Below are 56165 nucleotides of genomic sequence, written 5' to 3' on the forward strand. Positions count from 1 at the left end.
CCGGAAAGCACTGTGAACATCGGCGAGACGTCACGGCAGAGCGGCGTCTCTGAGCGGATGATCCGCCATTATGAAAAGATCGGCCTCATCCCGGCGCCGGCGCGTCGGGGTGCTGGCTATCGTGACTATGGCGAGCGCGACCTCCATCGCCTCCGGTTTATCGCCAATGCCCGCGATCTCGGCTTCCCGATCGAGGAGATCCGCACGTTGCTCAGCCTTTGGGCCGATACCGGCCGTGCCAGCGCGGAGGTGAAGCGGCTTGCCCTTGCCCGCGCCGATGAGTTTCAGCGCAAAGCCGAGGCGTTGACGGCGCTGCGCGACACGCTAATCGACCTGGCCGAGCGCTGCCAAGGCGACGAGCGGCCGGATTGTCCGATCATCGCCGAACTGGCCGCGGCCCGATCCGCATAGCATCCGGCATCGCACGGCCGAGAATTTTAGGGGTGCCCGTTTTCGGTCGATTCGTGCAGGTCGACGGCGAAAGCGATCCGCAACAGGTCGGGCAGGCTTTGCGCGTTGAGTTTGATCATCAGACTGGCCCGATGCAGCTCGACCGTGCGCGACGTGACGCCGAGTTCATCTGCGATAAGGCTATTTGGATAGCCTCGCGAAATTCCTCTCAGAACGGCCCGTTCGCGCTGCGTCAGTCTCGCGGCTTTCGAAAGAGCGTCGGCCTGTTCGGAGGCACGACGGGCTATACTCTCAAGCCAGCTGAAGCCGCGGTCGATCGCGCCGAGCAAAGCGGCCTTCTCGACCGGTTTGGCGAGAAAGTCGGCAGCGCCCGCCTTCATCGCCTGTACGGCGAGCGTAGGATCGCCATTGCCCGTCAGCACCACGACGGGCATGTCGATACCGCGTCGCGTCAGCTCCGCCTGAACCTGCAGGCCGTCCATGTCGGGCATGTGCATGTCGAGAACCACGCAGCCTTTCTCGGCGTCCTCTGCGCTCAACAGAAACTCCGGCCCCGAAGCGTAGGCTTCTACGGCAAACCCTGCGGTCCGCAACGTGAAACTTAGTGCTTTTCGTATTGTCTCTTCGTCATCGACGATATGCACGACGCGCTTGTTCCCCATAGCCCCCGAGATCGATCAATACGCAGTGCCGCGAGGGCAGCGCTTCAAGGGATACTTCTCTGCACGTTGGACTATGGTCCCAGGTCAAGAGTAAAAATTTGGCGAGGCAAAACGGCGAAGGACAGCGAAACTGTGAGGGTTCGGCTACTCCGCTCACACCAATGCCGCGGTCGCTGCGGCTCATTGCCGGGTCTCTGCTCCGGACGATGCATGCGAGTTGCCCGCGCCGCCCTCGGCGCGATCGAGCCATCGCTACGCTTCCATCACATCGTCGACCGGCAGCGGGTTACTGGCGCCCGGCGGGCGAGGGGGCGGGTTGGCCCTTGACGGCTGCGCGATCGGACGCCCAGGATAGCAGGGTGGCGCGCTTTACTTCGGGCTCAAGCTTCAGGTGCCCAGCAACGTCGAGGGGATCGATGAACGAGCGTGTGTGCGACACGACATATCCTCCTTCCCTGCCGCGATTTTCTCCGAAAGGGAGATCTCAGGAGATTGGTTCGGACTCGTTTAGGGTCAATGGATGAGGACGCGCACAGCGTTTGCCGGGCGTTCATTTCCGTCTTAGAACTGACGCGCAGCACGCCATTCAATCCGGTGGCGAACGGCCTCCGCGATCGCTGGCATGACGTCTATATCATTCGACGCATGTGCAACCGCGTTCGTGCTGACGATCCTTTCGACAAGCCCACCCAGAACCTGCGCTGCATCGCCGGCAAAAAGCGGATGCACGACCACGCAATCCGGTCGCGCGAACCCCATGCCGACCAGTTGGCGCGCCGCCTCGGTGAGGGTCCGACCGGATGAGGCGATATCGTCGACCAGCACCGGCTGGCGATCGAGAAACGCTGGGGCATTCGGAATCGAGATGGTGACGTGACGGTCGCCGGATCGGATTTTCTCGCACACGAGAAACGGAGCATCGGCATCGGCCGCCACCTGCGAGACCCACTGTTCGCTTTCCAGGTCCGGACCGATGATCAGCGGGCGAGCGACATTGCGCTTGATCCACGAGGCCAAAAACGGCGCGGCATGAACAACCTGGGTTGGGATGCGGTAGATTTCCGACAATTCATGGTAGCGATGGAGATGCGGATCGACCGTCACCAGCCAGTCGAGATGGCGAGACAGGATCGCAGCAAAGGTTCGCGACGTCACCGCCTCGCCGGCATGGAAGCGTATGTCCTGGCGCATGTAAGCGAGGTAGGGAGCATCGCAGAATCTGGTCGTAAACGTACGCTAAGCCTCAGATTGGCGGTTTTGGGTGCGTAGCGGACGAAAACCGTCTTCCGGCAATTTCATGTCGCTCCAGAGATAGTCGCCGGTCAGGCTGATGTGCTCCCAGCCTAGTGGTGCGGCGTGGCTGAGCAGCATATCGTCAATGTCACGGCCCTGATTCCGGAGATGTTCGGCGGCCCGGCCAAGATAGACCGTGTTCCACAAGATGATCGCCGCCGATACCAGATTGAGGCCCGAGGCCCGGTGGCGCTGATTTTCAAATGTTCGATCGCGCAGCTCGCCGAGCCGGTTGAAGAAAACGGCGCGGGCTAGGGCGTTTCGGGCTTCACCTTTGTTGAGATTGGCGTTGGTGCGGCGGCGCAGATCAATGTCGTCAAGCCAGTCCAACATGAACAAGGTCCGCTCGACCCGCCCGATTTCCCGCAAAGCCCGTGATAGGGAATTTTGCCGGGAATACCCCGCCAGCTTCTTCAGCATGACCGAGGCGCTGACCGTGCCGGTGCGGATCGAAGCCGCCAGATGCAAAACCTCTTTCCAGTCGTCCTCGATGGCCTTCACATTGATGGCTCCGCCGATCAACTGATTGAACGCGGCATATTCGGCTGCGGGTGTCAGGGTATAAAGGCGCCTCTCGCTGAGATCACGAATGCGCGGCGCGAACCGGAATCCGAGCAAATGGCACAGCCCGAACACATGATCGACTGCGCCTGCGGTATCGGTCGCGTGTTCCTTGATGTCGAGCTGGCTCTCGTGGTCGAGCAGGCCGTCGATGACGTGGGCCGCTTCGCCAGCGTTGGCGGCGATCACCTTGTTGTGGAACGGAATATAGCGATCCGAAACATGGGTGTAGAACAGTACGCCGGAGTCAGAGCCATATTTGGCGTTGTAATCGGCACGGGCTTCACCCTTGGCACCGGCGCGATAGAATTGGCCATCGGACGACGACCCAGTTCCCGGTCCCCAGATCGCGGAGTGCGGCAGGACGTGATGGTAATCGACGATTGAAGCGAGCGCTGCGGCATAGCTCTCATCGCGGATGTGCCACTGCGCCGTCCAGATCAGTCGGGCATGGGTCAGCCCTTGCGAACTTTCGGCCATGCGCGCCAGCCCCAGATTTGTCGCGTCGGCAAGAATGGCCGCCATCAATGCAGCACTGTCGCGCGGCGGATCGCCGCTGCGGACATGGGTGAAGCGATCACCAAATCCGGTCCAGACCGCCACTTCCGCAAGCAGGTCGGTGATGCGAATGCGCGGCAGCAGGCTGTAGATCTGGGCCTTTAGGTTTTCCGCGTCGTCGGGTACCGCATTGCGAAGGGGCGATATTTTAAGGCCGCTGTCGTCGAGAACGGCATCGGGCAACTCGCCATTTAACGCTTTCCGGTTCACCTCGGCCATGCGGGCATTGAGCCTTTGCCGCCGTTCATCAAGCCAGGCTGTAAAGGTAACATCAACCGCAACCGGAACTTTGCGCTCAGCCAGCATCTCCTCGAATGCGGGCTTGGGCAGCAGATAATCGCTCAAGGTTCGATAGGCCCGGCTACCTTCGACCCAGATCGCACCGGAGGCCAGTCGCTCGCGCAAATGCACGACAACGGCGATTTCATAGGCCCTGCGGTCCACAATGCCATCTTTCAGTACAAGCTTGCGCCACCGGACCCGTAGAAATCCGAGCGGGACATTGGGCGGCAGTGTCCGGCGGTTTGAGCTGTACATATCGTTGAGGACGACAATCGCGGCCAGCACCGGATCACCCGGCTTTGCGGCCCGGAATGAGAACGCCGCCAGAAAGGATGGGGCAAAGCGCCGGACCATCGGATAGCGTTCAAGCACATCTTCAAGCCCGTCTTCGCCTCCGCTGGTGAGCAGTTCGGTTTCGTGAACACTGCGCTCGATGATTGGCCAGCCAATTTCCCGGTCTATGGCATCCCGTGGATCTTCCGGTTTCCAGCGCCCTTCGATCAGCAGGCGGCCGAGCGCCGCATAGACCTTGCCGATTTCCTTCAGGCGGCCCGCTTCCTCAACCAGTCGTTCAGTTCGGGTTCGCTCCGCCCGCCGGAACATTGACCCGATCATCTTTTCCATCATGAAAACGGCGGCATCGGTCAGGGCCGCTTCCATTTCGATGGCGAACGCGCAGAGGGTGGCGGTACGGCGAACGTCATCAAGCCGCGACAAGTGCTGTGCGCTCATGATGGCCGCCTCTCTGGCCATAACTGCATAGCGGTTCGCATGGATGGTTCGCGCCCGATCCGGCTCGATGGACAAACCTCTGGCTACCTCCAATCTGTCGATGACGGCCGCCAGATTACCAGCGCTTGGCGCTTCAGGATATTCGCGAAGCCAGGTCAATGTTGTCCTGCCCGGAACCGTTCCCGCACCCAGCAGCCCCGCGAGGTTGTCCTTCTGCTGGGCGGACAACCCCCGCGCTATTCCGGCATAGGCCGACTTTCGCGCACGGGCGCGGGCGACCAGTGCGATGCGCTCGAATGTATCGCTGGCAGGCAAGGTCACATTGTTTTCCCGCATGGCGCGGACCATTTCCATGACAATGGCCTCCCCCCGGTCGGTCGATGCAGCAACGTTGATGGCAATGTCGAAAAGCGTTCGCCTGTCAGGGATTTGAAACGGGCGCATCCCGAGCCAGGCTTCGGCTTGCGCGCGATGTTCCCGCAATGTCGGGGACCGATCCGCATAGAGAGAGAAATCGTTGACAGTACAGGCGAGTTGTTCGGCGAGCAGAGCCAGCATCGCGATCGGCGGCGTCTCATCGGCTCTGTTGCAAAAATCGTGAAGCTTGAGCATGCTTGGCGGAGATTGGACGGACGGAACGATGACGGATTTCAAGTGGCGCCATTTCCAGGGTGATGTGATCCTGTGGGCGGTGCGCTGGTATTGTCGCTATCCGATCAGCTATCGCGACCTTGAGGAAATGCTGGCGGAACGCGGCATTTCGGTCGACCATACGACGATCTATCGCTGGGTCCAGTGCTACGCCCCGGAGATGGAGAAGCGGCTGCGCTGGTTCTGGCGGCGTGGCTTTGATCCGAGCTGGCGCCTGGATGAAACCTACGTCAAGGTGCGGGGCAAGTGGACCTACCTGTACCGGGCAGTCGACAAGCGGGGCGACACGATCGATTTCTACCTGTCGCCGACCCGCAGCGCCAAGGCAGCGAAGCGGTTCCTGGGCAAGGCCCTGCGAGGCCTGAAGCACTGGGAAAAGCCTGCCACGCTCAATACCGACAAAGCGCCGAGCTATGGTGCAGCGATCACCGAATTGAAGCGCGAAGGAAAGCTGGACCGGGAGACGGCCCACCGGCAGGTGAAGTATCTCAATAACGTGATCGAGGCCGATCACGGAAAGCTCAAGATACTGATCAAGCCGGTGCGCGGTTTCAAATCGATCCCCACGGCCTATGCCACGATCAAGGGATTCGAAGTCATGCGAGCCCTGCGCAAAGGACAGGCTCGCCCCTGGTGCCTGCAGCCCGGCATCAGGGGCGAGGTGCGCCTTGTGGAGAGAGCTTTTGGCATTGGGCCCTCGGCGCTGACGGAGGCCATGGGCATGCTCAACCACCATTTCGCAGCAGCCGCCTGATCGGCGCAGAGCGACAGCCTACCTCTGACTGCCGCCAATCTTTGCAACAGAGCCGTCCAGGCCATCTATCGCAGCGACAAACTCGGGCGCACGCACCCCGGCCGCCCAGAGTTTGATGGATGCCTCGATCCTGCGTCCATCGGCAAGCTGGAACCCATCGGCATCGCCCGCCAGAACGCGCGCCTGCGTCAACACCTCGATGCCCAGCGACTCCAGGACCGTGTGCGCGGCATGCGCTACGCGCTCGGGAAAGGGGCCGAGAATGCGCGGCTGAGATTCGATAAGGTATATTTTCAGCCCGCTTCGCGCTCCCGAAGCGCCATGCTGTTCCAGCACATCGGCCAGCCGCACCAGTTCGGAGGCAAGCTCTACCCCGGTCGCGCCAGCCCCAACGATAGCAATCGAAAGATGGTCGTTCGAGGCGATCGCCTGAAGCATTGCGACACGCAGCCGCTCGCTGAAGGCAATGGCTTCGCGCCGGCAATCGATCGTCATGCAATGCTCTACGACGCCGGGTGTGCCGAAGTCGTTGGCTCGGCTTCCCGCAGCCAGCACCAGCTTGTCATAGGGCAGGCTGCGCGCGGGGAGAATCTCCGCCCCATCGACGACGAGCGGCGCCAGAAGGACTTGCTTCGCTGCGCGGTCGACGGCCATCACTTCGCCCATCTCGAAACGGAAGCCACGCTGCTGAGCCTGAACCAGATAGGCGGTCTGGTTGGCGCCGGTGTCGGCCGTTCCGGCCGCGATCGTATGGAGCATGGGCTTCCAGACATGGGCCGGCTCACGATCTATGAGGCGTATGTCAAGGCCCAGCCGCTTCGCCGGGGCGCCCGCCAGTTGGCCCGCAAGGTCGAGTCCGGCCACACCGCCACCGACGATCAGGATGTTTTTGCGCGGGCTCATCGTTTCAATCCTTCTGACCTGGCCGGCAGCAATGATCGCCGCCGGGCGCTTCAGTGCATGTGTGCGCCGCCATTGATATCCAGCGTGGTTCCAGTGATGTAGGACGCCTGCGGCGATGCCAGGAACACGACGCCAAAGCCGACTTCCTCGGGCGTCCCCAAACGGTTGAGCAATGCAGATCGCGCGGTTTGTGCCCTGAATTCTTCGCTCGTATTGCGGTAGAATTCCGGTGTTCCGACCACGCCTGGAGCGATGGTGTTGACGGTGATGTTGGCGTGAGCCAGATCGTAGGCGACCTGACGGGTGAGGCCGATCAGCGCGGCCTTTGACGCCACATAGGCGGGGTTGGCCGGGCTTACCGCAAGCTGGCCGGTTCCCGAGGTCATCGTTATGATCCGGCTGTGCTCAAGAGGGCGGGCCAGACGCAACTGGGCAAATTTGCGAATACAGAAGAAAACCCCGCTGAGGTTCAGAGCGATACCCCGGTTCCAGTCCTCGGTGGCCGTCGTCGCAATATTGGGATGAGGATTATCCGGGTTCACGGGAGCGCCGCCGGACGCCACCACCAGCACGCTGGCCGGCCCATCCGCCTCGATGCTATCGAATGCGGCATCCACCGCCCTATCTTTTGTGACATCGAACACGCTTACGTCGTGGCCCTCGCCCGCCAAAGTGCGCAAGACTTCACGGGCTCGGTCTTCATTATAGTCTGCAACGACGACGCGATACCCTTCCAGCGCCATGCGCCGGCATATGTCACTGCCGATCCCGCCGGCGGCGCCCACAACAATGGCTCTGCGCCGTTCCATCGGCACGGTTTCGGAAATATTCATCACAGGCTCCTTGATTTCATTCATTGCGGGGAACGGGTCCAGCGCGGCGAGAGGCGTTTGCGAGGCTGGTTCTCGGTGAGGACGCGAACGAGATTGAGCCAGTCATTGACCTGGACAGCGGCGGTGGTCTCGGTGAGACGATAGTGTTCGATCATCCGGTTGAGCAACTCGTCGATATCGTGGATCACGAGATTGCGCGCGGCATTCAGGTCATCGCGGTTGTCCGGATCGAATGGCGTTTGAGGCTCCCACCGATCCTGCATCGCCGTGCGAAAGCGCTGCCATTGCGCGTTGAGCAGGGATCGGGGCCGATTTTCCGCTGTCCATCGGGTGATGGCCTGTTCGGCCTTCCGATCACCAAGGGCAAACTCGTCGCGGACAAGAATGCCGATATCATGAAGATCGCCCCGCATCGCGCGATCATAGTTGTCGAGGCGGTCCACCCAAAGATCATGGATGCGGGCGGAGATTACTTCCCAGTCCGCGATGCATTCATCGGCCATCTTCAATGTCCTGTTGCGCGAGAGCGGCGAGCTCGGACAGCCTGTCCGCGCCCAAATGATCTCGCAGGGCGAGCAAGGCCTTGAGACGCTGGCGCGTTCGAATAAGATGCGTCTTGTCGAGCCGGTCGCCGGTTATTCCGGTCAGGATACCCATTTGTGTGTCGGCCAGAACGATGGCGAGGAACATGTCCGCCAGAAAATCCGACGCGGCTTCGTCACGGCAGAACGAGGCACCAGTCTGTTCACGGAACATACGGCGCATCCATGCCTGGATCCTGGGTACGATCTGGCGATAGATTTCCCCGATACCCGGATAATGCTGCCGCTCGGCAATCACCATCCGCAACAGATCGATCGTTTCCTCGCTGGTGGCGACGGCGATCAACCGTTCCGCCATGGCATCGAGATCGCCGCTGGCGGCGGGCGCGATGGTTTCGGTGACGGCCTGCGCGAAGCGCTCGGCCTCTTCCTCGACAATCGCCTCGAAAAGAGCGAGCTTGCCGTCGAAATGGCCATAGAGCGTTCCGCGCGACCCACCGGTGCGAGCCATGATGTCGTCGATGGTGGCTGCGGCGAATCCCTTTTCGTGAAAGACCGAGCGGGCTGCGGCGATAAGCAGGCGCCGCCGCTCTTCCTTCCGCTCCGCACGCCTGGAGCTTTGCGCGACCGGACGGATCGCCGCTCCCTCCTTATTCGACATAGGTTTCTTCCATTTCACAAACCGAATTCCTCCTGGCCCCTGTCAGTGACCCGCGTTGGTATCGATCGGTCCCTTGGGCTTGGGCGCAAGCCAGATGAGGGCGGCAGCGACGGCGAAGCACATTACAATCGCCGCGAACGTATTGAGGGTTGCCAGCATGACGCTTTGCCCTTCGACGATATTGGTCAGCATGACCCTCGCCGATTCCGGGGATGCGCCGCCCGCGATCATGCCATCCAGGGTCGATTGTCCCTGGTGCATGGCGCCGGCCAGTTCGGTCTGGTTTTCTCGCGTCGCGTTGGCCCAGCGGGTCTGGACAAGCGATGTTGCGAACGCACCGGCCAGCGTTCTTAGGAAGTTGGACATGCCAGCAGCGTTCGCCGTCTCATCGGGATTGACTGTCGCAATGGCGAGTCCCGTGATCGGCACGAAGAACAGGCTCTGTTGCAAAGATTGGCGGCAGTCAGAGGTAGGCTGTCGCTCTGCGCCGATCAGGCGGCTGCTGGAACTGCCGGAGGACTGGGCGCAGGAGGGGGGAACCCATGCCGCGCTGCTGGACTGGTGCCGGGGCACCTTGGGCATGGACGACAGGGGCTGCCTGGATCGGGGTGGGGCGCGCCATCGCAGCGAGCTGGTCCATGCCGGGGCGCGCAGTTTCGAGATCCGCAGCAACGCCATGGAACGGGGCGGGCAAGTGATCGGCTTCACCGACGTCACCGACATGCTGCGGGCGCAGGCGGCGCTGCGCGAAACGGCGGAAACGCTGGAGCGGCGGGTGGCGGAACGCACGTCGGAACTGGAGGCCGAAGTGGCCGAGCGGCGGGAGATCGAGGCGCAGTTGATGGACGCCAAGACGGCGGCGGAAAAGGCGAACCTGTCCAAGACCAGCTTCCTGGCGGCGGCCAGCCACGATCTGTTGCAGCCGTTGAACGCGGCGCGGCTGTTCGTCGCGGCGCTGGGCGACCGGCGGCTGGCGCTGCCGACGCGGGCGCTGGTCAACCAGACCTCTACCGCGCTGGATTCGGTCGAGGACCTGCTGGAGGCGCTGCTGGAGATCAGCCGGCTGGACGCGGGGGCGATCCAGCCGGAGATCAGCGATTTCCGCATCGACCGGCTGCTCGACACGCTGAGGACGGAATTCGCGCCGATGGCGCGATCGGCGGGGCTGGCGCTGACGGTGGAGACGGCTCCGGTCTGGGTCCGGTCCGACATCCGGTTGCTGCGGCGGATATTGCAGAATTTCCTGTCCAACGCGCTGCGCTATACCCAGCGCGGGTCGGTGCGCGTCGCCTGCGTGGCGGAAGGGGAGGGGATCAGGCTGAGCGTCGCGGACAGCGGCCCCGGCATCCCGCCCGACAAGCAGCAACTGATCTTCGAGGAGTTTCGCCGTCTCGACACGCGGGGAGGCAGGGGGGCGGGCGGCAAGGGGCTGGGCCTGGCCATCGTCCGCCGGGCGAGCGACATGCTGCGCCACGAGGTGTCGCTGGAATCCGCGCCGGGGCAGGGCGCGACCTTCTCCATCCGCGTGCCGCGGGGCGAAGCGGTGGTGGAGGAAGGGGAGGGCGGCAGCGCGCCGCGCAGCGACCGTTCGATGCGCGGGCTGAAGGTGCTGGTGGTCGACAATGAACGCGCGATCCAGACCGGCATGTCGACATTGCTGGGCGGCTGGGGCTGCACGGTGGCGACCGCCGCGGGATTCGAGGAGGCGGTGGCGGCCTTCGCCGATGGCGAGGCGCCCGACGTCATACTGGTCGACTATCATCTGGACGACGGCGAGACGGGGGATGCGGTGATCGAACGGCTGCATGGCCATTTCGGGCGGGCGGTGCCCTCCGTGATGATCTCCGCCGACCGGGGCGAGGCGTTGAAGGCGCGGATGGACGGCTGGGGCATCGCGCTGCTGGGCAAGCCGGTCAAGCCCGCGCAGTTGCGGGCGTTGCTGCGGACGATGCTGAAATAGGCGGGGGAGGGAATCAGGAAGGGCGCAGATGCCGCCTTTCCATTTCGTCCAGCACCGCCTGTTCGAACCCGGTCGGATGCTTGGGATCGCCGATCCTGCGGAGGATGGCGAGGAGCTGCTCGTCCGTCAGCTTGGCAGCATCGGCGGCGTCCTTCAGATAATCGTGCACGGCGAGTCTCCGCATCGGTGCGGGAGCCAATGTCGCATGAAAGCCGGGCAAGCTCAATTGAGCGGAAAGACGTAGTTCAGGCGGCGATACGTGACAGGGAAAGGCCGCTCCCCGGAGGAGCGGCCTTGCCATCTTCAGGCCGCCAGGTCGAAGCGGTCGGCGTTCATCACCTTGGTCCAGGCGGCGACAAAGTCGTTCACGAACTTGTCGCCCGCGTCGGCGGAGGCATAGACCTCCGACAGGGCGCGCAGTTGCGCGTTCGACCCGAACACCAGGTCTACGCGCGTGCCGGTCCATTTCTGTTCATTGGACCTGCGGCAGGTGCCGGTGAAGATGTCCTTCTGACCCTCCACCTCCTTCCACGCCGTGCCCATGTCGAGCAGGTTGACGAAGAAGTCGTTGCTGAGCGTTCCGGGGCGGTCGGTGAACACGCCATGGCTCGACCCGCCATGATTGGCGCCCAATACGCGCAGGCCGCCGACCAGCACCGTCATTTCGGGGGCGCTGAGGGTAAGCAACTGGGCGCGGTCGATCAGCAGTTCCTCGACCGGCACGCTGAACGGCACGGGCAGATAGTTGCGGAAGCCGTCGACCTTCGGCTCCAGCACCTCGAAATTCTGCACGTCCGTCTGTTCCTGCGAGGCGTCGGCGCGGCCGGGGGTGAAGGGCGCCTCTATGTTGCGCCCGCCATCCTTGGCCGCCTTTTCGATGGCCGCCGATCCGGCCAGCACGATGAGGTCGGCGAGCGAGATCTTCTTCGCGCCCGCGCTGTCGAATTCGGCCTTGATCTTCTCCAATGCCGACAGGACGCGGCCAAGCTGCTCCGGCTGGTTGACGTCCCAGTCCTTTTGCGGAGCCAGCCGGATGCGCCCGCCATTGGCGCCGCCGCGATGGTCCGACCCGCGATAGGTGGAGGCGGAGGCCCAGGCGGTCGTCACCAGTTCCGCGACGCTGAGGCCCGACGCCAATATCTTCTGCTTGAGCGAAGCGATGTCCGCCGCGTCGACCAGGGGATGGTCTACCGCCGGGATCGGATCCTGCCAGATCAGGTCTTCGGCCGGAACCTCAGGCCCCAGATAGCGCGCCTTCGGCCCCATGTCGCGGTGGCACAGCTTGAACCAGGCGCGGGCGAAGGCGTCCTCGAACGCGGCGGGATCGTTGCGGAATCGTTCGGAGATTTTCCGATATTCCGGGTCCATCTTGAACGCCATGTCGGCGGTCGTCATCATCGTCGGCACGCGCCTGTCGGGGCTGTGCGCGCCGGGGGCCATGTCCTCCGGCTTCTGGTTGACGGGCTGCCACTGCTTGGCGCCCGCCGGGCTTCGCACCAGCTCATATTCATAATCGAGCAGCATGTGGAAGAAGCTGTGGTCCCAGGTGCGGGGCGTCGGCGTCCAAGGGCCTTCGATGCCGCTGGTGATGGTGTGGTCGCCAATGCCGCTTTCATAGCCGCTCTGCCAGCCAAGGCCCTGCTGCGCGATGTCGGCGCCTTCGGGTTCCTTGCCGACCTTCGACGCGTCGCCCGCGCCATGCGCCTTGCCGAAGGTGTGGCCGCCCGCGGTGAGCGCGACCGTCTCCTCATCGTTCATGCCCATGCGCAGGAAGGTCTCGCGAATGTCGCGCGCCGATTGCAGCGGATCGGGATTGCCGCCCGGCCCCTCCGGATTGACGTAGATGAGGCCCATCTGGATCGCGGCCAGCGGGCTTTCGAGGACCATGTTCTTTTCGGGCTGGATGCGGGTTTCATTGCCCTCCTGGCCGACCCAGAATTCCTCCGTGCCCCAATAGACGTCCTTTTCCGGCTCGAACACGTCGGCGCGGCCGCCGCCGAAGCCGAAGACCGGGCCGCCCATCGATTCGATGGCGACATTGCCCGCCAGGATCATCAGGTCCGCCCAGCTCAGCTTCTGGCCATATTTCTGCTTGATCGGCCAGAGCAGGCGGCGCGCCTTGTCGAGATTGGCATTGTCCGGCCAGCTGTTGAGCGGGGCGAAACGCTGCGATCCGGAGGAAGCGCCGCCGCGCCCGTCGCCGGTGCGATAGGTGCCCGCCGAATGCCAGGCCATGCGGATGAAGAAGGGGCCGTAATGACCGTAATCCGCCGGCCACCAGGGCTGGCTGTCGGTCATGAGCGCGGTCAGATCGCGCTTCACCGCCTGATAATCCAGCGTCTTGAAGGCCGCCGCATAATCGAAATCGTCGCCCAGCGGATTGCCCGACAGGCCGTTCTGCTGAAGGATGTCGAGCGAAAGCTGGTTCGGCCACCAGTCGCGGTTGGTGCGCCCCAGCAGGGATCGCAGCGCGGCGGGTTCCTTCACGGGACAGGACAGCGGATCATTGCTCGTCTTTGCGTCCATTGCACGATTCCTTTCAGCTTCTCCGGGACCGGGATTCTAGGCCATGCCCCGCCAGGGGGGAACTGCGAAGGCCATGTTATTTTTCCGATGACAGTGTTGAATTTATTGCATGAGAGGGAGCCGCGCCGGCGGCGTTCGCTCTCCGCCCGGAGGACGCAAGCTCGCTGCGCTCGCGCCCGCCCCCTGAGCCCGCCCGCCCGCGAGGGGAATATCATCGCCTAGATGCTGAACGCGAAATGGCCGGCGCCCTTTTGCAGCCGCCGCCAATTCTCCGCATTCATGTGCACCAGCGTGTGGTGGTCGCCGCCCTCGAACCAGACATCCTGATCCATCAGCATGTCGTCGTCGATGATCGTCTTCAGCCCATAGGCCGCGCCCACCGGCGGGATCGCGCCCAGTTCGCAGTCGGGGAACAGCGCGGCTGTCGTATGTTCCTCCGCCAGCGAGACGTCGCGGGCCAGCCATTGCTGCAGGAAGTTGAAGCTCACATGCTTGGAGGAGGGGAGGACGGCCAGCATATATTCGTCGCCCGCCTGCACCAGCACGGCCTTGGCCACCTGACGGCCAGGGACATGCGCCGCCTGGGCCGCCCGCGCCATTTCGCTGGAATGTTCGTGCGGCCATTCGTCGAAGCGCGTGCCGCAACGGTCCATATAGCCGCGCAATCTCTGGGAAATCGCCATGACATCCTCCATCGCCCTGTGCCCGAAGGCATGGTCAGGCGGGCGTCGTGCGCGGTGCCGGAAGGGGTTGCCGACACAAGGGCGGGCGGCGGGTCTGGCCATGCCGTCAGTGGGTCAGGAATAGCAGATTTGCGGCCGATAGCCAATCGCCCCTGCTGCCCATTGCCGGCCGCGGTCAGGGCCGGGCGGCGTCGGGCGCGGTGGCATTGCCGCCGCCCAGCGCGATCTGCATGTAGACGGTGTCGAGCCAGCGGCCCGCCTTCCAGCCCATGCCGGTGAGCCGGCCCGCCTGCCGGAAGCCGCAGGCGGCGTGGAGCGCGACCGAGGCGGGTTCGCCGCCGCCGATCACCGCCACCATCTGGCGGAAGCCAAAGGCCTCCGCCGCGTCCAGCAGCGCTTCCAGCAGCGCCCGGCCGATGCCGCCGCCGCGCCGGTCGTGCGCGACGTAGATGCTGTTTTCGCAGGCATGGGCATAAGCGGGCCGGTCGCGGAACTGCGTCGCATAGCAATAGCCGACCACCTCCGCGCCGTCGCACGCCACCAGGAAGGGCCAGCCCCGGCCGGTCACGCGCCCGATCTTGGCCACGGTCTCCGCGACGGTCGGCGGCACGAGTTCGTAGCTGGCCGTGCCGTGCAGGACGTGGTGCGCGTAGATGGCGGCGATGGCGGCCGCGTCCCCGGCCGTCGCGTTCCGGACCGTGACAGATGAAGATGTGCTCATGCAGCCTCCAGCAGCAGGTGCCTTCACCAACGAGGGAGCCGCAAGATTCCTTACCTGTCATGCAGCAAATTCCAAGCGAGTCGATCGATCGCCGGGCCGCGCTGCGAAGGAGAGGCTCAATCGGCGCGGAAATGCACCTGATTGGCCTTGATCACCGCCTGGGTGCGGCTGAGCACGCCCAGCTTCTGGAGGATGGCGGAGACATGCGCCTTGATCGTGGTCATCGACACGCCCAGGTCATGCGCGATCTGCTTGTTCAGCCGCCCGCGCACCAGATGCGCCAGCACCGTCTTCTGCTGCGGCGTCAGGCTGTCGATGCGGCGGGCGATCTCATCCTCCTCCGCCGTCGGGGCGACGCTCTCGCCCATGGCTTCGGGCAGGTAGATTTCGCCCGACACCACCCGATGGAGCGCATCGACGATGGCGCTGCGCTTCAGCGACTTAGGAATGAAGCCCGCCGCGCCGGCGGCCAGCGCCTCCTGCACGATGGCGCGGTCGAAGGCGCCCGACACCATCACCACGGGCAGGATCGGGAAACGATCCCGCAGCAGTTTGAGGCCATCGAGGCGGCGGACGTCGGGAATGTTGAGGTCGAGCAGGATGAGGTCGAAATTATCCTGCTTCTCCAGCAGCGAGACGGCCTCGTCGAGCGTCGCCGCCTCGAATATCTCGATATTGTCGAAGCTGATCGCGATCACGCTGCGCAGCCCGTCGCGCACGAGGGGATGATCGTCGACGATCAGCACCCGCTCCATGATTGCCTCGCCACCCATATACCGCCCCACCCCTCGACCCGGATCATCGGACAAGTCATGGGCCGTGGCAAGCCGCATCGCGCCGGGCGGAATTGCCGGGATGGAGTGCATGTGGTTGCCGCGTCCCATGACGATCATCGTTCTTGTCCTCTTATCCGGGCAGCTTGAACACCCAGAGCGCGCCGCCCTGGTTGATGTCCTTGAAGCTCTTGGCGACTTCGCCGCCCCACAGCGGCACCGCGCCGCCCCAGCCGGACATCACCGCCACATATTGCTCGCCATCCTGTTCCCAGGTGACGGGGCTGCCCACCACGCCCGAGCCGGTCTGGAACTTCCACAATTCCTGGCCGGTCTTCGCGTCGAAGGCCTTGAGATACCCCTCCGGCGTGCCGGTGAAGACCAGGTTGCCCGCCGTCGAGAGCACGCCGCCCCAGAGCGGCGCCTTGTTCTTATATTCCCAGACGATCTTGCCGGTCTTCGGGTCCATGGCGCGCAGCGCGCCGATATGATCCTCCGCAATGGGCTTGATGGTGAAGCCCGCGCCCAGATAGGCCGCCCCCTTCTTGTAGGCGATCGGCTCGTTCCAGATGTCCATGCCCCAGTCGTTGGACGGAATGTAGAAAAGGCCGGTGTCCTGGCTGTAGGCCATGGGCATCCAGTTCTTTCCCCCCAGGAAGCTGGGGCTGGCGAAGACCGACGATCCCTTGGCCGTCTCGCCCGGCGCGCCGGGGCGGTTGGCGTCGTTGTAATTGGGCCGGCCGTTCTTGTCGAAGCCGTTGGCCCAGGTCGTCTGCATGACGAACTTGCTGGCGCTGATGAACTTGCCGTTGGTGCGGTCCAGCACGAAGAAATAGCCGTTGCGGTCGGCCTTCGCGCCCAGCTTCATCGGCTTGCCGTTGACGGTGGCGTCGAAGGGGATGAATTCGTTGACGCCGTCGAAGTCCCAGCCGTCATGCGGGGTCGTCTGGTAATGCCATTTGATGACGCCGGTGTCGGGATCGATGGCGAGGGTCGAACTGGTGTAGAGATTGTCGCCCTTGCGCAAATGGCTGTTCCAGGGCGCGGGGTTGCCGGTGCCGAAGAACAGCAGGTCGGTTTCCGGGTCATAGGTGCCGCCCAGCCAGGTCGCGCCGCCGCCGGTCTTCCACAGGTCGCCGGTCCAGCTTGCGTTGGTCTTGCCGGTGAGGCCGTTGTCCTTGCCGTTGAGGGTGCCCATGTGCCCCTCGATCGTCGGGCGGCGCCAGACCAGCTCGCCGGTGTTGACGTCGCGCGCTTCCACCGCGCCGACGATGCCGAATTCGCCGCCCGAATTGCCGTAGATCACCTTGCCCTTCACCACCATCGGCGCGGCGGTGGCCGAATAGCCGGCCTGATAATCCGCGATCTGCTTGTTCCAGATGACCTTGCCGGTGTGGCGATTGAGCGCGACCATGTGCGCGTCCAGCGTGGCGAAGATGATCTTGTCGCCATGGATGGCCGCGCCGCGGTTCACCACGTCGCAGCAGGGCATGATCCCTTCGGGCAGGCGGGCGTCATATTGCCACTTCTCCTCCCCGGTGCGGGCGTCGAAGGCGAACAGGCGCGAATAGCTGCCGGTGACGTAGATGGTGCCGTCATAGACGATGGGCTGCGCTTCCTGCCCGCGCTGCTTTTCCCCGCCGAGCGAGGAGGAGAAGGCGGGAACCAGCTTCGCGACGTTGGAGGCGTTGATCGCCTTCAACGGGCTGAAGCGCTGCGCCTTGGGTCCCATGCCGTATGTCAGGACGTCGCCGGGCGTCGCCGCGTCGTTCATCAGGTCCGCATCGGTCGGCCCTTCGGCCAGCAACGGCGCGGCGGTGGCCGCCATGCCCAGGATCGCGGCGCCGGACAGGGCTCGCGTCAAACGTCCTTTCATTCCATCCTCCCTCTGTTGAAAGGGCGTGATTGGCGCCCCCACCCTTTGAAGATTATTGCACCCATGCTGCGCAGCAATTGGACCTTGGGTCGGGCGCGTCCCTCCCTCCCCCGCGGGAGGGGGAATGGTCATCCGGCCGCGAGCGCAGGGGTCCACTCGACGCCATAGGTTGCGAACAGCGCCTTCATCTCGCCGCTTGCGGCCATGGCGGAGACGATCTCCTCCACCGCATCGCCCAATGTGCGGCTGTTTTCCCTGACCGCCATGCCGATGTCCCAGCCGGGCGAGGTGAAGGCGGGCAAAGGCCCCTTGCGCACCGTCAGCGACCCGCCCCGGTGCAGCCCTTCCTCGATCTGGGCGCGGCTGGCGAGCACGGCGTCCGCCTTGCCCGCCGCCACGGCCGCGACGGCTTCGGCGCCGCTGGGATAATGCGCCACGTCCTTCGCCAATATGCCGCCGAAGGAGCCGATCAGGTAGAAGTCGGGAATGGAGTCGAGTTCGGCCGCCAGCCTGTGCCCGCGCCATCCGGTGGGCGGCGCCTCCAGGTCGATGGCGTTGCGCATGCCGGCGAAGCGGAAGCTCTCGCGATAATAGGGCGCGACGATCGCCACCTGGTCGTTGCGGGCGGCGAAGGTCCGGTCGAAGGGAACGTGCAGCATCAGGTCGCCCGGCGCGAAGCCCAGCAGGCCGCCCTTCCACACGCCATGGCGCAGGTCGTCGTCCACGCTTTCGTCCGCGACAAGCTGTGCGACGTCGGCGCGCACGCCCAGCTTCCGGGCGATGGCGCCGGCCAGGTCGACGTCCAGCCCGGCGAGCTTGCCGCCTTCCTCCCACGACCAGGGGCGGTTGTCCTTGTAGACCACCACCCGCAGCACGCCCAGTTCCCTGACCTTGCCCAGCGGCGCCGCCTGGGTCGTCCCCGGCAGCAGCCCCAGCGCCAGTGCCGCGCCCGCGCCGCCCAGCAGGCTTCGCCGGTCGATCATGCCCTCAGCCCTGGAACTTGGTTTCTAGCCAGGCGCGGATCGCCCAGCCGGCCTTCTGGCCCAGCACGTCGCCGAAGGGCGGCATATAGACCTTTCCATCATGGCTGGAGCCGTGGCGGAAGCGCTCCACGAACCACTGGTCGCCCGATTCGCCCTGTTCCAGATAGCGCAGGTCGGGCGCGATGCCGCCGCTTTCCGCGTCCAGCCCGTGGCAGCGGGCGCAATTCTGGCCATAGGCGGACTGGCCGATCTCTATGGCCTTGGCATTGCCGCTATAGGGGTTCTTCGCCAGCCATTCCTCGCCGATGTCCGGCAGGGCGGAGGTGTCGACCGCCTGCGGCGTCACATTGCCGTGCGCCATCAGGCCGGTTGCCGTGGTCGCGCCCAATATGGCCATGGCGCCCAGCAGCGAGATGCGTCCCAGATTCATGCTCGAAATCCTCACCCGATATGATTGGGGCGAGTGTAGGGCAGCGGGCTTTGACGCCCTATTGGCCGTTGGTACAATCCCGGTCGAGGGGCGCGCGCTATAATCATGCGCAGGAACAGGCTGCAGGTTGGGAGAGGATTGTGAAGCGCATCTTTCTGGCGGGGTTGATGCTGGCTCCCGTGATCGCCCAGGCGGCGAGCGCGCAGGCGGAGACGCTCTATGTCTCCAACGAGCGGGGCAACAGCGTCAGCGTGATCGATGCGGCCAGCGCGAAGGTGGTGGCGACCTGGGCCGTGGGCGGCCGCCCTCGCGGGATCACCGCGTCGAAGGACGGGAAATATATCTATCTCTGCGCGTCGACCGACCATGCCGTGCAGGTGATCGAGCGCGCCACGGGAAAGGTCGTGGCGGAACTGCCGTCCGGCGAGGATCCGGAGCAGTTCTTCCTCTCGCGCGATGGCGGGACGCTGTTCGTCGCCAATGAGGACGATGCCGCGCTGACCGCCATCGACCTTGCGAACCGGACCGTCGCCTTTCAGGTCGGCGTCGGCGGCGAGCCTGAAGGCGTGGCGCAAAGTCCCGACGGCCGGTGGGTCGCGGTGACTTCGGAGGAGGAGAATGTCGTCAACTGGGTGGACGTGGCGAAGCGGGAGATGGTCGACGCGACGCCCGTGGACCTGCGCCCGCGGCACGTGGAGTTCACCGGCGACGGCGCGCAGCTGTGGGTCGCGGCGGAGGTGGGCGGGACGGTGCAGATCGTCGATGCTGCCTCCCGCAAGGTGGTGGAGACGCTGCATTTCGCCATTCCGGGCGTGGCGGACCATCGCATATTGCCCTGCGGCATCCGCTTCACGCCCGACGGCAGGACGGCGGTGGTGGCGCTGGGGCGGGCGGACCATGTCGCGCTGGTGGACGTGGCGAGCCGCAAGGTGCGCGCCTATGTGCCGGTGGGCAGGCGGGTATGGCATGTCGCCGTCAGCGGCGACGGGGCGCGGGCCTATGCGGCCAATGGCCTTTCGGACAATGTGAGCGTGATCGATCTGGCCAAGGGCGAGGTCACGGGAACGATCCCGGTGGGCGCGGCGCCGTGGGGGATCGTGGCGGTTCGGTGAGAGGCGACGGCGCCGGGATGCGGGGATAGATTCGGAAGGGTCTGGAACTGGTCAGTTGCGGTCATCAGTTTTCCGTCACCCCGGATCAAGTCCGGGGTGACGAATAGGGGGAGCGGTGACGAATAGGGGAATGGCCGCTCCCCCCCCAGAGCGGTCAGTGCGTCCGGTCGATCATGGGTCGGGCCGACGCTCCCCCTCCTCCTTCCAAGGGAGGAGGCCCTAAGTCCAATTTCCGCTGCGGCCCAAGCGTTTCACTCTCTCTTCTGCCGGGGGCATTGACCGGCACAAAGAGGGAGGATGTTATGAAAAGGACGCTGCTCCTCGCGAGCGCGGCCATGGGGCTGCTTTGCGCGACTGCCACGCCGGCCATGGCCGGGACCACCGCCGACCTGCTGAAGCGGCTGCATGAAAAGGGTATCCTCTCTGACGAGGAATATCAGGAACTGCTGAAGAATGAGAGCGCGGAGGCGGCCGCCGCGCCGGCCGCGCCGCCGGTGACGCCGGACGCGTCGGGCGGCGGGCGGACCGTCCGCATGACCGACAGCGGCGTCGGCTTCGAAATGGGCGACATCACGCTCAAATTCTCCGGATCGGTCAACGGCTTCTACGTCCATGACGATGGCGAGGCGCCCAGCGCCACCAACAGCGTGGTCGGCGGCGTGGCGACGGTGGGCGGCAACAGTTCCGCCATCCGCAACGGCCTGCTGCCCGGATTCCTGAAGGTGGAGGTCATGACCAACCAGGGCGGATGGGATGTGGGCGCGCATTTCGGCATGTATCCCGGCATCAATTCGGTCAACTATGCGGCGGGCGGCGGCGCGAACAGCCCCGGCAATCCGCGCGGGCTGCAGACGGCGGGCATCGATTTCCGCCAGACCTACCTGACCTTCGGCCGGCCCGGTTTCGGCGAGGTGAAGATCGGCCGCGACATCGGCCTGTTCGCCTCCGAGCAGATATTGAACGACATCACCCTGCTGTCGTCGGGCACGCCGGCGGGCAATGTCGCGCCGTCCAACACCACGCTGGGGCGGATCGGCGTCGGCTATATCTACACCGATTTCCAGCCGCAGATCACCTATACCACGCCCAGCTTCAGCGGCTTCACGGCCAGCATCGGCATTTTCGAGCCGCTGTCGTCGCTGACCGGACCGGCGGAGTCGAACAAGGAGCCGGGCTTCCAGGGCAAGCTGGTCTATGACGGCAAGCTGGGCGGCGTGGCCACCCGCCTGTGGGCGGCGGGCATCCGGCAGAAGCATGACGTGATCGCCGGGCCGGACTATACCGGCTGGGGCTGGGACGCGGGCGCGAAGGTGACGGTGGGTCCGCTGACGCTGGTCGGCACCTATTATGACGCGTCGGGCCTCGGCACGACGGCGCTCAACCTGTTCGACACCGATGGCCTGGGCAACAAGCGCGACAGCCATGGATTCTATCTGCAAGGGCTGGCGAGCTTCGGGAAATTCTCTGTCGGGGGCAGCTATGGCGAGAGCAATCTCGACTATGCCAATGCCGCCGACGCGCTGGCGAACCCGACGCTGGTGGACAAGAATTCCAGTTGGGTCGGGCAGGTCCGCTATGGCCTGACGAGCTGGGTCACGCTGCTCGGCGAATATGTCCACACCAAGTCGGAAGCGCATAACGGCAACCAGGCGAGTTCCGACGCCATCGCGGCGGGGGCCATCCTGTTCTTCTGATCCCGACCGAAGGAACAATGTCACGGGGCGGGGCCGCATCCTAACAGGGGTGCGGCCCCATTTTTTTCATGGCTGGACAATGGCCTGGCCGTCGAGGAACAAAGAAGAAGAGGCGCAGGGATGAGGAAGGGCATGTGGCTGGCCGGCACGGCGTTGGCGATTCTGGCGGGGCAGGCATCCGTCCAGAGCGCATGGGCGGACAATGCCGACGCCGTCGAGGCGGAGCGGCAGCCGATCGTCGTCACCGCGCCCGGCGGCGCGATCGACGCGGACGATGCGCTGCGCCTGACCGGCGCGGACATCGGTCGCGCGGGGACGCCCGACCTGCTGGGCGCGCTCACCCGGTCCATCGCCGGCGTCACCCTGCAGGACGCGCAGGGCAATCCGTGGCAGCCCAATCTGGTCTATCGCGGCTTCACCGCCTCGCCGCTTCAGGGGCAGGCGCAGGGGCTGGCGGTCTATCTCGACGGGGCGCGCTTCAACCAGCCCTTTGGCGACACGGTCGCCTTCGACCTGTTGCCGGAGGCGGCGATCCGCAGCGTCACCCTGTTCGACAGCAGCGCCGTCTATGGCCTGAACGCGCTGGGCGGGGCGATGGTGATCGACACCAAGACCGGGACCAGTGATCCGGGGTTGGAGGCAAGCCTGACCGGCGGCCGCTTCGGTTCGCGGGAGGCGAGCGTGGCGGGCGGCCTCCGGAAGGGCGATTTCAGCGCCTTCGGCGCGTTCCAGTACAGCCATGAGGATGGCTGGCGCGACCATTCGCCCTCCACGCTCTACAATGGCTATGCCGATCTGGGTTTCGACACGGCGACGGGCGGGCTGCATCTGAAGTGGATCGGCGCCGACACGGACCTGACCGGCAATGGCGTCGCGCCGGTCGAACTGCTGGCGGCGGACCGGCGCGCGGTCTTCACCTGGCCGGACAATACCAGGGCGCGCTATGGCCGGGTCAGCCTGCATCCCTGGGTCGCGCTGGGGGAGGGGACGCGGATCGAGGGCACGCTCTATGCCCAGCAGTTGAAGCTGCGCACGGTGAACGGCGACGCCGCCGACATAGAGGGGTGCGAGGACGGGCTGCTCTGCCTGGAGACCGTCGAGGGGGCGGACGAGGCGTTGCTGACCGATGCCGACGGCCGCGCGATCGCCGATGTGCTGGGCGGCGAGGGCTATGGCGTGCTCAATCGGGGAAGGCTCGACAGCCGGGCGATGGGCGCGCTGGTCCAGATCATCGACGAGCGGCCGTTAATGGGCGGGCGCAATCACCTTGCCGTCGGCTTGAGCCATGACACGAGCCGCAGCCTTTTCGGCGCGGCGACCGAACTGGGCGCGCTGACGGAGGATCGCGGCGTGGAGGGGCTGGGGCCGGCCATCGTCCAGGCGGACGGCGCGATCGGGCCGGTGGGCCTGGTCGCCCATGCCAGCTATTGGGGGCTGTTCGCGCAGGACCGGCTGCCGCTGACCGACCGGCTGTCGGCGGAAATCGGGCTGCGCTACAATCATGTCTCCATCGCGATGCGCGACCGGATCGGCACGGCGCTGAACGGCGATCATCGGTTCAGGCGGCTGAACCCCGGCCTGGAGTTCGACTATCGGCTGTCGCAGGGGCTGAACCTGCGGGTCGGCTATGCGCAGAGCAATCGCGCCCCGACGCCCGCCGAACTGTCCTGCGCCGACGAAAATGCGCCGTGCAGCCTCGCCAATTTCTTCATCGCCGATCCGCCGTTGAAGCAGGTCGTCGCCAAAAGCTGGGAAGCGGGCGCGGGCGGACAGGGCCGATGGGGCGGGTTCCGGCTGGAATGGCTGTTGTCCGCCTATCGCACGCGCAACCGCGACGACATTCAGTTTGTCGCGTCCGACATCCGGGGGCGCGCCTGGTTCCGCAATATCGGCGCGACCCGGCGGCAGGGCGTGGAATTCACCCTGAAGGCGATGCGCGGCGGCCTTTCCGGGGCGTTCAGCTATGCCTTCACCGATGCGACCTACCGGCACGATTTGGCGCTTTCCAGCCCCGCCAATCCGGCGGCGGACGAGGACGGCGTGATCCTTGTCCGGCCGGGGGACAGGCTGCCCGGCATTCCGCGCCACAGCGCGACGCTGTCGCTGGACTATGCCGGGCGCGGCTGGTCGGTCGGCGGCGACCTGATAGCGCGGACGGGGCAATATCTGGTGGGCGACGAGGGCAATGACCAGCCGCGGCTGAAGGGCTATGCGCTGGTCAACTTGCGCGCCGGGATCGACATCGTGCCGGGGGTGACGCTGTTCGGCGAGTTGCGCAACGCGCTGGACCGCAGATATGCGACCTTCGGCACGTTCACCGACGTCGGGGAGGTGGAGATGGCGCAGGCGCCGGACGCTTCCGATCCCCGCGCCTATGGACCGGGCGCGCCGCGCCGCTGGTATGCGGGGGTGAAGGCGCGGTTCTAGGACGGATCGACATTCAGCCCTGACGGCCTGCAAATGGTGCTAGTCGGGGCGGTCGATGCGGGGCAGAAGCCGCGCCTCCAGCCCCGGATAGAGGTGCGAGACGCTACGCTGCACTTCATAACGCGCCGCCGCCATGGTCGCGAAGCGCGGCGGGATCGGCAGTTCGCCCGCCTCCACCATGTCGAGGCCCGATTGCACCGCCTGCGTCAGCGCATCCTCCAGCCAGTCGATCCAGTCGCGGGTCTGGGCGATGGCGGCCCGGCCGCCCGGATCGAACGGGCCGTGACCGGGGACCAGGCCGCCATGCGGTTCCTGCGCCAGCCGGTCGAGACTGGCGCGCCAGCCGGGGAGGTCGGCGGTCGGCGTGCTGGGCGCGCGGTCGTGGAAGACGAGGTCGCCGCCGATCAGCAGGCCGCTGCGTTCGTCCAGCAGCGCCAGGTCCGCGCCGCTATGGCCCGAAAGCGCCAGCAGCCGCAGCCCGCGCCCGCCGAACTCCTCCCGTCCGGCGGTGATCGGCCGGCCCGGCAGGACCAGTTCGGTGCCGCGCATCCAGTCGTTCAGCAGCCGGTACATGGCGTCCGAATAGCCGCGCCCCTCCCGCGCCAGCGCTTCGATCGTGCCGGGCAGGGCGGCGACGATTTGGGGATCGAAGGCGGCGATGCCCATGCCGTGATCGGGATGCAGATGGGTCACATAGACGCGGACCACCGGCTGGCCGGTCAGTCCCTCCGCCACCTTGCGCAACGCCTGTCCATAGGCGAGAGACGGGCCGCAGTCGCACAGCACCGTGCCGGTGGGCGTGGCGATGATGGCGATATTGGCGATGGCGCCGCCATTGGCCGGCCCTATGGGCGCGTCCGCGCCGTGGATCATCCAGATGCCGTCCGCGACCGCGATGGGGGCAATCGCATAGCTGCCCCGCGCCTGTGCGGGCAGGGCGGCCAGCGCCATGCTCCCCGCGATCAGCCTGCGCCGGGTCAGCATCATCGCGGCAGGGGCGACTGGCGCGCGACGGACAGCGTCGCGCGATAATCGCGTCCATTGGTGTCGCGGGCATCGACGGCCAGCACGTCGCCCGCCGCCGCGTGGGGAATCAGGGTGATGGCGGGATCTTCCGCGACCGAGGCCCAGATTTCCATCCGGCCCAGTTCGCGACCGGCGGCGTCGCTGACGGTCAGTCGCTCCAGATGATAGGTGGGAATGGCGTCGACCAGTCCGGTGTCCATCGGGTGGCGGAAATTGAGGCGCAGGCGGCTGGCGGGAACCGGCCCCGCGACGGGCCAGGCCTCGCCCCTGATTTCCCCCAGATGCTGCGCCCAGTCGCCCTTGACGCGGCTGACCGGGGGCGTCGAGCAGCCGCCGCCGGCCGCGTCGATCCAGCCGCCCGACACCAGCCATTCGCCGCTCGCCAACTGCACCGCGCCGCGCACCGGGGTGCGCTGGTCCAGCTTGATGCGGGTGGCGAGATAGGCTTCGCCGTCCGTCGGGCGATAGTCGATGGCGATGGGGATGGGATTGAGGTCAGCCAGCAGGACGATGCGCCGGACGCCGGCGATGGCGCGGGCGTCGATGGCGACGGGGAAGCTGCGCTGGTTCTCCGCGATCTCAGGGAAGCCGACCTTCACCCGCGGATCGAAGCGGACCGGATCGTCGCCGAACAGCAGCTTCGCATGGGCTTCCCACATCGGCGAACCCAGCGGGTCGGCGGGCACGGATGCGCCCGCCCGCGCCGCCAGCGCGAGCAGGGCCAGGGTCATGGCTGCGCAGCTTCGCCTTTTCACGTCCTTCTCCCTTGGTGCAGGTCTACAGCCGGGCGCGATGCGCTACCATTGGCCCTTGGGTCGGATGGGGAGGGAGGCGGAATGAGAAGGACGATCTGGGCCGGAGCCTTGCTGCTTTGCGCGGCGCCCGTGGCGGCGGAACCGCTGTTCGGGCCTGACGGCTATCGGATCGCCGCCTATCGCGCGCCCGTTTCCCGTCCGCCCGACGGGGTCGGGCGGATCGCGCCGTCCGCCGCGGCGGCCCTGCGGCCGGGCCGGGATGCGCTGTTCCTGGACGTCCTGCCGGCCGAGGGCGGGCATCGGGAGGCCGACGGGCGCTGGCGGCTGGCGGCGCCGCATGAGAGCATTCCGGGCGCGCGCTGGTTTCCCGAAGCGGGGCGGGGCGTGCTTGCGCCGGGGATCGCGGCCTGGTTCGCAGGCGCCGTGCACCGGCTGACCGGCGGACGGCGGGATCGGATGCTGGTCGTCTTCTGCCGATCCGATTGCTGGATGAGCTGGAACGCGGCGCGGCGGCTGCGCGCCATGGGGCATCGCAATGTCTGGTGGCTGGCGGAGGGGACGGACGGCTGGCGCGACCTGGGGCGGCCGCTGGTCCAGGTGACGCCGGAGGGGGGCTTGGCGCCTTAGGGGGCGTGCGGACGAATTCGAAATGCCGGGAATGGTCGATCCTAGACCTTCCCCTGCCGCAGGCGGGAGGGGCCAGGGGTGGGCGCGACCCCGGACTTGATCCGGGGGAGCTTCCGGCTTAGCCGATGGGAATAGCCGCTTATGTCGCGCCAGCCCACCCCCTGACCCCCTCCCGCCTGCGGGAGGGGGAATGACGGCTAGCCACCCAAATCGCCCAGTCGGGCGAGTCCTGCATGTGCCCACGCATCCTAGGACCAATGGCCCATTGCGGGGGTCCGCCGCGCTGCGTCATCTCTCGCCCAAGCATGTTTGCATGGGAGAGAGCCTTGACCGAGATTCGCATCACCCTGGGCGGCCTTGCCGCCGCCGCGCTCCTGACGCTGGCGCCGCTTTCGGCGCAGGCCAGGGAGATCATCGTCCACATGAAGAACCAGGGCGCGGAGGGCGCCATGGTGTTCGAGCCGTCCTTCGTGAAGGCGGCGGTGGGCGACACCATCCGTTTCCAGCCGACCCATCCCAGCCATAATGCCGAAACCATGGCGACCATGCTGCCCGCCGGCGCGACCCCGATGAAGGGCGCGATGAACAAGGAGGCGGTGCTGACCGTCACCAAGCCCGGCCTCTACGGGATCAAGTGCATGCCGCATTATTCGATGGGCATGGTCGCGCTGGTGCAGGTGGGCAAGGTCGCCCCGGCGGACCTCGCCGCCGCCAGGGCGGTGAAGCTGCCGCCCTTTGCCGCCAAGCGGATGACCGCCGCGCTCGCCAAGGTGAAGTGAGATCCGCCGATTGATCTGCCCCCTTCTGAGTGGTCCATCGACTATCATAGTTTGGACCACGAAGGAGGAATGGAATGGCTCGGAAGCGCAAGCCGGAGGAGATCATCGGCAAGCTACGTGAGGCAGAGATCGTGTTGGCGCAGGGCGGGACGGTGGCCGACGCCTGCCGCCGGATCGGCATTACCGAACAAAGCTACTATCGCTGGCGCAAGGAATACGGCGGTCTGAAGATGGATCAGGCGCGGCGGATGAAGGACCTGGAGCGCGAGAACGCCCGGCTGCGGCAGGCGGTATCGGACCTGACGCTCGACAAGCTGATCCTGCAGGAGGCAGCCCGGGGAAACTACTGAGCCCCGCGCGCCGAAGGCGCTGTATCGATCACATCCGAGGGATGATGCCGGTGTCCGAGCGGCGGGTCTGCCGCGTACTCGGGCAGCATCGATCGACACAGCGCAAGGCAGCCCGCGGGGCGGACGACGAAGCAGCTCTCACCGAGGACATCATCGCGCTCGCCCGACAATATGGCCGTTACGGCTATCGTCGGGTGACGGCCTTGCTGCGCGATGCCGGCTGGCACGTGAACCGCAAGCGGGTCGAGCGTATCTGGCGGCGCGAGGGGCTCAAAGTGCCGCAGAAGCAGCCGAAGCGCTCACGGCTGTGGCTCAACGACGGATCGTGCATCCGGCTGCGACCTGAGTATCCGGGGCACGTGTGGTCCTACGACTTCGTCGAGGGTCGCACCCACGATGGCCGCAAGTTCCGCATCCTGTCGATCATCGACGAGGCCAGCCGGGAGTGCCTGGCCCTGCCGGTGGCACGGCGGCTCAGGAGCGAGGACGTACTGGCGGCCCTGGCCGAGCTGTTCGTCACTCGCGGCCCGCCGGCGCACATACGGTCGGACAATGGCCCCGAATTTATCGCCACGGCCGTCCAGCAGTGGCTGGCCAGGATCGGCGTGAAGACGCTCTACATCACCCCTGGCAGCCCATGGGAGAACGGCTACTGCGAGTCCTTCAACGGATCGATGCGCGACGAGCTGCTCAATGGTGAGATCTTCTATACGCTGGCCGAAGCCCGCATCCTGATCGAAGCCTGGCGACGGCACTACAACACTGTCAGGCCGCATAGCTCGCTGGGCTATCGGCCGCCGGCTCCGGAAACGGCGACGGCGCCATGGTCGCCCTCCGGTTCCGCTTCGCTCCACCTGCGGCCAACCATGGCGCCGGAGGCAACAATGCACTAACAATCAAGCCGGACCACTCGGTGGGGGCCGATCATGTGGGGATTCAGTTCAGGGCGAGGCGAAAATAGTGGATTTCGAGAACTGGCGCGCAGCGTACTTCAGTACGTGAGCACCGGAAGCGCAGAAAGCCGCTATTTGCAGCCCGCCATGGGCTGAATCCCCACACGCCCTAGGCCACTTCCCGGCGGCGGCGGCGCACGGGACATGATGGCGCAGGCTTTTGACGCAGGGGCGGGCGGCCGCTACGGAGGCTGCGATGATCGTGCTGCTATCCCCCGCCAAGACGCTTGATTTCGAAAGCGCGCCGCCGCCCCTTCCGGTCACGGCGCCGCATTTCCTTGAAGAGGCGCATAGCCTGGCGAGATCGGCGGCGAACCTGTCGCAGAAGCGGCTGTCGGAGCTGATGCATATCTCGCCGCGCCTGGCGAAGCTCAATGCGGACCGCTTTCGCGATTTTCCCCACCTGCCGGAGCGGCAGGCCCTGTTCGCCTTCGCCGGCGACGTCTATGCCGGTTTCGAAGCGCAGACGCTGGACGAAGCGGGCATCGCCTTCGCCCAGGACCATGTCCGGATGCTGTCGGGCCTTTATGGCCTGTTGCGGCCGCTGGATGCGATCCGGCCCTATCGGCTGGAGATGGGAACGCGCTGGGCGCCGCGCCACAGCAAGCTGACCGACTGGTGGGGCGATCGCATCGCCGCCCTGTTGCGCGGGCAGGTCGCGCAGGAAGGGTCGGGCGTGATCCTCAACCTTGCCAGCCAGGAATATTTCGCGGCCGTGGAAGGCAAGCTGGCGGGCATCCGCGTCATCGACGTCGATTTTCGCGAACCCGGCCCCAACGGACCGCGTTTCGTCAGCTTCAACGCCAAGCGGGCGCGCGGCATGATGGCCCGATGGATGTGCGAACATCACATAACCGATGTCGAGGCGATGCGCGGTTTCGACAGCGACGGTTATCGCTTCGACGCCGGGGAGAGCGAGCCGGACCGCTGGCGCTTCACCCGCGCCTCATCGAATCCGGCGCCGGAACCGCCGGGATGGGAAGCGGGGCCGCGGTCGCTCGCTTCCCGCCCATGATCAGGATTTGGCGGTCGCGGCTTCGGGGGCCTTTTCCCCGCCGCCCAGATGCGAACCGGCCGCCTGCAATGCCGCCTTGGGCGATTTGGGCCTGGCGGTTCCATTGGCCTTGGGCGCGGCCTTCTTCACCGGGGCCTTTTCCTGCGCGGGCGCCTTTTTGGCGGAGGCCGACGTCGCGGCGCGATTGCCGCGGTTCGATATGATGGGGGCGGGCGCGTCCTTCGCCTTGTCCTTCTTAGGAGCCGCGGCCTTTTCGGGTGCCTTGGGCGCCGCCACCTTGGCCTGCGGCGCGGCGGTCGGGCTTGCGGCGGCGACCGGCTTCTTGCCCAGTCCCGCCTTTTCCGCCACGGCGCGGCGCGCCTCCGAATAGCTTTGCGCCACCAGCGGATAGCTGCTGGGCAGCTTGTAGCGTTCCCGATATTGTTCCGGCGTCAGGCCGTGAGCGGCCAGATGGCGCTTCAGGGTCTTGTAGGGCCTGCCGTCGATCAGGCTGAGGATGCGATCGGGCGAGGCGAGGCTCCTGCGCACCGAAACCGCCGGCGTGAAGGTTTCGGCGGCGGGTTCCGCAACGGCCGCGGCGGCATTTTCCGTCAGCGCCGCGCGGGTCGTCCTGATCAGGTCGGCCAGGCTGTCGCTCGGCACGCTGTTCCTGGAAACATAGGCGCTGAGCAACTGGACGGTGAGGGCGGTGATGTCGTTCTTGTCTTCGTCGGCCATGTCAGCGAACCCGTTTCAGGAGGATGTTAGCGCTATTTGCGCAAAGGAATGCGGATTGTAAACGGCGGATTGCCCCGCCGGGATGATCAGTTGCGCTCCACGGCATCGGTCCGGGGCAGGAGGCGGCAGTCGCGCCAGTTCCGGTCGCCCCTGGGCACGAAAGAAACATAGTCGCCGTCGATGATGAGCGCCGCCCTGGGGCTGCGATAATATAGGCCCAACGGCAATGCCCCGCGTTCCAGCGTGAGTTGTCCGTCCTTCCAGACGATCGTGGCGCGGTCTGCATCGGCGCGGAGGAAAAAGCGCCGTCCGGCGGCGCACCGCACCTCCATGTCGGTGGCCGGTCCCTGCGCGCCGGCTGGCGCCGGGGTCGCGGCGGCCGCCCATAGGGCCGCCGCCGGCATGAGGGCGCCGAAAAAGGAGCGGCATGTCATTGCTGGAGCCTTGCCTGAAGGAACTCGGTCCCTAACTCGCCGTGGACTCGTCGGTTCCCGTGGCGAGGGCATTGGCGATCATGGCGGCCAGCGTTTCCTCCGCCCGTTGCTTGACGCCCGCATCCTTCGACAGCAGGTCGTGCCTGATCCATTGCGGCGCCCGGCTGAGAATGGTCATGATCAGAGTCGTCGTGTTCGCGTCCATGCCATCGCTATGCGGACCGCGCCCGTTCCGGGCAACCGCAAAAGGAATCACCCAGATCAAGCCGCGCCCCGGCCAGTCCTGCGCGGCGGTCCTGCCCGCCATATCTTCATGCGTCGCGCCATTGCCCCTGGGGGATGCCGTCCAGCGTCCAGTCGCCGATCCGCCAGCGCACCAGCCGCAGGGTCGGATGGCCGATGGCGGCCGTCATGCGCCTGACCTGCCGGTTGCGTCCTTCGCGGATCGTCAGCCGCAGCCAGCGGTCCGGCACGCTCTTGCGGAACCGGACCGGCGGGTCGCGGGGCCAGAGCGCGGGCGCCTCGATGCGTTCGACCTGCGCGGGCAGGGTCGGACCGTCCTTCAGCCGCACGCCATGCCGCAGCGCCGCCAGCGCGGCCTCGTCCGGATCGCCCTCCACCTGGACCAGATAGGTCTTGGGCATCTTGAAGCGGGGGTCGGCTATCCGCGCCTGCAGGCGGCCATCGTCGGTCAGCAGCAGCAATCCCTCGCTGTCGAGGTCGAGCCGGCCCGCCGGATAGAAGCCGGGACGGTCGATATAGGCGGCCAGGGTCGGCCGGGGCGGCCCCGTCCGTTCATCGCTGAACTGGCAGAGCACGCCATAAGGCTTGTTGAACAGGATGAGCGCCATGACGGATCAGTCCGCGTCGAACGCCAGGCTGCCCTGGTCGATCAACGCCGCCACCAGCGCGACCACGGCCGGGGAAGCGGCGAGTTTCGCGTCCACGACCGTCATCGGTTCCCTGCACAGCGCTTCGGCCAGCAGGGCGGCGGCGCCGTCGCAATCGAAGCCATGGCCGTCCACGAACAGCAGCAGTTCCGGTTCGCCCGGCCGGATGAAGGCAAAGCGGCTGGCCGGATTGCGGCCGAGCGGAACGCCCTGGGCCAGCATGGCGCGCACCGTCCGCCGGTCCGCCGGTTCATCCGGCCGCCAGTCCATGTCCGCATATTTGGGCAGGCTGTTGTGCAGGCCGAACCAGCGGGCGAAGGCGTTGCGGTCGGACAGGGCCTCCATCGCCATGGCATGCATCCGGTCGATGGCCGAGGCCGCGATCTCGCCGGCATTGGACTGGCGGATGAGGTCGGGATCGGCATAGCGATCCTCGTCCGTCATGGCGTCGGCCTGATGGCGGCACCAGTTTTCTATCAGTTCGGCGCGGGACGGCGCGCGGAAGCCGATGGAATAGGTCATGCAGTCGCCGCCCACCGCCACGCCGTCATGGGCGAAGCAGGGCGGGACATAGAGAATGTCTCCAGGTTCGAGGATATGATCCTCCGTCGCCTCGAAATCCGGGATCAGGCGCAGGTCGTCATGCGGCAGCAGCGGCGTCGCGGAATCGCATCGCGGGCCGACGCGCCAGCGCCTTCTGCCCAGGCCCTGCACCAGGAACACGTCATATTGGTCGAAATGCGGCCCGACGCCGCCCCCGTCGGTCGCATAGCTGACCATCACGTCGTCGATGCGCCAGTCGGGGATGAAGCGGAAGGGTTGGATCAGCGCCGCGACATGGGGCGCATGATGGTCGACCGCCTGCACCAGCAGCGTCCAGGCGTCGCGAAGTTCGGTGAAGCGATCCTCCGGCAGCGGGCCGCTTTCCATGGCGAGCCGATCCGCCTGCCGGGTGATGAGGCGCGATTCGACGCCCTCCTCGCAGGCGAGGCCGGCCAGCTCGTCGGGCGCCAGCGGATTGCGCCATGCGGTCCACGGGTTGCGGATCAGCAGCGGGCGCTTCTGCCAATGGTCGCGCAGGAACAGGTCGATGTCGAAACGGGCGAGGTGCATGCCCCGCCCATGCGCCGTCCCGCGCCCGCTGTCAAAAGATCGGTCGAACCCTTCGGCCCGCCCGGTCAGACGGCCCAGTTGAGATAGAAGTCCTTGAGCGCATGGGCGTCATGCAGGGCGTTGTGCGGCATCCGGCTGTTGGACGCGGCGCTGAACCCCGCGCCGTTGATGAGTTCCAGGCGCAGCCCGTCCAGCCTGATCATCTCGGCCGGGCCGGTCACGAGCAGGGCGCAGAAATGGGCCAGGTCGTCGGGCCAGTCGGCGATGATCAGCGGATCGCGGTCATGCGCCAGATAGGCCTCCAGATGCTGGGCGGCCTCCACCCGGTTCAACTGATGGTCGACGCCCGGCGGCACGAAGCGCAGATAGGGGATCACATTCTTTTCCACCCAGGGGTGGATTTCGGCCGGCAGGGGCAGGGAGACGTAGAAATCCTGGTCCCCGATTTCGGGGACGAGCGCCAGGCTGATGAGGTCGCCGCCGAAGCCGTTGAATTCTGTATCGAGGAAATATCGCATCTCGCTCCTTTGACGCCGCGCCGCATTGCCGTAAAGCCCCCGGCGGCGGACCCCGCCGGGAGAAAGTGGCATGCAGGCACGCGAATTCATCGGATCGGCGCAGGTTCCCGGCGGGGAGGAACTGACCCTCTATCGGCGGGGCGGGGATTTCATGATCGTGCTCGACCGCAACGAGTTGATGAGCAGCCGGATGAGCGGATCGGAGGAGGCGCTCGCCAATCTCAGTTGCGAAAGGCTGCGCGGCCGGGCGCGCCCGCATCTGCTGATCGGCGGTTACGGCATGGGTTTCACGCTGCGGGCGGCGCTGGCCGCGCTCGACGGCACGGCAACCGTCACCGTGGCGGAACTGGTGCCGGAGATCATCCAATGGGCGCGCGGACCGATGGCGGAACTGGCCGCGGGGTGCCTGGACGATCCGCGCGTGCGCCTGGTCCAGGCGGACGTGGCCGATGTGATCGGCGCGGCGCGGGGGCTGTACGACGCCATATTGCTGGACGTCGACAACGGGCCGGACGGGCTGGTGCGCCAGGCGAACGACCGCCTCTATTCGGCGCAGGGGATCGCGGCGGCCATCGCCGCGCTCAGGCCCGGCGGCATATTGGCGATCTGGTCCGCCGCGCCCGACGCGAGCTTCGCCCGCCGCCTGTCCCGCGCCGGCCTGGCCGTGGAGGAGGTCGCCGTGCGCGCCCGCAGCAACGGCAAGGGGCCAAGGCACGTCATCTGGTTTGCCGCGAAAAGAGCGTCCCGATAGCGGGCGCGGCGTCCGGATTGCGGCTCCAACGGACGTTCGGCTTCGGCCATCCCGCCCCGTCGGTCGTTCATGGGGAATTGTTCGCGCCGGGCGCATTGGGCGGCATGGCGCCCGATCCGCTGGTCGGCGGCGGAACGGCCGCGCCATTGCCCGGCGCGTCGTCCGCCCGGTTGATGGCCGCGCCGTCGAGGGCGTTCCGGTCGGAAGCCGGCTCGCCCGAACAGGCGGCGGCGAGCAGGCTGCCCGCCACCAGGAACATGCGGATCATCTTTTCCTCCTCCACAAGCATGCACTACCTTATCGCACGACCGGCCTTCGCGAGATGGCGAGCCGCAATGGCGCCTAATCCGCGGGGCGCATCGGTTCTCCCTCCGGCGGCATGGCGCCCTTGGGCGTGCGCGATGCGGGGTCGGGCGCCTCGATGCTGGAATGGACCATCAGGCCGACGATGGCGGCAAGGATCAACAGCATCGCCGCCAGCAGCAGGCAAAGGCCGAGCCTTCTTGGCCGCCCGTTCACCGCTTGCCATCGGCGCGCGGGTCCGGCCGTGCCGGCAGCTCGTCCAGCTTGGCCAGCAGATCCTTGAACAGGTCGTCATCCCTGATGGGAAAGTGCCGGCGGAATCCCTGGCCCAGAAGCTCAAGATCCCTCGCGGTCAGCAGGCCAATGGAAACGATCTTGTCCGACACGGCATCCTCCTTGCGGCAGGGAACTGCGGGGGAGCGCGCAAGTGCCAAGGATTCCGCCTCCGACATGAAATCTCTCGCCTGGGGCCATTTCCGACGCGGCGGCCATGACGGAGCGGACGTCCCGGCTATGGAAGCGGCGCGACCGGGGACGCGCGCCTGCCGGCGCTTTGCCGCAAGGCCTGGAGGTGGGCCTCGATCACCTTCGCGGCCAGTTGGTCGAGCGACCGGCCCAGCATCAGCCGGCCGGAAAGATGCAGCATCGTCATTCCGTGCAGGCTCGCCCAGATCCAGTGCGCCTGCTCCAGAACCTCGTCCCGGTCCGCGTCGGGCATCAGTTGCCTGACCAGCCCGGTCAGCAGGGTCCAGGACGCGGCGTCGCTCGACCCCTCCGGCCTGGCGGCCGTTTCCTGCTTGTCGGTTTCGAACAGCAGGCGGAATTCATGTTCCCGGTCGAGCGCAAAGCGCACATAGGCGTCGCAGGCGCGCCGGAACCGATCCTCCGCGCCGGAAATGCCGGCCGTCGCACGGTCGAGACAGGCCGCGAATTGCCGCCACACCTCCTCGCGCACATCGGCGATCAGGGCATGCTTGTCGGGATAGTAGCGATAGGCGGTCATGGCGCTGGCCCCGACCGCCGCCGCAAGGCCGCGCATGGACAGGGTCGACAGGCTGCCGGCCCGGATCATGGCGTGGGCCGCGTTTCGAAAGATCGCCTGGGAGGAGGCGAACGCCTCCCCCCCCTGCCAGCGCGGGTGGCGCCCATCCCCGGCGGTCATGCCGCGACCGTGCCGTGGGTCGGACCCCAGAGCCTTTTCGCAAGCGCGAGATAGGGTTGCGACACCGGCACGGTCAGGCCGTTGCGCAATTGCAGCCGCGCCGTGCGGCCGAAACGGTCGATCCGGACGACCGCGCTTCGCGACACCCACCAGGACCGATGGACCCGCTGGCCCTCCATGGCCGACAGGCTGTCCAGCGCGTCGGCGAAGCGCATGAGGATGAGGGCGTTGCCCAGGGTCGTGTGCACGCGGACATAATGATCCTCATTGCCCAGGCATATGACGTCCCGCCCCAGTTCGGGCGGCAACCGTTCGAACAGGAGGCCGTCCGTCGCGGGAGCGCGCCGGGACGCGGCCTCTGCCGGCGGGTTCGGGATCGGCGGCGCCGCCGCTTCGACGGACCGTCCCGCCGGGAAGGGCGCGGAAGACAGTTTTTCCCAGAGGAACAGATAGGCCCCGCCGATGATCCATATCGCCAGGATCAGTTCGAACACTTCGCTGGGAACCGGGGTCCACGTCCCCTCCGACATCGAGGCGGCGGCGGTGACGAAGAACATCGGCACGGAGGTGATCGCCGTTCCCAGCGCCACGCGATGGACCATGGAACCGGCGGCGAGCGGGGGCCAGGCCCGCAGAAGAGGCATCGTCACGGCGGCCAGCCCATATTGGACGAGGAAGATGACGGTCCAATAGCCGACCCGCGCGAACGGTTCGAAATCATGGGAACCGAAGGCGCCGAGCCAGGCGAGCGTGGCCGCGAACAACAGCGCGATTCCCGCCAGCAGGCCGTGCCGCTTCGCCCAATCCTCGACATGCAATTTCGCGAAATCGTGCATCGTGAATGTCCATTTGCCGTGCGTACAGTGTAAATTTACGAAGTAAATTGTGCAAGTGCGAATATCGCTTTGCCCGCAAATCCTTCCCCCCATTAGCCGGGTGGGGCACCGGCGGCATCGTGCCGTCGCCCTGGAGATTGCGCATGAAACGACTTGTCATCCGGCCCCTCCTGGCCCTGTTCACCATCGCCTCCGCCCCCGCGGCCGCGCAGGAGGCGCTCGGCGATACGGCGGAGAGCGGCCGCAAGATGGAGGACGGGCGGGAAGGGAATGGGCCTACGGGCTTCATCGCGCTCGGCCCCGGCGCCACGCCCGCCTATGACGGCGCCAAAAGCTATCAGCTCATTCCCTTCGGCATAGCCGACCTGCGCTGGAAGGGGATGGAGTTCGAACTGCGCGGGCTGCGCGCCCGCCTAGACCTGCTGGGCGACAGCCCGGTGCAGTTCGGCCCGGCGATCAACCTGCGGTTCAAGCGCAACAGTTCGAGCGACGGCGACGGACGAGTGAAGCTGCTGGACGATGTGGGACAGGCTGTCGAGCTGGGCGGGTTCGTCGGCTATCGCTTCGGCGGCGATGAAAAGGGGCAGGGGGAGGTCGCCGTCGACCTGACCGTGCTCAAGGACGTCAATGACGGCCATGACGGCCTGGTGGCGACCGCGCAGCTTTCCTACGCGGCCTATCGCGGCGGTCGGGTTTTCGTGAATGTCGACGCGCAGGCCAATTATGGCGACGGCAAATATATGCGCAGCTATTTCGGCGTCACGGCGGAGGAGTCGCTGCGGTCCGGCCTTGCCGCCTATCGGCCCGGCGGCGGCCTTCGCGACGTCGGCGCGGGCGCGACCCTGGGCTATCGGCTCAGTCGGCGCTGGGGGCTGATCGCGCGGGCCGGCGCCAACCGTTATCTTGGAGACGCCGGCGACAGCCCGATCGTCGAGGAGGGATCGAAGGTGCAGGCCATTGCCGGCCTCGCCCTCTCCTTCAGCTTCTGATCCCTGGGATCGCAAGCGCCGCCTTCATTCCTGCCGAAGTGGCCCGATGACCGATCATTCCCCCGCAGGCCTGCCCGCCATGGATGTGCGGGCGGGCCGTCTCATGGCCGTCGCGGCGGCCCTCGCCGCCTTGCTGCTGCCCGGCTGCGGCGCGGCGCGGCGCGACGAGGCGGAACCGGGCCCCACGGCCGTCCGCGTCGCTCTCGCCGCGCCGGCTTCCGCGCGACAGGGGGTCAGCGCCTCCGGCACGGCGGCCTATGAGCGGCAATCCACCCTGTCCTTTCGCGTCGGCGGCGTGATTTCCCGCCTGTCGGTCGACATTGGGAGCCGCATCCGCGTGGGTCAGCCGCTGGCCCGGATCGCCGGCACCGACATCCAGCAACAGCTCGCTTCGCGGGATGCGGAGCTGGCCCGCGCCACGCGCACCCTGGCGCGGCTGGAGGCGCTCGCGCAGAGCGGGTCGGTCGCGTCGGCGGCGGTTCAGGACCAGCGCGACACGGTGGAACAGGCGAGGGCGGCGGCGGCGGCGGCGCGTTACGACCAGCAATCGGCAACGCTCGTCTCGCCCTTTTCCGGCGTGGTGCTGGAACGCCTGTCGCAGCTTGGCGAAACGGTCGGCGCGGGACAGGCGATCCTGCGGGTCGCGGACTATGACAGCCCGCTCGTCATCAGGGTGCCGCTGGCGGAACGGGATGCCGAGGGCATCGCCATCGGCACGCCTGCCGAAGTCCGTTTCGAAGGGCGGCAGGCGCTGCCCGGACGGGTCGCGAAAAGCCAGCCGCTGGTCGACGGCGCGACGGGCACGCGCATGGTCGAGGTCCGGTTGCCGCCGGGCGGCCATGGGCAAAGCGGCGCCATCGCCTCCGTCCGGTTCCCGTCCTCCGCCGCCCCCGCGCAACCTTCGCTGGCGGCCGTCCCCGCCGAAGCCTTCGTCCCCCGATCGGGCCGGGAGGGGGGCGTCTTCACCGTCGGCGCGAACGGCCGGGCCAGGTTCGTCCGCCTGCGGCTGGTCCGGTTCGAGGCCGACGATGCGGTCGTGGCCGGCCTGTCCCCCGGCACGCGCGTCGTCACGGCGGGAGCGGGCTATCTGAAAGACGGCGATCCTGTCCTTGTGGCGGGCGGGAACTGAGAGATGGGCTTCAACCCCGCCGCCTTCCTCATCCGGCGCAGCCGCCTGACCCTGGTCCTGACAGGCCTGGCGCTGGCGGTCGGGATTGCCTCCTGGATCAGCGTCGCGCGGTCCGAAGACCCCCAATTCCCGGTTCCGGGCATGAGCATCCGCATCGCGATGCCGGGGGCCACGCCCGCCGATCTGGAGCAGCTGGTGATCAAGCCGGTCGAAAATGCCCTCTACGGCATTGACGACCTGAAGGACGTGCAGGCCAGCGCGACCGACGGCGCGGCGACGATCCAGGCCGAATTCGACTGGTCCAGCAGCGCCGAGCGCAAATATGAGGAGGTCGTCCGCGAGGTCACGGCCCTGCGGCCGACGCTGCCCGACGGCGTCACGCGGCTGGACGTCGTCCGCAACCGGACCAGCGAGACGGCGATCTTCCAGGCCGCCCTGGTCAGCGACCGGCTGCCGATGCGGCGGCTGGAGAAATTCGCCGACGACATGGTGGAGGATATTGCCCGCATCCCCGGCGTGCGCCGGGCGGAATATTGGGGCGCGCCGCCGATGGAGGTGCGCGTCGCGATCGATCCGGGCCGCCTCGCCGAACTGCGCCTGCCCGCCTCGCTGGTCGTCGACGCGCTGAAGCGGGCCAGCGACGAGGCGCCCGTCGGATCGGTCAATGCGGGGCAGCGCCGCCTGATCGTCCGGACCGGCGGCGCCTTTCGCTCGCTCGACGATGTGCGGCGGGTTCCGGTCCTTTCCCGCGAGGGGGCGGTGGCGCGCATAGGCGACCTGGCGCGGGTCGAATGGGCGAGCGGGGAGCCGGAGCATGTCGTCCGCTTCAACGGCCGGCGCGCCCTGCTGCTTACCGCCACGGCCAAGGAGGGCGTGGACATCGGCGTCCTGACCCAGGCGATCCGGACGGAACTGGCCTGTTTCGAGCGGATGGTCCCCGGCGGCGTCAAGCTCGAATATGGCTTCTTCCAGGCCAGCAATGTGGAGCGGCGGCTGAACGGCCTCTACCGGGATTTCCTGCTGGCGCTGGCCATCGTCTCCATCACGCTGCTTCCGCTGGGGCTGCGCGCCGCCGGGGTGGTGATGTTCGCCATCCCGCTGTCGCTGCTTGCCGGCCTTGCCATCCTGCAGGCGCTGGGGTTCGGGCTGAACCAGCTTTCGATCAGCGGTTTCGTGCTTTCGCTGGGGCTGCTCGTCGACGACAGCGTCGTGGTGGTCGAGAACATCACGCGCCGCCAGCGATCCGGCGAGGACCGCGTCACCGCCGCCATGGAGGGTTCGCGGCAGATATTGCTGGCGGTCGCGGGGTGCACGGCCTGCCTGCTGCTCGCCTTCCTGCCGCTGCTGGCGCTGCCGGAAGGGTCGGGCGCGTTCATCCGCTCCCTTCCCGTCAGCGTGATCGCCACGGTTTCCGCATCCTTCGTCATCGCGCTCACGATCATTCCCTTCGTCGCCAGCCGGGTGCTGCCCGCACGCGAGGATGAGAAGGGCAATCGCATGCTGGCGATGATCGAGCGGGGCGTCCATCGCTTCTACGCGCCCGTGCTGCATCGCGCGCTCGACCGGCCCGGGCTGGCGCTGGCGCTGCTGGGCGGGCTCTGCCTGTTCATCGCGCCGCTGATCGCGGCCATCGGGACCAGCCTTTTCCCGCCGGCCGACACGCCGCAATTCCTGGTCCGCATCGAACTGCCGCAGGGGGCTTCGCTGCCCGCGACCGACGCGGTCCTGCGCCAGGTCGAACGGAGGCTCGCGCGGGCGCCGGAGGTGGAATGGTTCGCCGCCAATCTGGGCCGGGGCAATCCCCAGATATATTATAATGTCCGCCAGCATGATCCCGACCCTGCCTTCGCGGAGGTCGCGGTGTCTTTGCGCGACGGCCGGCCCGCCCATTCCGCCCGGCTTCTTTCGGACCTGCGGCGGGAGTTCGCCGCCTTTCCAGGGGCGCGCATCACCGTCCTGGGCTTCGTTCAGGGTCCGCCGATCGCCGCCCCCATAGAAATCCGCATCGCCGGCGAGGATCTCGCTACCCTGAGCGCCCTTGCCCGGCGGGCGGAGGCGGCCATGGCCGGCACGCCGGGCATCCGCGACGTCGACAATCCGGTCCGCCAGGACCGCGCCGACCTGGCGCTGGGGATCGACGAGGCGAAGGCGGCTGCGCTGGGCGTCCCGGCGGGCGCCGCCCGACAGGCCGCCCGGCTGGCGCTGGACGGCGAATTTTCCGGCCGCCTTCGCGATGCGGAAGGGGACGACTATCCCGTCCGCGTCAGGCTGCCCATGGCGCAGCGCAACAGGGTCGAGGCGCTCGACCGGATCCATGTTCCGTCCGTCGACGGCCGGGCGGTGCCGCTTCGCGCCCTTGCCGATCCCGGCATGGAAACGGGACCGGCGCGCATCGAACGCCATGATCGCGAACGATCCGTCACCCTGACGGCCTATGTCGGGGCAGGCCATCTGACGGGCGCGGTGACGCAAGCCGCGCTCGACCGGGTGCGCGGGGCCGTGCGCCTGCCGGCGGGCTACACCATCGCGCTTGGCGGCGAAGCGGAGGAGCAGGAAAGCGGCAATGCGGGGATGACGGCGGCGGCGATCGTCGCCTGCCTCGGCATATTGGCCGTGCTGGTCATGGAATTCGGGCGCTTCAGGCTCGTCGCTGTGGTGGCCAGCATCATACCGCTCGGCCTGCTCGGCGCCGTCCTGGCGCTGTGGCTGACGGGCAATTCGCTGAGCTTCACGGCGATGATCGGCCTGATCGCGCTGATCGGCATAGAGATAAAGAATTCGATCCTTCTCGTCGATTTCACCGAACAGTTGCGGGGGCAGGGGATCGCCATGCGCGAAGCGATCGAGCAGGCGGGCGAGATGCGCTTCCTGCCCGTGCTGCTCACCTCCGTCACGGCGATCGGCGGGCTGCTGCCGCTGGCCATGGGCGGATCGGGGCTGTACGGCCCGATGGCGGTCGCGATCATCGGCGGCCTGATCGCCTCCACCCTGCTGTCGCGGGTGGCGACGCCGGTCGTCTATCTCCTGCTCGCCCGGACGGGAGAAGCGTCGTGACGACGAATCGGTCGCTGGCCGCCCTGATCGGCCTTGCCCTGCTGGGCGGCTGCGCCGCGGGCACGGAGTATCGACGGCCGGCCTTGCCGCTGCCGGCCGCCTTTCACAATGCTCCCCTGATCGTGGAGCCGGGCGGCAGGCCGTGGTGGCGGGATTTCGCCGACCCCATGCTGGACGATCTGGTCGCGCGCGGCCTCAAGGGCGGCTTCGACGTGGAGGCGGCGATGGCGCGGGTCGACCAGGCAAGGGCGGCCGCCGGGTCGGCGCGGGCGGCGCGGATGCCGTCGGGATCGCTGGACGGTTCCGCGGTCCGGACGCGCCAGTCGCTGAGGGCCGGGCTGGGGCAGATCGCCGATTATGTCCCGGATTTCGACCGGACGCAGGACAGTTTCGAACTGGTCGGCGGGGCAAGCTGGGAACTGGACCTTGCCGGCGGGCTGAAGCGCGGGCGGGAAGCGGCCGTCGCGGAACTGGAGGCGGCCGTCGCCGACAGCCAGGCCGTCCGCCTCACCGTGGCGGCGGAGATTGGCGATGCCTATATCCTCCTTCGTTCCGCGCAGCGCAGGCGCTCCATCGCCGTCGATCAGGCGGCGGCGGCGCAGAAGCTGGAAAATATCGTCCGCGCCCGCTTCGTCCATGGCGCGGCTGCCCGTTTCGAACTGGACCAGTCCCGCGCCTCCACCGCCGCGATCAGCGCCGGGATCGCCGAGTTCGACCAGGCGGCGCAGGCGCAGTTGGCGCGGCTGGCGGTGCTGGCCGGCGGCCTGCCGGATTCGGTTGTCCAGGCGCTGGAGAGGCCGGAGCCGGTGCCGGTCGCCGGTTTCGCGGCCATGGGGCTGCCCGCCGATCTGATGCGGCGCAGGCCGGATCTGGTCGCTGCCGAACGGCGCGTTGCTGCCGGCCATGCGCGGCTGGGCGTCGCCCTTGCCGAATATTATCCCAAATTCACCCTGTCGGGCCTGCTGGGTTTTCAGGGCAATGACGCGGGCAGGCTCATTTCCGGCCCGGCGAGCGTGGTGCAGGGCGGGTTGGGCCTGCGCTGGCGGCTTTTCGACTTCGGCCGGGTCGATGCGGAGGTCGCACGGGCGAAGGGCGCGGAGCGGGAGGCCATCGCCCAGTTCCGTAATGCCGCGCTGCGCGCCGCCGAGGATGTCGAACGCGCCGTCGTTGCCTGGCGGACCGCCAGAGAGCGCGAAGCCGTCCATGCCGAAGAGGTCCGGGCCGCGACCGCCGCCTGCGACGCGCTGGATCGCGCCTATCGGGCGGGCCATGTTTCGCTGGCCGAACTGGTCGAGGCGCAGCGCCGTGTTCTCCAGGCGGCCGACGCGCTTGCGCTGGCGCAGGGAGACGCCGCGCGCGCGACGGTTGCCGGATGGCGGGCGTTCGGCGGCTGACGCGGCGGGTCCGGCGGACATCGGGGTGGGCTTCCCCGCAACTCGTCCCATCCGTCCGGAACCAACGGTTGAGTGCCGGTCGTTCATGGGATAAGGGCTTGCCGTCCGCGCACCAACGGATCGACCCTCAGGCGCCGCCGGAGAGAAGGTCGGCAATCAGGAAGCGGGCATCCGCCGCCGCGCCACGATGAGGACATAGAGGGACAAGTGATAGTTTCCATATTGGCCCTGGCTTGTGCCGGCAGCGCACTGGCCGCCGTCGTCGCCCAATGGATGCCCAAGGCCCTCTTGCCCGCGCTGGTGCTGGAAATCGCGTTCGGGATCCTGGTCGGCCCGCATGGCCTGGGATTCCTGTCGCCCGGTCCCTCGATGGAGCTGTTCGCCCAGATCGGGCTTGCCATACCCATGGTGATCGCGGGGCTGGAGGTCGATTTCGGCGCGTTGCTGGCCCGGCCGCAGGGGGCGCAGCGGGCGAGGCCGCTCATCCTGGCCATCCTCATATCGCTGCTGACCCTTGCCATGGCCGGCCTTGGCGCCTGGCTGCTGCTCGACCCGGGGACGCCCCTGGTGCACCTGGCGATCTATGCCGCGATCCTTTCGACCAGCTCGGTCGGCATCGTCGTGCCGATGATACAGGAAAAGGGCATCGCCAGCGACATATACGGGCAGACGATCCTCTCGGCCGCGCTGCTCGTCGACTTCTTCGCGATGATCGCCATTTCCGCCCTGGCCGGGATCGTCGTCAGCGGCAGCGCGCAGGGCGCCTTGGGCAGCCTGGCGCTTGTCGCCATCGCCGTCCCGGCGATCCGGCTGCTGCCCAGGCTGCTGGCGCGGGTGCCCGCGGCGCGGCTGGACAACCGGACCAGCCTGCCTTTCGTCAGGCTCAGCCTGGCGCTGCTGTTCCTGACGGCCTGGCTGGCGGAGATGCTGAATTCGCAACTGGTGCTGGCGGCGTTCCTCGCGGGATTGCTGCTGGGGCAGATCGTTCCGCGCGGCAGCCACCGGCGCGAGCGGCTGGAGGTCATCGGCTATGGCTTCATCGTGCCCTTCTTCTTCATCAATGTCGGCCTGAAATTCGATATTCCCGCGCTGCTGGGATCGCCCAAGACCCTGTGGCTGGTGCCGGGCTTCGTGGCGGTCGCCTTCGCCAACAAGATCATCCCGTCGCTGCTGCTGGTCCCGATCCACGGCCGCAGGAAGGCGATGGCCGCCGGCATATTGCTGAGCGCGCGCATCAGCCTGATCGTCGCGGCGTCCGACATCGCGACCCGGATCGGCGTGCTCGACACCGCGACCAACGCGGCCATGGTGCTGGTCGCGATCATCAGCGCGGCGCTCGCCCCCATCCTGTTCAACATCCTCGCCGCGCCGCACAGGCAGCCGCCGACGCCCGTCCAGGCCTGAACGGGCCTTTTCCTCTTCGGCGCGGACGGGGCAGAGGCAAAAGAAAAGAGAGCGTCTCCGCTTCCTGCGAAAACGCTCTCCCCCCGCTGTTTGGCGGCGCCTGTCTGATTTCGGATCAGGCCGACCGGATCGGGATTCCCGTCCGGGCGCGAACGAAATCGATGTCGAGATCAGACGCCAGTTCCTGCACGATCAATTCGCCGCGGTCCCGATCCAGCACGAACCGGCCGAAGTCGGAAATGATGGCGTCGACGACGCCCGTGCCGGTGAGCGGCAGGGTGCAGCGTTCGACGATCTTGGAATTGCCCGCCTTGTCGCTGTGGCTCATCACCACGACGACGCGCTTCACGCCCGCGACCAGGTCCATCGCGCCGCCCATGCCCTTGATCATCTTGCCCGGCACGGTCCAGTTGGCCAGGTCGCCATTGCCGGCAACCTCCATGGCGCCCAATATGGCAAGGTCGATATGCCCGCCGCGGATCATGGCGAAGCTGTCGGCCGAGCTGAAGAAGCTCGACGTGGGCAAAGTGGTCACCGTCTGCTTGCCCGCGTTGATGAGGTCCGGGTCGACTTCATCCTCATAGGGAAAGGGACCGATGCCCAGCAGGCCGTTCTCCGACTGGAGGACGACCTCTATGTCGGCGGGCACATAATTGGCGACCAGCGTCGGAATGCCGATGCCCAGGTTCACATAAAAGCCGTCCTGCAGCTCGCCGGCGGCGCGGGCCGCCATTTCCTCACGTGTCCAGGGCATCAGGCCTTCTCCTCCGTGCGGGGACGCGTGGTCCGGAATTCGATTCGCTTCTCATAGGACGGTCCCTGGATCACGCGATCGACATAGATGCCCGGCGTGTGGACCTGGTCGGGGTCGAGCGCGCCGGCCGGGACGATCTCCTCCACCTCGGCGATGGTGATCTTGCCGGCGGTCGCCATGTTCGGATTGAAGTTCCGCGCCGTCTTGCGATAGACGAGATTGCCCTCCGGATCGGCTTTCCAGGCCTTCACGATGGAAACGTCGGCCCGCAGCCACGTTTCGCGCACATAGAGCGACCCTTCGAATTCCTCGACGGGCTTGCCCTCCGCGACGACGGTTCCCACGCCGGTCTTCGTGTAGAAGGCCGGAATGCCCGCGCCGCCCGCGCGTATGCGTTCCGCCAGCGTGCCCTGCGGATTGAGCTCCAGTTCGAGCTGGCCCGACAGATAGAGTTCCGCGAACAGCTTGTTCTCCCCGATATAGGAGGAGACCATCTTGCGGATCTGGCCGTTGTTGAGCAGCGTCCAGAGGCCGAAGCCGTCCGCGCCGCAATTGTTGGAGATGACGGTGAGTTCCTTGACGCCGTTCCGCAGCAGGCCGGCGATCAGATGTTCCGGATTGCCCGAAAGCCCGAACCCACCGGACATGATGGTCATCCCGTCGAAGAGAACGCCCTCAAGCGCTGCATCAGCGTCGGGAAATATCTTGCGCTTTGCCATAATAATCCCTATTTGTCCGATTATCGGATAAAAACGCCAATATTCGTTTAAGCGCAAAAGGTCAATGCCCATGGCTGACGACAGCCAAACCGCCGATCCCAACTTCATGCTTTCGCTGGCGCGGGGCCTTGGCGTGCTGCGCGCTTTCGAGGGGCAGTCCTCGCTCAGCATCACGGAAGCGGCGCGGCTGAGCGGGCTGAACCGGCCCAGCGCCGGCCGCTGCCTGCACACGCTGACATGCCTTGGCTATGTTCGCGAGCGGGACGGGCGCTATTCGCTCACGCCCAAATTGCTGCCGCTGGCCGCCGGGTTCCTGACGTCCACCCCCCTGGCCAGCGCCAGCCAGGCGGTCGCCAACGCCTTGCGCGACAGCCTTCAGGAAACGGTGTCGGTCGGCGCGCTCGATCCGTCGGACCCGGGCCGCATCATCTACATCGCCCGCGCCGAGCGGAACCAGGTGATCGCCGCGCCGCTGATGGTCGGCAGCACCTTGCCCAGCCATTGCACGTCGATGGGGCGCGTCCTCCTCGCCTCGCTCGCGCCGTGCGAGACCGAACGGTGGCTGGCGCGCGCCGCCCTGGAGCCGAGGACCGAACGCACCATCGTTTCCCCCGATGTGCTCCGCACCGAACTGGTCGCCGTGGGCGAGCGGCGCTGGAGCCTGGTCGAGGAGGAACTGGAGGTCGGGCTGCGATCCCTGGCCGTTCCCGTCCGCGACCGCGAGGGGCAGGTCCTGGCGGCGCTCAATGTCGCCACCTTTTCCGACGCCCACAGCCGCGAGGATCTGATCGAGCGCTATCTTCCCGACCTGAGGGCGGCCGCCGGTCAGCTTGAGCGCGCCATCCAGAGCCATCGCCCCAATCCATAAACCCGCAATCCGTTGAATCTACAGGAGTTGACATCATGACATTGCGTCGAGCCGCCATCGTTTCGCCTCTTCGGACCGCCGTCGGGAAATTCGGCGGCGGCCTTTCCGCGCTGACGGCCGGGCAATTGGGCGCCACGATCATCAAGGCGCTGGTCGAACGCAGCGGGATCGATCCCGAACGCGTCGACGACGTCGTCTTCGGACATGGCTATCCCAGCGGGGAGGCGCCCAGCATCGGCCGCTGGTCCTGGCTGGCCGCCGGAATGCCCCAGAATGTGCCGGGCTTCCAGCTCGACCGCCGCTGCGGCTCCGGCCTTCAGGCGATCATCGAAGCGGCCATGATGGTTCAGACCGGCGCCGCCGACGTCGTGGTCGCGGGCGGCGCGGAAAGCATGTCCAATGTCGAACATTATTCGACCGCGCTGCGCAAGGGCGCGCGCATGGGCAGCCTCGAACTGCACGACCGGCTGACCCGCGCCCGCCTGATGTCGCAGCCGATCGAACGCTATGGCGTGATCACGGGCATGATCGAGACCGCCGAAAATCTCGCCCGCGACTATGGCATCACGCGGGAGCAGTCGGACGCCTATGCCGTCCGATCGCACCAGCGCGCCGCCGCCGCCTGGCGCGAGGGCAAGTTCGCTGACGAGATCGTGCCCGTCGCCGTGCCGCAGAAGCGCGGCGAACCCGTGATCTTCGATCGGGACGAGGGGTTCCGCGAGGATGCCTCGCTGGAGACGCTCGGCGGGTTGAAGCCGATCGAGGGCGGCGTGGTGACCGCCGGCAACGCCAGCCAGCAGAATGACGCCGCCGCGGCCTGCCTGGTCGTTGCCGAAGACCAGCTCGCGAAGCTCGGCCTGGAACCGAGCGGCTGGTTCGTCGGCTGGGCGGCGGCGGGTTGCGATCCCTCCCGCATGGGCATCGGCCCCGTGGGCGCCGTCCAGCGGCTGTTCGCGCGCACGGGCCTGGGCTGGGACGACATGGACCTTATCGAAATCAACGAGGCTTTCGCGGCCCAGGTGCTCGCGCTGCTCAAGGCGTGGGAATGGGGTGAGGACGACAGCCGCCTGGACAAGCTCAACGTCAACGGCTCGGGCATTTCCCTGGGCCACCCGATCGGCGTCACCGGGGCGCGAATCGCCGCGACGATGCTGAACGAGATGCGCCGCCGCGATGCGCGCTACGGTCTGGAGACCATGTGCATCGGCGGCGGCCAGGGTCTCGCCGCCATCTTCGAGCGGTCCTAAGCGGTTTCAAGCGGCAGGCTGGCTCCCGCCCCTTCGACAGGCGCGGGACAGGCCTTTCCGCGCGATGCCCCAGGCTGTGAACCGACGCGGCCGGCGAAACCCGCCGGCCGCGGCTCGGTAATGGATGATCTGAAGGCGCGGCCTTGGTCGCCCTGCGCCGGCCGCCCCACCGCGCCGCATCCTGTCGCGCCGCGCTTTTCCGCGCCCGCCGACGCTCCCATCCCCTTAGCGAACGCCCTGCCGGCGACCTCTCCGGGAATCCATCGCGCGAATTTAGGTTGCAAAGTTAAACCATAAGGGCCTATGGGCTGCATGGTTGCAAAGTTAAACCTATCCGGCATTGGCCGGGGAGCGATGGAGAATAGGTGTGAGCGAATTGTTGGACCTGGCGATCGCGGCGCATGGCGGTTGGGACCGCTGGGAGCAGATCAATGAACTGAAAGCCCATTTCCATGCGGAGGGCACGGTCTGGCATGTGAAGCAGTGGCCCGGCGCCTATGCGGACATGCATTGCTCGATCTCCACGCGGAAGCCGCACACCGAATTCACGCCCTTCCTCAAGGAGGGGCAGCATTGCGTCTGGGAGCCGGACAGCACCGCCATCGTCGCCGACAGCGGCGAACTGATCGATAAGCGGGAAAATCCGCGCTCCTTCTTCGAAGGGCACAGCATTCCGACGCCGTGGGACGAACAGCATCTCGTCTATTTCACCGGCTATGCGATGTGGACCTATCTGACCACGCCGTTCCTGTTCAGGCTGCCCGGCTTCACGTCGGAAGAGGTCGAACCCTGGGACGAGAATGGCGAAACCTGGCGTCGGCTGAAGGTGACATTCCCCGAAGGCGTGCCCAGCCATTCCACCCAGCAGACCTTCTATTTCGATCAATCGGGCCTGCTGCGGCGCCACGACTACAGCGTGGAGATCATGGGCGGCACGACCAGCGCCAACTATGCGACCGATCACAAGGCGTTCGACGGCCTCATCTTCCCGACGAAGCGGCGCGTCTATGCCGCCGGCGCGGACAACCGCCCGATCCTCGACCGGATCGCCATCGCCATCGACTTATGGGACGTCCAGGCGGCCTGACCCGCATTCGAACCGGCCGCGTCCTCGCGGCCGGCAGAGCGGAACCGGGTCGAGCGCAGCGCAGGCCCCATGCCGCCACGCAATCCCGTTCGGAACGCCCATCCATTCGCAACGGCGCGCGGACCGAACAGAAGAAAAAGGAAATATGCCATGGTGACCACCCACCGGATCGTCCTTGCCGAACGTCCGCAGGGCGCGGTGACGCCCGCCAATTTCAGGGCAGAGGACGCGGCCCTGCCGCCCATCGGGGATGGACAGTTCCTGGTCGGGGCGAATTATCTGTCGCTCGACCCCTATATGCGCGGCCGCATGGATGACCGGAAATCCTATGCCGCGCCGACGCCGGTCGGCGGGGTGATGGAAGGCGAGATCATCGGGACCGTGCTGGAATCCCGCCATCCGGGCTTTTCGGTCGGGGAACGCGTGGCCGGACGGCTGGGATGGCAGACGCACGCCATTTCGGACGGCACTGGCCTTGTGAAGCTGGACGACCGCTTCAAGCCGATCACCACCGCCGTGGGCGTGCTCGGCATGCCCGGCCTCACCGCTTATTCGGGGCTGCTGACCCTGGGCAAACCCCAGCCCGGCGAAACGGTCGTCGTCGCGGCGGCGACCGGCCCGGTCGGATCGCTGGTCGGCCAGATCGCCAGGCTCTATGGCGCCAGGGCCGTCGGAATCGCGGGCGGCGCGGAAAAATGCGCCTATGCGAAGCAGGAACTGGGCTTCGATGCGGTGGTCGACCATCGGTCCCCGACCTTCGCCGACGATCTGGCCGCGGCGTGCCCGGACGGCATCGACATCAATTTCGAACTGGTCGGCGGCGCCGTCTGGCAGGCCGTGCTGCCGCTGCTCAACAATTTCGCCAGGGTGCCCGTCTGCGGCCTGATCGCCCAGTATAACGGATCGTCCGGCGAACAGGTCGATCATCTGCCCGCCGCGATGCGGATCATCCTGTCGCGCAGCATCATGATGCGGGGTTTCATCGTCGGCGAATTCTGGGACCAGCGGCCGAAGTTCCTGGACGAGGTCAGCCAGTGGATTTCCGAAGGGAAGATCCGGTTCCGCGAAGACATTGTCGAAGGACTGGACAACGCTCCGGCGGCGTTCATGGGCCTGTTGGAGGGACGGAATTTCGGCAAGCTCGTCGTGAAGATCGACTGACGCCGTCCCCTGCGGTTCGGGAAGGCGGCGACGACCAGGGCCTTCCCCGCCAATGGCTCCCGGCGGCGTCGCGGGGAGGAACGCTCGACAAATCGGCGGAGTTGGTTTAACTTCAAAACCTTCCTGTGATGTTGGAGATGGCGATGAAGGGAAAGCGGACCAATCTCGGCAACGCCGATTGCGGCATTGCCCGTTCCCTTGAAGTGGTCGGCGACTGGTGGTCGTTGCTGATCGTGCGCGAAGCCTTCAAGGGAAGGGAGCGCTTCGGCGAATTCCAGAAGGCTATCGGGCTGGCCAAGAACATATTGTCCGCGCGGCTGAAGAAGCTGGTCGAACATGACATCTTCCGGATAGAGCCGGACGCGGACAACGGCGTCGGCCACCGCTATGTCCTCACCGCAAAGGGAGAGGGGTTGTACGTCGTTCTCATGGCGCTGTGGCAGTGGGGCGAAAGCACATGCTTCAAGCCGGACGAGGCCCGATATGCGATGGTCGACCGCCAGAATGGCGAACCGCTGGCCAGGATCGAGCTGAAGGCCAGAGACGGGCGGGTCCTGGGGCCGCGCGACTTCGTGGCCTCGCGCATGGACGACAAGGCAGCCGCCTGACGCGGTTGCTGACGCCGGTCAGGAGGGGATCAGGCCGCTTCCCTGGAGGAAGAGTTCGCTCGTCCTGTCATACAGATCGCCGGCATCCGTCTTTTCGCCGAGCAGGCCCCTCAGTTCCAGACTGACGACGCCGTGCAGCGTCGCCCAGAGCATCTGGGAGAGTTGCCGGGCTTCGTCCCGCCGATCTTCCGGAAGGCAGGCCGCGACCGCCTCCCGCATGGCGCGGAATGTCGACCAGGCGCGCCGCCGGCTTTCCAGCGGCGCTTCATAGGCCCGGCCGAGGTCGCCGAACATGACATTGTAGAATGCCGGTTCCGCCAGCGCATAGGCGCGATAGGCCTTGCATATCGCCCGCAATCGGGCGACCGGCGCAGGTTCTGCCAGGCATTTTCCGAATTCGCGGCCCAAGCCGTCGAAACTGTGGATATACAGCGCGTCCAGCAGCCCCGCCTTGCCCGAAAAGCAGGTATAGATCATCTTCGTCGAAGCGTTGACGACCTCCGCGACGCGCCGGACCGTCAGCGCGGCTGGCCCTTCCTCGCTCAAAATGCGCGCGGCGGCGGCGAGGATGGCGGACCGCGTCTCGTCCCGATAGGTGGCGCGGACCTGTTGCAGGTCGACGCCACCTTCCCATCGGGCCGTGCCGGACGGCATGCCGCCTATGCCGTTTCGAGCGCGTTCTGGACCGTTGCGCCCAGGGAGCGGCCCAGCCGGTCGGTGATGATCTGCTCGGCTTCGTTCATGATGCGGTCGACAAGTTCCTTCACGGTCGGCACGTCCCGGATCAATCCGACGACCAGCCCGCAACTCCATGCACCGACATCGACCTCGCCTTCAACCATTACCTTGGGATAGACGCCCGCGACCTGCTCGAAAATATCGTCGATCTTGATCGCGTCGCCCTTTTCCCGTTCGATCTGGCGGATCTTCTCCACGCCGGGATTGTTGAGCACGCGTTCGGTATTGCGCAGCGGCCGCATCACCAGCCGCGTATCGAGTTCCGTCGCCTCGACAAGCGCCCGTTTCACATTTTCATGGACCGGCGCGTCCTGGGTCGCGACGAAACGGGTTCCCATGTTGACGCCGTCGGCGCCCAGCGCCAGCGCCGCCACCAGGCTGCGGCCGTCGGCCATGCCGCCCGACGCGACGAACGGCACGGAAAGCGCCTCCGCCGCCAATGGCAGCAGGATCATGTTGGGAATGTCGTCTTCGCCCGGATGCCCGCCGCATTCGAAGCCGTCGACGCTGACCGCGTCGCAGCCGATCCGTTCGGCCTTCAGGGCGTGGCGCACGGAGGTGCATTTGTGGATGACCTTGATGCCGGCCTGCTTGAACAGCGGCATATATTCTTCCGGGCTGCGCCCCGCCGTTTCCACGATCCGGATGCCGTTTTCGGCGATGACCTGGATATATTCGGCATAGGGCGGCGCGTTGAAGGTCGGCAGGAAGGTCAGGTTCACGCCGAACGGCTTGTCGGTCAGATCCCGTGCCTTCGCGATTTCCTGCCCCAGCAGTTCAGGGGTGCGCTGGGTCAGGCCGGTGATCAGGCCCAGGCCGCCCGCATTGGAAACCGCGGCGGCGAGGGAGGCGAAGCCGACATAGTGCATCCCGCCCTGTATGATCGGATGTTCGATCCCGAACAGTTCCGTGATCCGCGTGCGCATTCCTAAGCTCCTTCGTCGTCTGCCCAATCCGGTAACAGTGTTACCAATGAAAACATCGTTGTTCAAGCGCGGACGGCAGGATTTTAAAATTGCCTGAAAACAGTGCCTTGCGAGGAATCGATATGTCGGGCGGCGGCGGGACGGTTCTGGTCGCCGCCCCGCTGCGCATCGCCGATTCGGCCTGCCCAGGGCTTTTCCGCGCCTTGGCAGGAGCGCGGCGGAACATGATTGACATTGCAGAATGTGTATATACACATAACGCAACGAGTCGGGATGCCGGAGTGGATCGAGTCCGGTTGCGTCGCTTCGTGAAAGGCAGTCAGCGGGAACCCCGTCGCTCCCTGCCGGGCCGTGTCGCCCGGCGGCGGTCGACGGGCCGTGCCGTTCAAGCCTGTGATTTCAAGGCAACCCATCGGTCGAATGGGCCCAGGAGGGGGATTGATGATGAAAATGCTCAAGACGGCGCTTTATTTGGCTGGGGCGGCTATTCTGCCCCATGCCGCCCATGGCCAGGCGGCCCCCGCCGACCAGGGCAATGGCCTGAACAGCGTCAGCGACATCGTCGTGACGGCGCAGAAGCGCGCCCAGAGCCTCAGCACCGTGCCGATGTCGGTGACGGCGCTGACCGGGGAGCAGCTTGCGGCGCGGGGGATCAACGATGTCCAGGATCTGGCGAAGGTCACGCCCGGCCTCAATTTCGTGCAGAGCGGCAGCGGCGTGCCGGTCTATTCGCTGCGCGGCGTGGGCTTCTACGACACGGCGGTGGGTGCGCGCCCGACCGTCAGCGTCTATGTCGACGAGGCGCCCTTGCCCTTTTCCGTGATGACGACCGGCGCCGCCTTCGACCTGGAGCGGGTCGAAGTGCTCAAGGGGCCGCAGGGAACCCTGTTCGGCCAGAACGCCACGGGCGGCGCGATCAACTATATCGCCGCGAAGCCCAGGGATGAGCTGGGCGCGGGCGTGACGGCGAGTTTCGCGCGCTTCAACACGCTGGACGCGCAGGGCTATGTCACCGGCCCGCTTGCGCCGGGCCTCAACGCCCGCCTGGCGGTTCGCGGGGTGCGGGGCGACGGCTGGCAGCAAAGCTATACCCGCAACGACAGCCTGGGCCGCCAGCGCATGCTCCAGGGCCGGTTCCTTCTGGACTGGCAGGCGTCCGATCGCCTCAGGCTCTCGCTCAATCTCAACGGTTTCATCGACGATGGGGATATGCAGGCGGGCCAGCTCCTCGCCGTGGTTCCCTTGTTCGGGGCATTTGCCAGCACCATTCCGCTCGTCACCAACTATCCGCGCGCGCCCCAGACGCCGCGCGCGGCGGACTGGAACGCCAACACGCCCTACCGCAAGGACAACAGCTTCTACCAGGCGGTGCTGCGCGGGGATTACGAACTGACCGACGACATCACGCTGGTCTCGCTCAATTCCTACGCGCATATGAGCATGGACCAGCGGATCGACCTGGACGGCACGTCGCTGACGAACGGCGACCAGAGCATTCGCGGCCGCATCTCGTCCTTTTCGACCGAGGAGCGGCTGACCGGCAATTTCGGGCCAGCGACCATCATCCTGGGCGTCAACTATGCGCATGACAAGACGCGGGAGAATGCGATCTGGGCGACCTACTATTCCACCCAGAACAGCTTTTTCACGCCGCTGACCAACGACGTCGCCGCCGCGCCCTACGGCTATCAGGATTTCAACACCTATGCGGCGTTCGGCAATGTCGACTATGACATCGGCCGCCTGGTCACGCTGCACGCCGGCGCCCGCTATACCAAGGCGGACCTGGACTATGAGGGGTGCGGGCTTCCGGCCAACCAGAATTCGGCGGTCGGGCTGACGCGGCTGTTCAACAATATCCGCGCCGCGGCCGGGCTGGGGCCGATACCCGTCATTCCGATGGACGGTTGCTCGACGCTGGACGCCAATCTCAACTATGCCAGCCATATCGAAGGGACGTTCAACGAGGACAGCCTGTCCTGGCGCTTCGGCGTCGACGTGAAGCCCGCCGACCGGGTGCTGCTCTATTTCAACGCGAGCCGGGGCTACAAGGCGGGCAGCGTGCCCGTCCTTTCGGGCACCAGCGTCGACCAATATGTTCCGGTGAAGCAGGAAAGCGTGGTCGCGCTGGAGGCGGGGTTCAAGGCGTCGCTTTTCGGGCGGCTGGTCGACGTGACCGGCGCGGCCTTCAACTATGACTATTCGGACAAGCAGCTTCAGGGGCGCATCATCACGCTGATGGGGCCGCTGATCGCGCTGGTCAACGTGCCCAAGTCCCGCGTTCGCGGCTTTGAGGGGCAGGTCACGGTCTATCCGACCAACGGCCTGTCCCTGACCGCCGCGGCGACGTATCTGGACTCGAAGGTCACGTCGGACTTCATCAACTACACGATCATCGGCACGCGCCAGAACTTCAAGGGGAATGATTTTCCCTATACGCCCAAATGGCAGGTCAATCTGGACGGCGCATACCGCTTTCCGATTTCATCGCGGCTGGATGCCAATCTGGGCGTCAACTACAGCTACCGGACCAAGACCAATGCGGGCTTCGGCAACGAACCGCTGCTCTACATGAAGGACTATGGCGTGCTCGACCTGCGCGCCGGCTTCGGCGGCAGCGACGGCAATTGGCAGGTCAGCGTCTTCGGCCGCAACGTGACCAACAGCTATTACTGGACCAACGTCGCCAAGCTCTATGACGTCGTCCGCAGGCTGGCGGGGCAGCCCGCGACCTACGGCATCCAGATGAACTGGCGCTTCTAGGCCATGCGGAGCGGAACAGGCGCGCAGGCTTGCAAGGCCGCTCCGACCAAGGCGGGGGACGGGCGCGCCCGTTTCCCCGCCGCCATTTCCGGCACGCGGTCGGCGACCGCGTGCCGTCCGTTTTCAGCCAAGGGTCTTCGAGGGTTCGATGCAGGATAAATCCGTTCTCGTAACCGGCGCCGCGGGGGGCGTCGGAAAAGCCATTGCCAGGCGCTTCGCGGAGCAGGGCGCGTCCGTCCTCGTCACCGACATCGATGCGCGGGCCGCCGGCCAGGTCGCCGAGGCGATTGGCGGACAGGGCAGGGCGCGGGCGGCCACGCTGGACGTCGGCGACGCCGCCTCGATCGAATTCGCCGTCGCCTCCATCGTCGGATGGACCGGGCGGCTGGACGTGGTCGTGCATGCGGCGGGCATGTGGGCGGGCGGCACCGTGCTCGACATCGACGAAGCGCGGTGGACGCGGGTGCTGGAAGTGAACACGACCAGCGCCTATCTGATCGCCCGGCATTGCGTGCCCCACCTTCGGCAGACCAGGGGATCGATCATCAACATCGCCTCCGTCGCGGGGCTGAAGGGCACGCCGGGCGCGGTCGCCTACAACAGTTCCAAGAGCGCGGTCGTCGGAATGACGAAGTGCATGGCGCTCGATTTCGCGGCATCGGGAGTCCGGGTGAACTGCATCTGCCCGGGCGTGATCGACACGCCGATGGTGGATGCGGTGCTGGCGCATCATGGCGAGGCGTTCACGCGGGAGGATCTCGCCCGGCGTCATCCGCTCGGTCGGCTGGGCACGCCGGAGGACATTGCCGGCGCGGTCAGTTTCCTGGCGTCCGACGACGCGTCCTGGATCACCGGAACCGCCCTTGTCGTGGACGGCGGCTCCATGGCCGGGGTCTGATCGCATGAGCGCAGCATCCCCCGCCATGGATGGACGGAGCGACGGGTCGATGACGATCCGGGGCGCGATCCTGGAAACGTCGGACGCGCCGCGGCCCTATGCCGACAGCCGGCCGATCCGGATCGGCACGCTGGACCTGACGCCGCCCGGCCCCGGCGAGATATTGGTC

Annotated in this window: 57 protein-coding genes and 2 pseudogenes (2 of these 59 cut by a window edge); 25 read left to right on the forward strand and 34 right to left on the reverse strand. The window is 66.6% G+C overall.

Going from position 1 to position 56165, the window contains the following annotated elements:
• Together K663_RS19445 and cueR are read left to right on the forward strand one after the other, a co-directional pair.
• Positions 1-16, forward strand: partial view of a heavy metal translocating P-type ATPase gene (locus K663_RS19445; protein WP_028056237.1) — the 3' portion only. It extends 2342 nt beyond the left edge of the window; only the last 16 of its 2358 coding nucleotides appear in the window; its start codon lies beyond the left edge, outside the window; it ends in the stop codon at positions 14-16.
• Positions 13-411, forward strand: a complete 399-nt coding sequence (cueR, locus tag K663_RS19450) for a Cu(I)-responsive transcriptional regulator (protein ID WP_022684257.1) — start codon at positions 13-15, stop codon at positions 409-411. The genes K663_RS19445 and cueR overlap by 4 nt, the downstream gene beginning before the upstream one ends.
• A gap of 26 nt (positions 412-437) precedes the next feature.
• On the opposite strand, the gene K663_RS19455 is transcribed toward cueR, so the two are convergent.
• The 4 genes and pseudogenes from K663_RS19455 to K663_RS19465 form a co-directional block, all read right to left on the reverse strand.
• The gene (locus tag K663_RS19455) at positions 438-1073 is read right to left on the reverse strand and encodes a response regulator transcription factor (protein ID WP_007683376.1); all 636 of its coding nucleotides are present in this window, start codon (positions 1071-1073) and stop codon (positions 438-440) included.
• 286 nt (positions 1074-1359) lie between these two features.
• Entirely contained in the window at positions 1360-1512 is a 153-nt protein-coding gene (locus tag K663_RS23500) for a hypothetical protein (protein ID WP_335339112.1), read from the reverse strand.
• Positions 1513-1634: 122 nt separating this feature from the next.
• Complete coding sequence (locus K663_RS19460; protein ID WP_235589615.1) at positions 1635-2264, reverse strand: phosphoribosyltransferase family protein; 630 nt, start codon at positions 2262-2264, stop codon at positions 1635-1637.
• Between the two features lie 45 nt (positions 2265-2309).
• Positions 2310-5075 (reverse strand): annotated as a pseudogene (locus K663_RS19465) (Tn3 family transposase); the annotation flags it as partial.
• 64 nt (positions 5076-5139) lie between these two features.
• On the opposite strand from K663_RS19465, the gene K663_RS19470 reads away from it, so the two are divergent.
• Positions 5140-5904, forward strand: coding sequence for an IS6-like element IS6100 family transposase (locus K663_RS19470; RefSeq protein ID WP_001389365.1), 765 nt, complete (start codon positions 5140-5142; stop codon positions 5902-5904).
• A gap of 18 nt (positions 5905-5922) precedes the next feature.
• Here K663_RS19470 and K663_RS19475 read toward each other — a convergent pair whose 3' ends face one another.
• Genes K663_RS19475 through K663_RS19495 form a run of 5 tightly spaced genes read right to left on the reverse strand, consistent with a single transcriptional unit; the run spans position 5923 to position 9272 of the window.
• The gene (locus tag K663_RS19475) at positions 5923-6807 is read right to left on the reverse strand and encodes an NAD(P)/FAD-dependent oxidoreductase (RefSeq protein ID WP_235589617.1); all 885 of its coding nucleotides are present in this window, start codon (positions 6805-6807) and stop codon (positions 5923-5925) included.
• A gap of 50 nt (positions 6808-6857) precedes the next feature.
• Positions 6858-7664, reverse strand: a complete 807-nt coding sequence (locus K663_RS19480) for an SDR family NAD(P)-dependent oxidoreductase (RefSeq protein ID WP_007686172.1) — start codon at positions 7662-7664, stop codon at positions 6858-6860.
• Positions 7661-8143, reverse strand: a complete 483-nt coding sequence (locus K663_RS19485; protein WP_007686174.1) for a hypothetical protein — start codon at positions 8141-8143, stop codon at positions 7661-7663. Before K663_RS19485 ends, K663_RS19480 begins: the two co-directional genes overlap by 4 nt.
• On the reverse strand, positions 8133-8843 hold the full coding sequence (locus K663_RS19490; protein ID WP_007686175.1) for a TetR/AcrR family transcriptional regulator: 711 nt from the start codon (positions 8841-8843) through the stop codon (positions 8133-8135). Before K663_RS19490 ends, K663_RS19485 begins: the two co-directional genes overlap by 11 nt.
• Before the next feature lie 42 nt (positions 8844-8885).
• Positions 8886-9272 (reverse strand): hypothetical protein, encoded by a 387-nt coding sequence (locus K663_RS19495; protein ID WP_062121693.1) that lies wholly within the window; start codon positions 9270-9272, stop codon positions 8886-8888.
• Between the two features lie 61 nt (positions 9273-9333).
• Here K663_RS19495 and K663_RS19500 point away from each other — a divergent pair.
• Positions 9334-10803 (forward strand): annotated as a pseudogene (locus K663_RS19500) (NahK/ErcS family hybrid sensor histidine kinase/response regulator); the annotation flags it as partial.
• Positions 10804-10816: 13 nt separating this feature from the next.
• On the opposite strand, the gene K663_RS24715 reads toward K663_RS19500, so the two are convergent.
• The 8 genes from K663_RS24715 to pedF all read right to left on the reverse strand — a co-directional run bounded on the left by K663_RS24715 (position 10817) and on the right by pedF (position 18795).
• The gene (locus K663_RS24715) at positions 10817-10972 is read right to left on the reverse strand and encodes a hypothetical protein (protein WP_007684514.1); all 156 of its coding nucleotides are present in this window, start codon (positions 10970-10972) and stop codon (positions 10817-10819) included.
• 134 nt (positions 10973-11106) lie between these two features.
• Complete coding sequence (gene katG, locus K663_RS19505) at positions 11107-13329, reverse strand: catalase/peroxidase HPI (protein WP_062121694.1); 2223 nt, start codon at positions 13327-13329, stop codon at positions 11107-11109.
• A gap of 218 nt (positions 13330-13547) precedes the next feature.
• Positions 13548-14012: an aminoacyl-tRNA deacylase gene (locus K663_RS19510; protein WP_007684517.1), complete on the reverse strand. Its 465-nt coding sequence runs from the start codon at positions 14010-14012 to the stop codon at positions 13548-13550.
• Between the two features lie 175 nt (positions 14013-14187).
• Complete coding sequence (locus K663_RS19515; protein ID WP_020819647.1) at positions 14188-14733, reverse strand: GNAT family N-acetyltransferase; 546 nt, start codon at positions 14731-14733, stop codon at positions 14188-14190.
• Positions 14734-14849: 116 nt separating this feature from the next.
• Positions 14850-15626, reverse strand: a complete 777-nt coding sequence (locus K663_RS19520; protein ID WP_007684520.1) for a response regulator — start codon at positions 15624-15626, stop codon at positions 14850-14852.
• Between the two features lie 13 nt (positions 15627-15639).
• Complete coding sequence (locus K663_RS19525; RefSeq protein WP_062121695.1) at positions 15640-17382, reverse strand: methanol/ethanol family PQQ-dependent dehydrogenase; 1743 nt, start codon at positions 17380-17382, stop codon at positions 15640-15642.
• Positions 17383-17510: 128 nt separating this feature from the next.
• The gene (locus K663_RS19530) at positions 17511-18365 is read right to left on the reverse strand and encodes a substrate-binding periplasmic protein (protein ID WP_037509225.1); all 855 of its coding nucleotides are present in this window, start codon (positions 18363-18365) and stop codon (positions 17511-17513) included.
• A 4-nt stretch (positions 18366-18369) separates the two neighbouring features.
• Positions 18370-18795, reverse strand: coding sequence for a cytochrome c-550 PedF (pedF, locus tag K663_RS19535; RefSeq protein ID WP_007684526.1), 426 nt, complete (start codon positions 18793-18795; stop codon positions 18370-18372).
• Positions 18796-18962: 167 nt separating this feature from the next.
• Here pedF and K663_RS19540 point away from each other — a divergent pair, with 167 nt between their 5' ends.
• The 3 genes from K663_RS19540 (at position 18963) to K663_RS19550 (ending at position 24028) form a co-directional block, all read left to right on the forward strand.
• Entirely contained in the window at positions 18963-19907 is a 945-nt protein-coding gene (locus K663_RS19540; RefSeq protein WP_443019037.1) for a PQQ-dependent catabolism-associated beta-propeller protein, read from the forward strand.
• A gap of 302 nt (positions 19908-20209) precedes the next feature.
• Positions 20210-21601, forward strand: coding sequence for a porin (locus K663_RS19545; RefSeq protein WP_020821247.1), 1392 nt, complete (start codon positions 20210-20212; stop codon positions 21599-21601).
• Positions 21602-21721: 120 nt separating this feature from the next.
• On the forward strand, positions 21722-24028 hold the full coding sequence (locus K663_RS19550) for a TonB-dependent receptor (RefSeq protein WP_062121696.1): 2307 nt from the start codon (positions 21722-21724) through the stop codon (positions 24026-24028).
• 39 nt (positions 24029-24067) lie between these two features.
• Here the strand turns inward: K663_RS19550 and K663_RS19555 are convergent, their stop codons facing one another.
• Positions 24068-25015 (reverse strand): quinoprotein relay system zinc metallohydrolase 1, encoded by a 948-nt coding sequence (locus tag K663_RS19555; protein WP_062121697.1) that lies wholly within the window; start codon positions 25013-25015, stop codon positions 24068-24070.
• Positions 25012-25785 carry a quinoprotein dehydrogenase-associated SoxYZ-like carrier gene (locus K663_RS19560; protein ID WP_007684536.1) on the reverse strand — a complete coding sequence of 258 codons (774 nt, stop codon included), beginning with the start codon at positions 25783-25785 and terminating at the stop codon, positions 25012-25014. Before K663_RS19560 ends, K663_RS19555 begins: the two co-directional genes overlap by 4 nt.
• Positions 25786-25890: 105 nt before the next feature.
• Here K663_RS19560 and K663_RS19565 point away from each other — a divergent pair, with 105 nt between their 5' ends.
• From K663_RS19565 to yaaA, 4 genes are all read left to right on the forward strand, one after another.
• A complete protein-coding gene (locus K663_RS19565) occupies positions 25891-26436 on the forward strand; it encodes a rhodanese-like domain-containing protein (RefSeq protein ID WP_062121698.1) in 546 nt (181 codons plus the stop codon).
• 305 nt (positions 26437-26741) lie between these two features.
• Positions 26742-27215 (forward strand): pseudoazurin, encoded by a 474-nt coding sequence (locus K663_RS19570; RefSeq protein ID WP_380764594.1) that lies wholly within the window; start codon positions 26742-26744, stop codon positions 27213-27215.
• Between the two features lie 74 nt (positions 27216-27289).
• A protein-coding gene (locus tag K663_RS19580; protein WP_145902386.1) for an IS3 family transposase occupies positions 27290-28458 on the forward strand; the annotation gives its coding sequence in 2 pieces (ribosomal slippage) (positions 27290-27557 and positions 27557-28458; 1170 coding nt in all).
• Positions 28459-28714: 256 nt separating this feature from the next.
• Positions 28715-29533, forward strand: coding sequence for a peroxide stress protein YaaA (yaaA, locus tag K663_RS19585; protein ID WP_235589618.1), 819 nt, complete (start codon positions 28715-28717; stop codon positions 29531-29533).
• On the opposite strand, the gene K663_RS19590 is transcribed toward yaaA, so the two are convergent.
• From K663_RS19590 to K663_RS19615, 6 genes are all read right to left on the reverse strand, one after another.
• A complete protein-coding gene (locus K663_RS19590) occupies positions 29534-30250 on the reverse strand; it encodes a MucR family transcriptional regulator (protein WP_062121700.1) in 717 nt (238 codons plus the stop codon).
• Between the two features lie 86 nt (positions 30251-30336).
• Positions 30337-30684, reverse strand: coding sequence for a hypothetical protein (locus K663_RS19595; protein WP_020819501.1), 348 nt, complete (start codon positions 30682-30684; stop codon positions 30337-30339).
• 31 nt (positions 30685-30715) lie between these two features.
• Positions 30716-30991: a hypothetical protein gene (locus K663_RS19600; protein ID WP_062121701.1), complete on the reverse strand. Its 276-nt coding sequence runs from the start codon at positions 30989-30991 to the stop codon at positions 30716-30718.
• A gap of 4 nt (positions 30992-30995) precedes the next feature.
• Positions 30996-31535, reverse strand: a complete 540-nt coding sequence (locus K663_RS19605; protein ID WP_013054080.1) for a pseudouridine synthase — start codon at positions 31533-31535, stop codon at positions 30996-30998.
• A 6-nt stretch (positions 31536-31541) separates the two neighbouring features.
• The gene (locus K663_RS19610; RefSeq protein ID WP_062121702.1) at positions 31542-32687 is read right to left on the reverse strand and encodes a cupin domain-containing protein; all 1146 of its coding nucleotides are present in this window, start codon (positions 32685-32687) and stop codon (positions 31542-31544) included.
• A gap of 65 nt (positions 32688-32752) precedes the next feature.
• Positions 32753-33205, reverse strand: coding sequence for a hypothetical protein (locus K663_RS19615; RefSeq protein ID WP_007686433.1), 453 nt, complete (start codon positions 33203-33205; stop codon positions 32753-32755).
• Positions 33206-33275: 70 nt separating this feature from the next.
• On the opposite strand from K663_RS19615, the gene K663_RS19620 reads away from it, so the two are divergent.
• The gene (locus K663_RS19620; RefSeq protein WP_013054078.1) at positions 33276-33956 is read left to right on the forward strand and encodes a hypothetical protein; all 681 of its coding nucleotides are present in this window, start codon (positions 33276-33278) and stop codon (positions 33954-33956) included.
• 67 nt (positions 33957-34023) lie between these two features.
• Here the strand turns inward: K663_RS19620 and K663_RS19625 are convergent, their stop codons facing one another.
• From K663_RS19625 to K663_RS19640, 5 genes are all read right to left on the reverse strand, one after another.
• Complete coding sequence (locus tag K663_RS19625) at positions 34024-34224, reverse strand: hypothetical protein (protein ID WP_235589619.1); 201 nt, start codon at positions 34222-34224, stop codon at positions 34024-34026.
• A 74-nt stretch (positions 34225-34298) separates the two neighbouring features.
• On the reverse strand, positions 34299-34475 hold the full coding sequence (locus K663_RS24720; RefSeq protein WP_013054076.1) for a hypothetical protein: 177 nt from the start codon (positions 34473-34475) through the stop codon (positions 34299-34301).
• On the reverse strand, positions 34472-34645 hold the full coding sequence (locus K663_RS19630) for a hypothetical protein (RefSeq protein ID WP_233431815.1): 174 nt from the start codon (positions 34643-34645) through the stop codon (positions 34472-34474). Before K663_RS19630 ends, K663_RS24720 begins: the two co-directional genes overlap by 4 nt.
• Positions 34646-34770: 125 nt before the next feature.
• Positions 34771-35421 carry a TetR/AcrR family transcriptional regulator gene (locus K663_RS19635; protein WP_062121704.1) on the reverse strand — a complete coding sequence of 217 codons (651 nt, stop codon included), beginning with the start codon at positions 35419-35421 and terminating at the stop codon, positions 34771-34773.
• Positions 35418-36257 (reverse strand): LytTR family DNA-binding domain-containing protein, encoded by an 840-nt coding sequence (locus K663_RS19640; protein WP_062121705.1) that lies wholly within the window; start codon positions 36255-36257, stop codon positions 35418-35420. Before K663_RS19640 ends, K663_RS19635 begins: the two co-directional genes overlap by 4 nt.
• A gap of 143 nt (positions 36258-36400) precedes the next feature.
• On the opposite strand from K663_RS19640, the gene K663_RS19645 reads away from it, so the two are divergent.
• The 5 genes from K663_RS19645 (at position 36401) to K663_RS19665 (ending at position 44227) form a co-directional block, all read left to right on the forward strand.
• The gene (locus tag K663_RS19645; RefSeq protein ID WP_062121706.1) at positions 36401-37246 is read left to right on the forward strand and encodes a MipA/OmpV family protein; all 846 of its coding nucleotides are present in this window, start codon (positions 36401-36403) and stop codon (positions 37244-37246) included.
• A 46-nt stretch (positions 37247-37292) separates the two neighbouring features.
• Complete coding sequence (locus K663_RS19650) at positions 37293-38375, forward strand: efflux RND transporter periplasmic adaptor subunit (RefSeq protein ID WP_062121707.1); 1083 nt, start codon at positions 37293-37295, stop codon at positions 38373-38375.
• A gap of 3 nt (positions 38376-38378) precedes the next feature.
• Positions 38379-41429 (forward strand): efflux RND transporter permease subunit, encoded by a 3051-nt coding sequence (locus tag K663_RS19655; protein ID WP_059153314.1) that lies wholly within the window; start codon positions 38379-38381, stop codon positions 41427-41429.
• Entirely contained in the window at positions 41426-42823 is a 1398-nt protein-coding gene (locus K663_RS19660; RefSeq protein WP_015449290.1) for an efflux transporter outer membrane subunit, read from the forward strand. Before K663_RS19655 ends, K663_RS19660 begins: the two co-directional genes overlap by 4 nt.
• A gap of 222 nt (positions 42824-43045) precedes the next feature.
• Positions 43046-44227: a cation:proton antiporter gene (locus K663_RS19665; protein WP_021247406.1), complete on the forward strand. Its 1182-nt coding sequence runs from the start codon at positions 43046-43048 to the stop codon at positions 44225-44227.
• A gap of 115 nt (positions 44228-44342) precedes the next feature.
• Here K663_RS19665 and K663_RS19670 read toward each other — a convergent pair whose 3' ends face one another.
• Together K663_RS19670 and K663_RS19675 are read right to left on the reverse strand one after the other, a co-directional pair.
• Complete coding sequence (locus K663_RS19670; RefSeq protein ID WP_007686450.1) at positions 44343-44981, reverse strand: 3-oxoacid CoA-transferase subunit B; 639 nt, start codon at positions 44979-44981, stop codon at positions 44343-44345.
• Positions 44981-45700: a CoA transferase subunit A gene (locus tag K663_RS19675; protein ID WP_007684919.1), complete on the reverse strand. Its 720-nt coding sequence runs from the start codon at positions 45698-45700 to the stop codon at positions 44981-44983. The genes K663_RS19670 and K663_RS19675 overlap by 1 nt, the downstream gene beginning before the upstream one ends.
• A gap of 70 nt (positions 45701-45770) precedes the next feature.
• Between K663_RS19675 and K663_RS19680 the strand changes: the two genes are divergently transcribed.
• The 5 genes from K663_RS19680 to K663_RS19705 all read left to right on the forward strand — a co-directional run bounded on the left by K663_RS19680 (position 45771) and on the right by K663_RS19705 (position 50671).
• Positions 45771-46568 carry an IclR family transcriptional regulator domain-containing protein gene (locus tag K663_RS19680; protein ID WP_021247407.1) on the forward strand — a complete coding sequence of 266 codons (798 nt, stop codon included), beginning with the start codon at positions 45771-45773 and terminating at the stop codon, positions 46566-46568.
• Positions 46569-46603: 35 nt separating this feature from the next.
• Positions 46604-47815 carry an acetyl-CoA C-acetyltransferase gene (locus K663_RS19685; RefSeq protein WP_013054067.1) on the forward strand — a complete coding sequence of 404 codons (1212 nt, stop codon included), beginning with the start codon at positions 46604-46606 and terminating at the stop codon, positions 47813-47815.
• Positions 47816-48182: 367 nt separating this feature from the next.
• Positions 48183-48902, forward strand: a complete 720-nt coding sequence (locus tag K663_RS19695; protein WP_015449287.1) for a hypothetical protein — start codon at positions 48183-48185, stop codon at positions 48900-48902.
• Between the two features lie 150 nt (positions 48903-49052).
• Positions 49053-50063 carry an NADP-dependent oxidoreductase gene (locus K663_RS19700; RefSeq protein WP_015449286.1) on the forward strand — a complete coding sequence of 337 codons (1011 nt, stop codon included), beginning with the start codon at positions 49053-49055 and terminating at the stop codon, positions 50061-50063.
• Positions 50064-50206: 143 nt separating this feature from the next.
• Positions 50207-50671 carry a winged helix-turn-helix transcriptional regulator gene (locus tag K663_RS19705; protein WP_025161107.1) on the forward strand — a complete coding sequence of 155 codons (465 nt, stop codon included), beginning with the start codon at positions 50207-50209 and terminating at the stop codon, positions 50669-50671.
• A gap of 18 nt (positions 50672-50689) precedes the next feature.
• On the opposite strand, the gene K663_RS19710 is transcribed toward K663_RS19705, so the two are convergent.
• Positions 50690-51325 (reverse strand): TetR-like C-terminal domain-containing protein, encoded by a 636-nt coding sequence (locus tag K663_RS19710; protein ID WP_007684910.1) that lies wholly within the window; start codon positions 51323-51325, stop codon positions 50690-50692.
• Between the two features lie 5 nt (positions 51326-51330).
• On the reverse strand, positions 51331-52335 hold the full coding sequence (locus K663_RS19715) for an NAD(P)H-dependent flavin oxidoreductase (RefSeq protein ID WP_015449285.1): 1005 nt from the start codon (positions 52333-52335) through the stop codon (positions 51331-51333).
• 441 nt (positions 52336-52776) lie between these two features.
• Between K663_RS19715 and K663_RS19725 the strand changes: the two genes are divergently transcribed.
• From K663_RS19725 to K663_RS19735, 3 genes are all read left to right on the forward strand, one after another.
• Positions 52777-55098, forward strand: coding sequence for a TonB-dependent receptor (locus K663_RS19725; protein WP_015449284.1), 2322 nt, complete (start codon positions 52777-52779; stop codon positions 55096-55098).
• 148 nt (positions 55099-55246) lie between these two features.
• Entirely contained in the window at positions 55247-55996 is a 750-nt protein-coding gene (locus tag K663_RS19730; RefSeq protein ID WP_015449283.1) for an SDR family NAD(P)-dependent oxidoreductase, read from the forward strand.
• Between the two features lie 49 nt (positions 55997-56045).
• A protein-coding gene (locus K663_RS19735) for an alcohol dehydrogenase catalytic domain-containing protein (RefSeq protein WP_015449282.1) crosses the window boundary here: on the forward strand, positions 56046-56165 show its start. 990 nt of this gene lie beyond the right edge of the window; only the first 120 of its 1110 coding nucleotides appear in the window; the start codon lies at positions 56046-56048; the stop codon falls past the right edge of the window.

Origin of the sequence: Sphingobium sp. MI1205 (genome assembly GCF_001563285.1) — a bacterium.
Taxonomy (GTDB): domain Bacteria; phylum Pseudomonadota; class Alphaproteobacteria; order Sphingomonadales; family Sphingomonadaceae; genus Sphingobium.

Coding starts and splice junctions, on each gene's coding strand:
- K663_RS19455 (WP_007683376.1), bottom strand. CDS start 1,073: ATGGGGAACAAGCGCGTCGTGCATATCGTCGATGACGAAGAGACAATA.
- K663_RS19460 (WP_235589615.1), bottom strand. CDS start 2,264: ATGCGCCAGGACATACGCTTCCATGCCGGCGAGGCGGTGACGTCGCGA.
- K663_RS19470 (WP_001389365.1), top strand. CDS start 5,140: ATGACGGATTTCAAGTGGCGCCATTTCCAGGGTGATGTGATCCTGTGG.
- K663_RS19475 (WP_235589617.1), bottom strand. CDS start 6,807: ATGAGCCCGCGCAAAAACATCCTGATCGTCGGTGGCGGTGTGGCCGGA.
- K663_RS19480 (WP_007686172.1), bottom strand. CDS start 7,664: ATGAATGAAATCAAGGAGCCTGTGATGAATATTTCCGAAACCGTGCCG.
- K663_RS19485 (WP_007686174.1), bottom strand. CDS start 8,143: ATGGCCGATGAATGCATCGCGGACTGGGAAGTAATCTCCGCCCGCATC.
- K663_RS19490 (WP_007686175.1), bottom strand. CDS start 8,843: ATGTCGAATAAGGAGGGAGCGGCGATCCGTCCGGTCGCGCAAAGCTCC.
- katG (WP_062121694.1), bottom strand. CDS start 13,329: ATGGACGCAAAGACGAGCAATGATCCGCTGTCCTGTCCCGTGAAGGAA.
- K663_RS19510 (WP_007684517.1), bottom strand. CDS start 14,012: ATGGCGATTTCCCAGAGATTGCGCGGCTATATGGACCGTTGCGGCACG.
- K663_RS19515 (WP_020819647.1), bottom strand. CDS start 14,733: ATGAGCACATCTTCATCTGTCACGGTCCGGAACGCGACGGCCGGGGAC.
- K663_RS19520 (WP_007684520.1), bottom strand. CDS start 15,626: ATGATCGTCATGGGACGCGGCAACCACATGCACTCCATCCCGGCAATT.
- K663_RS19525 (WP_062121695.1), bottom strand. CDS start 17,382: ATGAAAGGACGTTTGACGCGAGCCCTGTCCGGCGCCGCGATCCTGGGC.
- K663_RS19530 (WP_037509225.1), bottom strand. CDS start 18,365: ATGATCGACCGGCGAAGCCTGCTGGGCGGCGCGGGCGCGGCACTGGCG.
- pedF (WP_007684526.1), bottom strand. CDS start 18,795: ATGAATCTGGGACGCATCTCGCTGCTGGGCGCCATGGCCATATTGGGC.
- K663_RS19540 (WP_443019037.1), top strand. CDS start 18,963: ATGCTGGCTCCCGTGATCGCCCAGGCGGCGAGCGCGCAGGCGGAGACG.
- K663_RS19545 (WP_020821247.1), top strand. CDS start 20,210: ATGAAAAGGACGCTGCTCCTCGCGAGCGCGGCCATGGGGCTGCTTTGC.
- K663_RS19550 (WP_062121696.1), top strand. CDS start 21,722: ATGAGGAAGGGCATGTGGCTGGCCGGCACGGCGTTGGCGATTCTGGCG.
- K663_RS19555 (WP_062121697.1), bottom strand. CDS start 25,015: ATGATGCTGACCCGGCGCAGGCTGATCGCGGGGAGCATGGCGCTGGCC.
- K663_RS19560 (WP_007684536.1), bottom strand. CDS start 25,785: ATGACCCTGGCCCTGCTCGCGCTGGCGGCGCGGGCGGGCGCATCCGTG.
- K663_RS19565 (WP_062121698.1), top strand. CDS start 25,891: ATGAGAAGGACGATCTGGGCCGGAGCCTTGCTGCTTTGCGCGGCGCCC.
- K663_RS19570 (WP_380764594.1), top strand. CDS start 26,742: ATGTTTGCATGGGAGAGAGCCTTGACCGAGATTCGCATCACCCTGGGC.
- yaaA (WP_235589618.1), top strand. CDS start 28,715: ATGATCGTGCTGCTATCCCCCGCCAAGACGCTTGATTTCGAAAGCGCG.
- K663_RS19590 (WP_062121700.1), bottom strand. CDS start 30,250: ATGGCCGACGAAGACAAGAACGACATCACCGCCCTCACCGTCCAGTTG.
- K663_RS19595 (WP_020819501.1), bottom strand. CDS start 30,684: ATGACATGCCGCTCCTTTTTCGGCGCCCTCATGCCGGCGGCGGCCCTA.
- K663_RS19600 (WP_062121701.1), bottom strand. CDS start 30,991: ATGGCGGGCAGGACCGCCGCGCAGGACTGGCCGGGGCGCGGCTTGATC.
- K663_RS19605 (WP_013054080.1), bottom strand. CDS start 31,535: ATGGCGCTCATCCTGTTCAACAAGCCTTATGGCGTGCTCTGCCAGTTC.
- K663_RS19610 (WP_062121702.1), bottom strand. CDS start 32,687: ATGCACCTCGCCCGTTTCGACATCGACCTGTTCCTGCGCGACCATTGG.
- K663_RS19615 (WP_007686433.1), bottom strand. CDS start 33,205: ATGCGATATTTCCTCGATACAGAATTCAACGGCTTCGGCGGCGACCTC.
- K663_RS19620 (WP_013054078.1), top strand. CDS start 33,276: ATGCAGGCACGCGAATTCATCGGATCGGCGCAGGTTCCCGGCGGGGAG.
- K663_RS19625 (WP_235589619.1), bottom strand. CDS start 34,224: ATGATCCGCATGTTCCTGGTGGCGGGCAGCCTGCTCGCCGCCGCCTGT.
- K663_RS19635 (WP_062121704.1), bottom strand. CDS start 35,421: ATGACCGCCGGGGATGGGCGCCACCCGCGCTGGCAGGGGGGGGAGGCG.
- K663_RS19640 (WP_062121705.1), bottom strand. CDS start 36,257: ATGCACGATTTCGCGAAATTGCATGTCGAGGATTGGGCGAAGCGGCAC.
- K663_RS19645 (WP_062121706.1), top strand. CDS start 36,401: ATGAAACGACTTGTCATCCGGCCCCTCCTGGCCCTGTTCACCATCGCC.
- K663_RS19650 (WP_062121707.1), top strand. CDS start 37,293: ATGACCGATCATTCCCCCGCAGGCCTGCCCGCCATGGATGTGCGGGCG.
- K663_RS19655 (WP_059153314.1), top strand. CDS start 38,379: ATGGGCTTCAACCCCGCCGCCTTCCTCATCCGGCGCAGCCGCCTGACC.
- K663_RS19670 (WP_007686450.1), bottom strand. CDS start 44,981: ATGCCCTGGACACGTGAGGAAATGGCGGCCCGCGCCGCCGGCGAGCTG.
- K663_RS19675 (WP_007684919.1), bottom strand. CDS start 45,700: ATGGCAAAGCGCAAGATATTTCCCGACGCTGATGCAGCGCTTGAGGGC.
- K663_RS19680 (WP_021247407.1), top strand. CDS start 45,771: ATGGCTGACGACAGCCAAACCGCCGATCCCAACTTCATGCTTTCGCTG.
- K663_RS19685 (WP_013054067.1), top strand. CDS start 46,604: ATGACATTGCGTCGAGCCGCCATCGTTTCGCCTCTTCGGACCGCCGTC.
- K663_RS19700 (WP_015449286.1), top strand. CDS start 49,053: ATGGTGACCACCCACCGGATCGTCCTTGCCGAACGTCCGCAGGGCGCG.
- K663_RS19705 (WP_025161107.1), top strand. CDS start 50,207: ATGAAGGGAAAGCGGACCAATCTCGGCAACGCCGATTGCGGCATTGCC.
- K663_RS19710 (WP_007684910.1), bottom strand. CDS start 51,325: ATGCCGTCCGGCACGGCCCGATGGGAAGGTGGCGTCGACCTGCAACAG.
- K663_RS19715 (WP_015449285.1), bottom strand. CDS start 52,335: ATGCGCACGCGGATCACGGAACTGTTCGGGATCGAACATCCGATCATA.
- K663_RS19725 (WP_015449284.1), top strand. CDS start 52,777: ATGATGAAAATGCTCAAGACGGCGCTTTATTTGGCTGGGGCGGCTATT.
- K663_RS19730 (WP_015449283.1), top strand. CDS start 55,247: ATGCAGGATAAATCCGTTCTCGTAACCGGCGCCGCGGGGGGCGTCGGA.